29 protein-coding genes and 1 pseudogene (1 of these 30 only partly in view) are annotated in these 44511 nt (G+C 73.0%); 5 read left to right on the top strand and 25 right to left on the bottom strand.

Features of this window, described 5'->3' with window-relative positions:
• On the bottom strand, positions 1-967 hold a 967-nt coding region (locus AB0C76_RS24420; RefSeq protein ID WP_359969230.1), incomplete at its 3' end, for an ALF repeat-containing protein.
• 670 nt (positions 968-1637) lie between these two features.
• Between AB0C76_RS24420 and AB0C76_RS24415 the strand changes: the two genes are divergently transcribed.
• The gene (locus AB0C76_RS24415) at positions 1638-2417 is read left to right on the top strand and encodes a hypothetical protein (RefSeq protein ID WP_359969227.1); all 780 of its coding nucleotides are present in this window, start codon (positions 1638-1640) and stop codon (positions 2415-2417) included.
• A 23-nt stretch (positions 2418-2440) separates the two neighbouring features.
• On the opposite strand, the pseudogene AB0C76_RS24410 reads toward AB0C76_RS24415, so the two are convergent.
• A pseudogene (locus AB0C76_RS24410) lies at positions 2441-2934 on the bottom strand (hypothetical protein).
• Between the two features lie 81 nt (positions 2935-3015).
• Between AB0C76_RS24410 and AB0C76_RS24405 the strand changes: the two are divergent.
• Together AB0C76_RS24405 and AB0C76_RS24400 are read left to right on the top strand one after the other, a co-directional pair.
• Positions 3016-3525 (top strand): hypothetical protein, encoded by a 510-nt coding sequence (locus AB0C76_RS24405; protein WP_359969224.1) that lies wholly within the window; start codon positions 3016-3018, stop codon positions 3523-3525.
• 10 nt (positions 3526-3535) lie between these two features.
• A complete protein-coding gene (locus AB0C76_RS24400; RefSeq protein ID WP_359969222.1) occupies positions 3536-4174 on the top strand; it encodes a phosphatase PAP2 family protein in 639 nt (212 codons plus the stop codon).
• Positions 4175-4181: 7 nt separating this feature from the next.
• Here AB0C76_RS24400 and AB0C76_RS24395 read toward each other — a convergent pair whose 3' ends face one another.
• The 22 genes from AB0C76_RS24395 to AB0C76_RS24290 form a co-directional block, all read right to left on the bottom strand.
• Positions 4182-5525 (bottom strand): glutamate-1-semialdehyde 2,1-aminomutase, encoded by a 1344-nt coding sequence (locus tag AB0C76_RS24395; protein WP_359969219.1) that lies wholly within the window; start codon positions 5523-5525, stop codon positions 4182-4184.
• 7 nt (positions 5526-5532) lie between these two features.
• The gene (rfbC, locus tag AB0C76_RS24390; RefSeq protein WP_359969216.1) at positions 5533-6084 is read right to left on the bottom strand and encodes a dTDP-4-dehydrorhamnose 3,5-epimerase; all 552 of its coding nucleotides are present in this window, start codon (positions 6082-6084) and stop codon (positions 5533-5535) included.
• On the bottom strand, positions 6081-7289 hold the full coding sequence (locus AB0C76_RS24385) for a polysaccharide pyruvyl transferase family protein (protein WP_359969213.1): 1209 nt from the start codon (positions 7287-7289) through the stop codon (positions 6081-6083). Before AB0C76_RS24385 ends, rfbC begins: the two co-directional genes overlap by 4 nt.
• Complete coding sequence (locus AB0C76_RS24380; RefSeq protein WP_359969210.1) at positions 7286-8233, bottom strand: glycosyltransferase family 2 protein; 948 nt, start codon at positions 8231-8233, stop codon at positions 7286-7288. The genes AB0C76_RS24385 and AB0C76_RS24380 overlap by 4 nt, the downstream gene beginning before the upstream one ends.
• The gene (locus tag AB0C76_RS24375) at positions 8230-9549 is read right to left on the bottom strand and encodes a hypothetical protein (protein WP_359969207.1); all 1320 of its coding nucleotides are present in this window, start codon (positions 9547-9549) and stop codon (positions 8230-8232) included. Before AB0C76_RS24375 ends, AB0C76_RS24380 begins: the two co-directional genes overlap by 4 nt.
• Before the next feature lie 5 nt (positions 9550-9554).
• The gene (locus tag AB0C76_RS24370; RefSeq protein ID WP_359969204.1) at positions 9555-10838 is read right to left on the bottom strand and encodes a DUF4910 domain-containing protein; all 1284 of its coding nucleotides are present in this window, start codon (positions 10836-10838) and stop codon (positions 9555-9557) included.
• Positions 10826-11851: an SDR family oxidoreductase gene (locus AB0C76_RS24365; RefSeq protein ID WP_359969201.1), complete on the bottom strand. Its 1026-nt coding sequence runs from the start codon at positions 11849-11851 to the stop codon at positions 10826-10828. Before AB0C76_RS24365 ends, AB0C76_RS24370 begins: the two co-directional genes overlap by 13 nt.
• Positions 11852-11854: 3 nt before the next feature.
• Complete coding sequence (locus tag AB0C76_RS24360; protein WP_359969198.1) at positions 11855-12517, bottom strand: PIG-L deacetylase family protein; 663 nt, start codon at positions 12515-12517, stop codon at positions 11855-11857.
• Entirely contained in the window at positions 12514-13326 is an 813-nt protein-coding gene (locus tag AB0C76_RS24355; RefSeq protein WP_359969196.1) for a glucose-1-phosphate cytidylyltransferase, read from the bottom strand. The genes AB0C76_RS24360 and AB0C76_RS24355 overlap by 4 nt, the downstream gene beginning before the upstream one ends.
• Positions 13323-14558: a class I SAM-dependent methyltransferase gene (locus tag AB0C76_RS24350; RefSeq protein WP_359969193.1), complete on the bottom strand. Its 1236-nt coding sequence runs from the start codon at positions 14556-14558 to the stop codon at positions 13323-13325. The genes AB0C76_RS24355 and AB0C76_RS24350 overlap by 4 nt, the downstream gene beginning before the upstream one ends.
• Positions 14558-15829: a glycosyltransferase gene (locus AB0C76_RS24345; protein ID WP_359969190.1), complete on the bottom strand. Its 1272-nt coding sequence runs from the start codon at positions 15827-15829 to the stop codon at positions 14558-14560. Before AB0C76_RS24345 ends, AB0C76_RS24350 begins: the two co-directional genes overlap by 1 nt.
• Entirely contained in the window at positions 15829-17073 is a 1245-nt protein-coding gene (locus tag AB0C76_RS24340) for an O-antigen ligase domain-containing protein (protein ID WP_359969236.1), read from the bottom strand. Before AB0C76_RS24340 ends, AB0C76_RS24345 begins: the two co-directional genes overlap by 1 nt.
• Before the next feature lies 1 nt (position 17074).
• Positions 17075-18589, bottom strand: a complete 1515-nt coding sequence (locus AB0C76_RS24335) for a right-handed parallel beta-helix repeat-containing protein (protein WP_359969188.1) — start codon at positions 18587-18589, stop codon at positions 17075-17077.
• A gap of 12 nt (positions 18590-18601) precedes the next feature.
• Positions 18602-20566, bottom strand: a complete 1965-nt coding sequence (locus AB0C76_RS24330; RefSeq protein ID WP_359969185.1) for an alginate lyase family protein — start codon at positions 20564-20566, stop codon at positions 18602-18604.
• The gene (locus tag AB0C76_RS24325; RefSeq protein ID WP_359969182.1) at positions 20563-22743 is read right to left on the bottom strand and encodes a bi-domain-containing oxidoreductase; all 2181 of its coding nucleotides are present in this window, start codon (positions 22741-22743) and stop codon (positions 20563-20565) included. The genes AB0C76_RS24330 and AB0C76_RS24325 overlap by 4 nt, the downstream gene beginning before the upstream one ends.
• Before the next feature lie 67 nt (positions 22744-22810).
• Positions 22811-24718, bottom strand: a complete 1908-nt coding sequence (gene asnB, locus AB0C76_RS24320) for an asparagine synthase (glutamine-hydrolyzing) (RefSeq protein ID WP_359969179.1) — start codon at positions 24716-24718, stop codon at positions 22811-22813.
• A gap of 3 nt (positions 24719-24721) precedes the next feature.
• Positions 24722-26251, bottom strand: a complete 1530-nt coding sequence (locus tag AB0C76_RS24315; RefSeq protein ID WP_359969176.1) for a Wzz/FepE/Etk N-terminal domain-containing protein — start codon at positions 26249-26251, stop codon at positions 24722-24724.
• Positions 26248-27612 carry a Wzz/FepE/Etk N-terminal domain-containing protein gene (locus tag AB0C76_RS24310; RefSeq protein ID WP_359969173.1) on the bottom strand — a complete coding sequence of 455 codons (1365 nt, stop codon included), beginning with the start codon at positions 27610-27612 and terminating at the stop codon, positions 26248-26250. Before AB0C76_RS24310 ends, AB0C76_RS24315 begins: the two co-directional genes overlap by 4 nt.
• Positions 27609-28874: a glycosyltransferase family 4 protein gene (locus AB0C76_RS24305; protein WP_359969170.1), complete on the bottom strand. Its 1266-nt coding sequence runs from the start codon at positions 28872-28874 to the stop codon at positions 27609-27611. Before AB0C76_RS24305 ends, AB0C76_RS24310 begins: the two co-directional genes overlap by 4 nt.
• The gene (locus AB0C76_RS24300; protein WP_359969167.1) at positions 28864-30180 is read right to left on the bottom strand and encodes a nucleotide sugar dehydrogenase; all 1317 of its coding nucleotides are present in this window, start codon (positions 30178-30180) and stop codon (positions 28864-28866) included. The genes AB0C76_RS24305 and AB0C76_RS24300 overlap by 11 nt, the downstream gene beginning before the upstream one ends.
• Positions 30181-30283: 103 nt before the next feature.
• On the bottom strand, positions 30284-31780 hold the full coding sequence (locus AB0C76_RS24295; protein WP_359969233.1) for a sugar transferase: 1497 nt from the start codon (positions 31778-31780) through the stop codon (positions 30284-30286).
• Between the two features lie 1455 nt (positions 31781-33235).
• Positions 33236-33712, bottom strand: coding sequence for a hypothetical protein (locus tag AB0C76_RS24290; RefSeq protein WP_359969164.1), 477 nt, complete (start codon positions 33710-33712; stop codon positions 33236-33238).
• 143 nt (positions 33713-33855) lie between these two features.
• On the opposite strand from AB0C76_RS24290, the gene AB0C76_RS24285 reads away from it, so the two are divergent.
• Positions 33856-35070, top strand: coding sequence for a saccharopine dehydrogenase NADP-binding domain-containing protein (locus tag AB0C76_RS24285; protein WP_359969161.1), 1215 nt, complete (start codon positions 33856-33858; stop codon positions 35068-35070).
• A 15-nt stretch (positions 35071-35085) separates the two neighbouring features.
• Here the strand turns inward: AB0C76_RS24285 and AB0C76_RS24280 are convergent, their stop codons facing one another.
• Positions 35086-35634 carry a flavoprotein gene (locus AB0C76_RS24280; RefSeq protein ID WP_359969158.1) on the bottom strand — a complete coding sequence of 183 codons (549 nt, stop codon included), beginning with the start codon at positions 35632-35634 and terminating at the stop codon, positions 35086-35088.
• 606 nt (positions 35635-36240) lie between these two features.
• Between AB0C76_RS24280 and AB0C76_RS24275 the strand changes: the two genes are divergently transcribed.
• Positions 36241-44511 carry the 5' portion of a ricin-type beta-trefoil lectin domain protein gene (locus AB0C76_RS24275; protein WP_359969155.1) on the top strand. 3 nt of this gene lie beyond the right edge of the window, so 8271 of the gene's 8274 nt are visible here — the first part of the coding sequence; it begins with the start codon at positions 36241-36243; the stop codon falls past the right edge of the window.

Raw genomic sequence — 44511 nt, 5'->3', positions numbered from 1 at the left:
GCGAGGCCTCGTTCGCGGCCTTCGCCGCCGCGGAGGCGGTCTGGGCAGCGGCGGCGGCGCGGGTCGCGGCGTCCGCTGCGCGGCCGGCGGCGTTCGACGCCTGCCCGGCCGAACCCTGGGCGGCCTTGGTCTCGTTCGCGGCGCGCTCGGAGGCCTCCTTCGCCAGCCTGGTGGCGTCCAGCGCCTTGCCCGCCGCGTCCACGGCCGTCTGGGCCTGCTGGCCGGCCTGGGCGGAGGCGTTCTTCGTGAGGTCCGCGAGCTGGGAGACCGTCAGCGTCTCCTGGTCGTGGGCGGCAGCCGTCTGGTAGCCGTACTGGAGGAACTGCTGGACGTCGTCCATCGAGCCGTTGAGCGCCGTGTTCGCGGCCTTCTTGACCTCCGGCCCGCCGGAGGCCATCAACTGCGAGAGGTGGACGCGGTCGTCGTCGTCCCTGGCCTTGAACTGGCCCTCGTTCAGGAACTTTTCGACGTCGTCCAGGGTGCCGTCCATGGCCCTGGCCGCCGCGGCCTTCACACCGGGGCCTCCGGCCGCCATGATCTGCGACAGCCGGACCCGCTGGTCGTCCTCGTACGGCTTCTTGGCGCCGCCGTCGAGGAACTTCCTCAGGTCCTCGGCCGAGCCCTTCAGCGCGGCCGTTCCCGCGTCGCGCACCCCGGGGCCCGAGGCGGCGACGAGCGCCTCGACCTTCGCCCTCAGGTCCTGGTCGGCCGCGACCGCCCGGCCTGTGGTCACGAACGCGGTCAGGTCGTCGCTGCCGCCGGTCAGCGCCGTCTCGGCCGCGTGGCGCACGGCCGGCCCACCGGCCTGCCAGGCCGCGACCGCCTTCACCCGGTCCGGGTTCGCCGCGGTCGCCGTCGGCACGTCCGCCGCGACCGCGCGAGTCGTCAGCAGCCCGGTCAGCAGGCTGCCGGCCACGAACCCGGCCGCAAGCCGTGATCGGGCCCGTGATGTCAGTGACATCCTCATGGGAGCTTCGTCATCTCTTTCGTGTTCCGGGCACCGAAGTGCCATCTGACCGGCCACGGTCACGCATCGACGGGCCGGAAGTTCAATGGGAGGAAGGAAGCGCACGACGTGGCGCGATGTGCCGCGCGGAAAAGGAAATTCCACCGAATCCGGGCCCGTTCGGCCCGGCTGCCGTCCGTCGGTGAGCTCGGAGGCGGTGTTCCAGGGGTCTCACCGCGTTCGGGCCGAATTCCGGCGCCGGCCGCGGCCACCGCGGGTGTGGCCGAGGCCCCGACGAGGGGCCGGGCCGGGCTTCGAACGGTACGCACAGGGACTCCTGGAAGAGGACGCACCCGGGCGACACCCAGCACCCCCGAGCTGGCAAAGAAAAGATCAAGTGGACGCTATCCACCGGAAATCCGGTACGTCAAAGCATGCGACCACCCCCACGGAAGTCCTGACTCACCGTCAAGCACCCTGCGGGAAACGCTGCTGAACCAGCCTAAAACCGTCATTCCGAAGACGGACATTAGGGATGTTCGAGAAGGCGGGAGCCCGTTCCCCGACCATCACGGTTCGGTGACGTTTCCTCCGCTCGGCACCGGCGCGGACCCGGACAGCCCCGGCCGGCCCCGGAGAACCCCGGGATGCGACTTCCCAGCGGTGGCGGTGATCACTAAGGTCTGGCGCTGTGACTATGCGTGAATCCGGTGACGAACTGTGGGACGAGTTCGTCAGGGAGTTTGAGAAGAACAACGCGGTGCGGGAGCCGAGCGCCGCCGAACGGGCCCGGCAGGCCGAGCAGGCGAAGCCGCGGCGCTCGCGGCGGCTGGTCCTTCCCGTGGCCGCCGCCCTCCTGGTGGCCGCGGGCGCGACGGCGTACGTGCTCCGGCCGTCCGACCGGTCGCCCGCCGCCGCGCCCGCACCCGCGCCGGCCACGACGGCCGCGTCCACCCCTTCGGAGCACGCGGCGGCGGCACCGGCCGGGGCTCCGGCGTCGGCCATCCCGCTGTCCGTCTTCCCGGCGCAGGTGCAGGGGTACACACTCGTCGCGAAGGTGGCGAACCCGAGCTGCACCGGCTCCGACACCGTGGCGCCGACCCTCGCCGGGCTGATCACTCAGGGGCACGGCTGTTTCGGCGTCGACCTGGCGCTGTACAAGGACGCCGAGGGCAACCAGTACGACCTGGCGCTGTTCGCCATGAAGGACCCGCTCGAGTGCGTCCACCTCATCAACGTGCTGGCCTCCAGCCCCGAGTCCTACCAGGTCGCCGTCCAGGTCCCGCCCAAGGACTCGGGTCTGCGCCAACTGCCCTCCGATAGCGGCCTCGTGCAGAACTTCGCGTCCTACGGGCACGGGATGCTCGTCGGCATGGCCCAGTGGTCCGACGGCCGGACCGCGGACTTCGGCGCGCTGTCCGACCGGCTCTCGCCGCTGACCGGGGCGGTCATCAGGAACGTCCCCGTCTGATGCAACGCCCGGCCCCTCGGGCGTCAGGGTCCGTCGGCCGATCGACCGATGTCGAAGGTCGATCCGGGGTCGGCGTGGTCGACGGGGCCGTCGACGTGCGCCGGGGCACGCGTCACCGCCTGCCCCGGCGTCAGCGACCGGCCCGACACGGGTGCCGATCAGCCGGCGCGGCCCGGGCCGCGCCGGCGGTCCGGGCGCGGCGTCCTCGGGGGTGTGGTGCACCTGGTCCCCATCGGCGGGAGCCTCCGCGCTGTCGGCCTCGCACAGCGCAGGGGGATCGGCGCGGTGAGCCGGCCGTCCGCGTAGAGGGCGCCGTAGTGGGCGGTGAGCAGATCCGCGCGGTGTCGGCGTGCAGGTGCGAGATCCAGATCGCGTCCAGCTCGCCCAGCGAGACGTGACGCTGCAACGGACCCGGCGCGCCGCTGCCCGCCTCCACCCACACGTGCGTGCCCCCGCTGGACACCAGGTACCCGGAGCACGGGTTGTCCACGCTCGGATACGGCGTCGCGGACCCCAGGACCCTGAGGCGGAGAGAGTCGTCGGCCGTCCCGAGAGCCTGGAGACACCACGCTTCCGGCCACGGCACTAGGGTGGCCGCATGGCCTCGCTGGGAAGTCACGCCAACGTCTGGGATACATGCCTTCAGCTCCTGCGCCGCCAGGGCTACCACCTGGAGGTGAAGCTCGCCGACGAGGAGGACGAGGACGGGCTGGACGCCTGGCTCGCCGAGAAGGACGGGTTCACCTTCTGGGCGGACAATCCGATCGAACTGCTGGGGCTGGCCGCCGTGTACGAGGACGTACGGCCCGAGGAGGACCGGCCCTACTGGTGGTCCGCGAAGACGGTGCGCGAGCGCCCGGACGTGCGCGAGCAACTCGTCGACGAAGCGCTCGCGGTCCGGGACGCGCGCGTGGCGGAGCTCGCCGCACGGCGGGAGCGGGACCCGGGGGGCTGGGAGGCGGAGATCCGGTCGGCGTTCTGCCTCGCCGGTGACGCGAGGCATGCGGCGGGCCATCTGAGGCTTCCCCGGGCGGAGTTGAGGCGGGTCCTCGACGATCCGCGCCTCGTCGACCTCCGGGACGAGGAGAACTGCGGGACCGATGTCTGAACCGGGACCGATGTCTGAACCGCGCCTCCTGCCGGAGCACCCACGTCATGCCGTCGTGCTCGGGCTGGTGGCGGTCCTCGCGGCGCTGGTGGTCGCCGTCCTCGGCGTCCGCTACGCCGGGGAGGGCGAGCCCGGCGGGGTGGACGCTCGCCTGGCGGAGGCGTTGTACGGGGTGGAACCGCCGTGGCGGTCCGTCGCTCTGGCCATGGACTCCCTGGGCGAGCCGTTCGGAGCCGCGGCCCTGGTCGTGCCGATCCTGGCGGGCTGCCTGCTGCTCCGGCGTCCCCGCGCGGCGGTGTTCGTCGTTGTCGGCGTCGGCCTGGCCGTGGGCACCGCGACGCTGCTCAAGCACCTGGCGGGACGCACCATCCACGGCGACAACCTGTCCTACCCCAGCGGGCACACCGCCTTCGCCACTTCGCTCGCCCTCGTGGTGGCCATGGCAGCGACCCGCAGGGCGGCCGGCACCCTGTTCGTGGTCGCCGCGGCGCTGGTCGCCGGCGCCGTCATGGGGTGGGCGCAGGTCGCTCTGGGTGCGCACTACCCGACCGACGTCCTCGGCGGCTGGTGCACCGCGCTGGCGGTCATGCCGGCGACGGCGTGGCTGGTCGACCGGGCCGCCGACCAGCTCCGCCGCGACCGTCCGTGACGCCGCGTCACACCAAGCGGCGGAAGACGGGTTTCACCGGCCGCCCGCCCAGCCAGGGGGTGGGGTCGCCGGCGTCGAGCGCCTTGCGGTAGACGGCGCACGCCCCGGCCACCACGGCCACGGTGCGGTCGATGTCGGCGTCGCCCAGCGCGCCGCTCACCACGAACGACGGGGCCAGCACACCGCCCGCGAGGAGCTGGCGCAGGAACAGGGTGCGGTACCGCTGCGAGGGCTCCCGGTTCTCGTCGAGGGTGGCGAAGACCAGGTTGCTGGCCCGGCCCCGGACGACGACATGGTCGCCGACGCCCATGCCCGCGGCGGCCTCGCGGACCCCGGCGGCCAGGCGCTCGCCGAGGACGTGCAGCCGGGCGGTGACGCCCTCCTCGGCGTAGGTGGTCTGGACGGCCATCGCGGCGGCGAGCGAGTGCGTCTCCGCGCCGTGCGTGGTGGACAGCAGGAACACGCGGTCTCCGGTGTGGCGCAGCCCGCCCCACTCCATCAGGTCGCGCCGTCCGGCGAGCGCGGAGACGGCGAATCCGTTGCCCAGCGCCTTGCCGAACGTGGAGAGGTCGGGCACCACGCCGTACAGGCCCTGGGCGCCCGCCTCGGACCAGCGGAAGCCGGTGATCATCTCGTCGAAGACCAGCACGCAGCCGTGCCGGTCGGCCAGTTCGCGCAGGCCGGCGAGGTACCCGGGCGGCGGCTCGGCGTGTCCGGCGGGTTCGAGGACCAGGCAGGCGACCTCGCCCCGGTACCTGGTGAGCAGTTCCTCCGTCGTGGCCAGGTCCCCGTAGGGGAACGCCACGGTGAGGTCGGTGATCGCCGCCGGGATCCCGGCGGACATCGGCGTGGTGCCGATGAACCAGTCGTCGACGGAGAAGAACGGGTGGTCGCCGCAGACGGCCACCCGAGGGCGCCCGGTGACGGCGCGGGCGAGCCGCACCGCTGCGGTGGTGACGTCGGAGCCGTTCTTCGCGAACTTGACCATCTCGGCGGTCGGCACGGTCTCCAGGAAGCGTTCCGCGGCCTCGGCCTCCACGACGGACGGCCGGACGAAGTTGCTGCCGCGGTCCAGTTCCCGCCGGACCGCCTCCAGCACGCGCGGGTGGGCGTGGCCGAGGCTGACCGAGCGCAGGCCGGAGCCGTACTCCACGTAGCGGTTACCGTCGACGTCCCACACGTGGGCGCCGCGGCCGTGGCTGATGACCGGAGCCAGGTGTTCGGGGTACTGGTCGTCGCCCTTGGCGTAGGTGTGCGCGCCCCCGGGGATCAGGGCGTGCAGCCTCTCGTTCGCCGCCCGCGACCGCGGCAGGGCGAACTCCTCGGCGGGTTCGGTGACTTCGGTGTCCACGCGGGCCTCAGCTCTCCTTCTGTCGCAGGACCTCGGCGAGGCTCGGCGCCTCCCGGTCCCGCTTGGACACCGACGTGGGAGGCAGCGGCCAGGGGACGGCGAGCTCCGGGTCGTCGAAGGCGATCGTCACGTCCTCGGACGGATCGTGCGGGCGGTCGATCAGGTACGCGACGTCGGTGGTCTCCGTCAGCGCCTGGAAGCCGTGTGCGCACCCCGCCGGGATGTACACGCTCGCCTGCGTCTCGCCGGACAGCTCGAAGTGGGCCTGGTTCCGGTAGGTCGGAGAGTCCGGCCGCAGGTCGACGACGACGTCGAAGACCCGCCCGTGGGAACAGCGGACCAGCTTGGCCTCGCCGGCGCCGGAGCGCAGGTGCAGGCCGCGCAGCACGCCGCCGACCGAGCGGGAGACGCTGTGCTGGACGAAGGCGTCCGGGTCGAGGCCCACCGAGCGGATCACCTCGGCGTCGAAGGTGCGGCAGAAGAAGCCGCGTTCGTCGGTGTGCGGCGTCGGCTCGAACAGGTACGCGCCGGCGATCGCCGGGACTTGGGTCGCCTTCACGGCGCCTCCCTCACAACGTGGTCGGTCCTCGGGAAGAGGTCCGCGGTCAGCTCGCCGAACTGGTCCTCAAGGCGCCGGGCCACGGCCAGGTTCCGCTCGGCGAGGGTCTGCCGCAGCTCCGTCGAGCGCTTCTCCAGCTCCCGGAACTGCTCGATCAGCCGGTCGGCGTCGACCTCGCGCGCCGGGTGGCAGTAAGTGCCCAGCCCCATCTGCTCCATGAGCGCGTCGCTCTTCGCCGCGTAGCTCAGGGCGAGCGTCGGCGTGCCGACCTTCAGCGCGCAGACCAGGTTGTGGTACCTGGTCGCCACCACGGCGTCGGCCGCCGCCGTCTCCTCCATCAGGTCGGCCAGCGAGGCCGCTCGGGCGGCGGTGACCAGCGGTGAGTCCACCGCTTCGAGGATCGCGGCGACCACCGTCGCGTCGACGTCGTCGCCGGTGAGGAGCCGGACCGGCCTGCCGTCCTCGGCGAGCGCGCGGACGAAGCGGGTCGTCCCGTCGAGGTAGCGCCGGTGGATCTCCGCGGCGCGGGCGCGGTCGTCGTTGCCGCCGTGGAAGTCCATGACGCCGACGCAGACCACGCCTGGCGCACCGGGTGAGGGGGCGACCGGTGTCGGCAGGGCGAAGGCGAGGTCCGGGTGGACCTCGTCCCGCGCGGTGTCCACGCCCATCGCCCGCATCGCGTCGCGGGACAGCTCGTCCCGGTACGACCGGTACGCGGCGAGGCGCGCCGACCAGCGGACCAGCGCCCGGGTGGGCCGGTCGGCGACGGGCGCGGCGCCGACGCCGACCAGCGCCACCCGGGTGCCGAACAGCCGGCCGGACGCGCAGAGCAGGAACAGCGCGTACGGGAAGCCCCACGGCCGCAGCGGCAGCGTGGCCTCCAGGACGCCCATGCCCGGCACGATCACCACGTCGTGCCGGCGCACCCACGCGGCGGTGCGCACGGCGTCGACGAGTTTGCCCAGGGCCTTCGCCGCGACCGCGCCCGCCCGCGAGGCGGTCCGGTACTCCCCGCGGTACCAGTGCAGTCGCGTCGCGGGGATCCGGTAGCGGGCCGTGACGACCTCGGGCCCGCCGCACATCGCGTCGACGGCGGCCTCCGGGTGCTCGGTGCGCAGGTGGCCGAGCACGGCTTCGAGGGACCCGTCGTTGCCGAGGTTGCCGGAGCCGAGCAGGCCGAAGACCCCGACCCGCACGGCCGTCACGCCCGCCGCCCCTCGCGTCCGGCGACGAGGGCGTCGACGGAGACCGTGAGCAGTGCCGGGTCGGCCGGGGCGCGGTCCTCGACCCGCTCCCCGGCGCCCGGCCGGACCCGGCTGGTCATCCAGGCGGCCAGGTGGCCGTAGCAGGCGCGCCGGTCGGCGGCCGACAGCGGCGCCCGCCGGACCGCCGAGGCGAAGCCCCAGACGTACTCGGCGAGCAGCCGGGGCGTCGGGTGCAGCGGCCCGGCCCGGCGCGGGTCCAGGTTGACGCACCGGGAGCGCTTGGAGGGGTTCGCCCGCTCGGCGCGGGTGGGGTGGTCGCGGCGGAAGTACAGCAGCTCCGGCACCTGGTGGAAGCGCCCGTGCAGGGTGATCTCGGCGACGAACGTGCGGTCCGCGTGGTGGTAGCTGTCGTGCGGCTTCACCCGGCGCAGCACGTCGGCCCGCATCACCCCGTAGAAGTCGTCGCCGCCGGGCTCGAACAGGAGGCTGCGGAAGCGTTCGGGCGCGTGCGGGGAGTCGGTGGCGAGCCCGTACTCGTAGGGCACCTTCACCTGGCCGTCGCCGTCGACGACGGCCTGGCCGGAGTGGGCGAGGATCACGTCCGGCCGTTCGTCCAGCGCCTCCACGCAGCGCAGGAGGAGGTCCCGGGCGTACAGGTCGTCGTGCGAGGCCCACTTGAACAGTTCGCCGCGGCACTCGGTGAAGACGTGGTTGTGGTTCGGTGCGGCGCCGATGTTCCGGGGCAGCCGGAGGTAACGGATGCGCGGGTCCCGGGCGGCGTAGGTGCGGCAGATGTCCTGGGTCGCGTCGGTCGACGCGTTGTCGGAGATGACCAGCTCGAAGTCCTCGTAGGTCTGGCCGAGGAGGGCGTCGAGCGACTCGGCGAGGTACTCCTCGCCGTTGTAGACGGGCAGGCCGATGCTCAGCCGGGGATGGGCGGTCAAGGCGTCCTCACTTCGGGGACGGGGACGGGAGGGAGTGGGTCGTGGTGGCGCTCGCGCAGGGCGGTCCGCAGGTGCAGCCACCACACGGCCGAGCCGCAGGCGGTCGCGGCGGCGACGCCCCAGGCCGAGCCGACCGGGCCGGCCGCGACCGCCCCGCCGAGGCCGCCGCCGACGTAGCAGGCGGAGGCGAACAGCTGGCAGCGCAGGCTGCGCCGGGCGGCGGCGAGCGCGCGCAGCCCGGCCGCCGCGCCGCTGCCGAGGCCGGCCCCCGCGACGCCGAGCGTGGCGGGCACGACGAGCTGCGAGGCGGAGTGCCAGACGCCGCCGAGGACGAGCTCGCCGGCCCGGTCCGGCACCAGCAGCAGCGCCGCGCCCCACAGCAGCGCGGCGGCGGCCTGGCCACCGCCCAGCAGGAGGCAGAACCTGCCGAGCCGTTCCGGTGCGCGACGCAGCACCCGGGCCGCCTCGGCGACGGTGACGAGGGACAGCCCCATCAGCAGGGCGAGGAACGGGCCGAGCAGGAGTTCGGCGCCGCGCACCGCACCCACCGCGCCCACCCCGGCGATCGCGCCGAGCCCGTAGGCCCGCAGCTGGCTCGCGCCGCTGAGGCTGACGTTCTCGGCCAGGTACCGGGAGCCGAGGTCGCGCTGTTCGCGGAGCCACCCCCGGGCCCGGCGCACCCGGGGCCGGATGCCGGACTGGACGCAGCCGTACCCCGCGGCCACCGCGGCCGAGGCGCCCCAGGCCAGCACGAAGGCGGACACGCTGCCGACCCGGGCCGCGACGACCATGGCCGGGACGAGCGCGACGCCCTGCGTGAGGTCGTTGGCGAACGCCTTGCGCCCGGTGCCGGCGGCGAAGAAGGCGAACCGCCAGGCGTCCTGGAGCAGCAGCGCGGGCAGGACGACGCCGAGGCAGGCGAACGCCGGCCCCACCCGGCCGCCGACGCCGATCCCGACCAGCAGGCACACGGCGCCGAGGACGGCGCCCACGGCGAGCGCGGCGCCCGAGGAACGGGCCGCCGCCGCGCGCCAGGACGCCTCCGGCACGCCGCTGAAGCGCACCACGAGCGGGTCGGTGGCCAGCCCGCGGGCGACGTTGAGCACCACACCGTAGGTCAGCCAGGCCAGGCTGAACACGCCGAACGCGGTCACGCCCAGCTCGCGCGCCACGTAGATGCCCACCGCGAAGTTGGTCATGCTGGAGGCCGCCTGGTCGGCGAGTCCCCAGGACAGCCGGCCGACGACGCCCCGCTTCGCGGCCTTCGGGGCCTCCTCGGACGGGGCCGCCGCCGTCTCCACTCCTTCGGTGGTCATCGGCGTCATGCCTTGATCAGCCCGGCACCCTGCAGGGCGCCGGCCGCGGCGGCGACCGCGTCGAAGGGCAGCCCGGACCGTTCGGCGACGTCCAGCAGGCCGTGCTCGCCGTCGGAGAGGCTGAGCACCCAGAGCATCGCCATCTGGGCCTGCTTGGCGTCGCTGCGCCCGCCGAGGGAGTCGTACAGTCCGCGCCGCCCCAACTGCGGTTCGCCGTAGGGGCTGAGGTTGACGTACCGCCGGTTGTGGTCCAGCACGGCGAAGGCCTCGCGGCAGACGGCGAGCGTGTCCGCCATCGCCTCCGGGGCGACGAAGTCCGGGTTGTCCGCCGAGGTGTGGTACTCGGGGTAGCCGGCGTACGGCGTCCGGCTCAGCGAGCCGACGCCGAGGTCGAACCCGGGCGAGCAGTACTGCCGCTCGTCGTAGCCGTACGGGGTGAACTCGACGACGTCGTGCGGTCGTTCGGAGGTACGCAGGACGTGCCGCAGCACCCGGTCGATCTCCGCGTCGCCGCGCCTGCTCTGCTTGTACGTCAGCCGGCCCCGGTCGCCCGCGCAGGCCAGCACAAGCCCGTGCTTGACCCGGTCGATCCGCTCCGCGTTGCGGGCCAGCCAGGTGATCGCCCCGATGGTGCCGGGGGCGAAGATGAACCGGTAGGTGTAGTAGGGCGACCGCTGCGCCAGCTCGCGCGCCAGGAACGTCGCCACCGCGATGCCCGCCAGGTTGTCGTTGGCCAGCGACGGGTGGCAGACGTGGCAGGAGACGATCACCTCGTCGGCGACCTGCCCGGGGACGACGTGCTCGGCGTAGGTGAGGTGGCCGTCCGCGAGGGTGGAGTCGATGCGCACCTCGTAGTCGCCGTCCGGCAGCCCGTCCAGGGTCTCCTGGGACAGGCAGAACCCCCAGTCCGGCGCGTAGTAGCTGGTGCGGTACGGCACCCAGGTCGGGTGGTCCGGAAGGGTGTGCAGGTGTCCGCGCAGTTCGGACAGCGGCATGGTCGCCGCCACCGGCACGCTGTAGCCGAGCACGTGCAGGCTGGACGCGGCGAGGTCGACGACCCGGTTGCCCGCGGCGTCGGCGACGTAGGCGTCGCGGACGTTCCACTCCTGCGGCACCGTCCAGTCGAGCACCTGCGTCCCGGTCGGCACCTCGTGCACCTGGAGCGGAAGGTACTCGCCGACGATCTCCAGGGTGGCGCGCACCCCGTCGCCGGTGATGCTCCGGCAGAGCGGGTACAGCCGCTCCACCAGGGCGTGCATCTCCTCGCCGGCCCCGGTCACCGGCGCCACCGCAGGGTCTCGTCGACGGCCCCCGCGCCGGACGCCTCGCGCAGCACGGCCAGCCGGGTGAAGCGCCGCTCGAAGTCCTCCCGGGTCAGGCCGAAGGTTCGGTAGGCGTCGGCGAGTTCGAGCGCGCCCTGCTTCACCGTCCACTCGCAGTCGAAGCCGGGCAGCGCGGCGCGGAACCGGGAGAAGTCCACCCGGTACGACCGCGGGTCGGCGCCGTTCTCGCCGGTGATCACCACCTGGGCGCCGGTCACCGCCTCGGCGACCTGCTCGGCGATCTCGGCGACGGTGACGTTGTTGACCTCGCTGCCGATGTTGAACGCCCGGTCATGCACGGCGTCGCGCGGTGCGGTCAGTGCGGCCGCGAAGGCACGGGCGATGTCGGCGGCGTGCACCAGCGGGCGCCAGGGCGTGCCGTCGGAGAGCACCAGCACCTCGCCGGACAGGAGCGCGTGGCCCACCAGGTTGTTCAGCACGATGTCGGCGCGCAGCCGGGGCGAGTAGCCGAAGGCGGTGGCGTTGCGCATGTACACCGGGCTGAAGTCGCCGTCGGCCAGGGCGTGCAGGTCGTCCTCCACCCGCACCTTGGACTCCGCGTACGGCGTCACCGGGCGCAGCGGGGCGTCCTCGGTCACCAGCTCGTCGCCTCCGGCGGCGCCGTAGACGGAACAGGTCGAGGCGTACAGGAAGCGGCGCACCCCGGCGTCACGGGCCAGCTCGGCCAGCCGGACGGAGGCGTGGTGGTTGATGTCGTAGGTGAGGTCCGGCGCGAGCGAGCCCAGCGGGTCGTTGGACAGCGCGGCCAGGTGGATCACGGCGTCCACGCCGGCCACGTGGTCGGCGGTGACGTCACGCAGGTCCACCCGCGCTCCCGGCGGGTCGGCGGGCTTCGGACCGAGGACGCAGTCCGCGAACAGGCCGGCGTCGAGGCCGACGACCTCGTGTCCGGCTGCGGCGAGGACCGGGGCCATCACGGTGCCCAGGTAGCCCTGGTGTCCGGTCAGCAGTACGCGCATGGTTCAACTCCCCAGGTTGAGAGTGCCGAGGTTGAGCGTGACTTTGGTGGCGGCGAAGGCCTCGGCGTAGCGCGCGTGGCATTCGATGCCGCGGATCCGGGCCAGCCCGAGGAAGGCCTCGCGGTCGTACCAGGGGCGGTGCCGTTGCGAGGGGTAGTGCTCCTGCAACAGCCGCACCTTCTGTTCGGCGGTCTCCGGGGACAGCGGCTGGTAGGCCGTGGGACGGCCGAGGTCGCCGTCCCACTTGACGATCTCGTAGCCGAGCACGAGGTGGTCGCGGAACGCGGTGGTCAGCAGCTGTGCCAGGCCGCGGTGGTCCTGGTGGGCGTCGTCGGTGCGCGGGGCGAGGATGAGGTCGGGCTCGGTCCGCCCGCGCAGTTCCTCGACGGCGGCCTTGGCCTCGTCCCAGTGCGCGGGCAGCCGGCCGTCCGGCAGCTTGAGGACGGTCAGGCGCAGGTCGGCGCCCGGGCAGAAGGCGGCGAGCGCGGCCTGTTCCTCATGTTCCCGCTCGCTGCCGCCGCCGGAGAGGACGAGCGCGTCGACGCGGACGCCCGGCCGCGCGAGGCACATCGTCAGCAGCGTGCCGCCGGCGCCGATGGCGATGTCGTCGCAGTGCGCCCCCACGGCGACGATCCGCTCCAGGCGCCCTGCGCCGAGGCGGATCACGCCGTCCTCACCCCGGCGCCGGTCGCGTTCGCGCCGTCCCGTTCCCACACGGCCCACGGGCGGTCGCCCCGGGCGTAGGCGAGGTCGAGCGCGGCCCGCTCCTTCACGGTGTCGGTCGGCTTCCAGAAGCCGCGGTGCTGGTGTGCCACCAGCCGTCCGCGCTTGGCGAGTTGGGCGCAGCCGTCGGCGACCAGGTCCCCGTTCTCCGGGATGTGGTCGAAGACCTCCTGGCGCAGCACGAAGTAGCCGCCGTTCTCCCACAGCGGCATGTCGCTCACCGCGGTGATGCCCCCCACCAGGCCGTTCTCGCCCAGGTCCACGCAGTGGAACGAGGACTGCGGCGGCACCACCATCATCGAGGCGCCGGCGTCGCGCTGCGAGAACCGCTCGATCATCTCCGGCAGCGGGGCGTCGGTGAGCACGTCGGCGTAGTTGGCGAGGAACATCTCGTCGCCGTCCAGGTGGTGGCGCACCCGGCGCAGCCGCTCGCCGATCGGTGACTCGATGCCGGTCTGCGCGAACGTGATCGTCCAGGACGATATGTCGGTGGAGAGCAGCTCGGTCCTGCCGTTGCGCAGCACGAAGTCGTTGGACGTCGTCTCTTCGTAGTTGAGGAAGAAGTTCTTGATGTGGTGGGCCCCGTACCCGAGGCACAGGATGAACTCCGTGTGCCCGAAGTACGCGTAGTAGCGCATGACGTGCCAGATCAGCGGCCGCGGACCGACCATCGCCATCGGCTTGGGCACGTCGTCGGACGCTCCGCTGCGCATGCGCAGCCCGTAACCTCCGCAGAACAGGACGACCTTCACGGCTTCACCTCGACGATGCTCAGTTCCGGGACGGGGAAGACCAGCCGGCCGCCCCACTCGTGGACGTAGGACAGCTGCTCGATCAGCTCGTCGCGGAGGTTCCACGGGAGGACGAGGACGTAGTCGGGCCGGTCGGCGGCGATCCGCTCGGGCGCCAGGATCGGGATGCGGGTGCCCGGGGTGAACCTGCCGTGCTTGTAGGGGTTGCGGTCGACCGTGTACGGGAGCAGGTCGGGCCGCACGCCGCAGTGGTTGAGCAGGGTGTTGCCCTTGCCCGGGGCGCCGTAGCCGACAACCATCTCACCGCGCTCGGCGGCGTCGACGAGGAAGCGCAGGAGGTCCCGGCGCACCTTGGCCACCCGCGCGGAGAACTCGGTGTACCCGGACAGCTCCTGGAGCCCGGCGGCCTTCTCCCGGTCCAGTGCCTCGGCCACCCGCCGCGTCGGCTCGCCGGCCGCCTCCACCGGCCGGGCCCACAGCCGGATGGAGCCGCCGTGCGTGGGCAGCAGTTCGACGTCCACGAGCGCGAGTCCGCCGCTCGCCAGCGCCCGGGCGGCGGACGCGACCGTGTAGTACTGGAAGTGCTCGTGGTAGATCGTGTCGTACTGGTTCTCCTCGATCAGGGTCAGCAGGTGCTGCACCTCGATGGAGACCCAGCCGTCGTCGGCGACCAGGGCGCGCAGCCCCGCGGTGAACCCGACCACGTCGGGGATGTGCGCGTACACGTTGTTCGCCACGACGAGGTCCGCCGGGCCGTGTTCGGCGCGGACGGCCGAGCCGGTGGCCCGGTCGAGGAACTCCGTGAGCGTGGGCACGCCCGCCTCGCGCGCCGCGGCGCCGACGTTGACCGACGGTTCGATGCCGAGGCAGCGGATCCCCCGGTCCACCACGTGCCGGAGCAGGTAGCCGTCGTTGCTCGCGACCTCGACCACGAAGGCGTCGGGGCCGAGGCCCAGGCGCCGCACGGCGCCGTCGACGAACGTCCGGGCGTGCTCCACCCAGGAGGTGGAGTAGGAGGAGAAGTAGGCGTACTGAGTGAACGTTTCTTCCGGCGTGATCAACGGCGGGATCTGCGCGAGCCAGCAGTCGGTGCAGACCCGCAGGTGCAGCGGGTACGTCGGTTCCGGCCGGTCCAGTTCGTCCGCGGCGAGGAAGCTCTCGCACGGCGGAGTCGCCCCCAGGTCGACGACGCTCGTCAGCGCCGCCGAGCCGCACAGTCGGCATCGTGCCATCAACTGCCCCCATTCCTGCCCGCGCGGGTGCCCCGCCGCGGGCCAGCGTTGTCCGTTCCCTGCGGCGGCGCGCCCTCCGCGCCGCCGGACCGACCCGCGATCGCGGTGCGGTACCCCTCCACCAGGCGCTCCAGCCCGACCGCCGGGCTGAACCCCTGCTCGTAACGGCGCCGGGCCGCCAGTCCCATCTCCCGGTTGCGGTCCGGCTCCACCGCGATCCGGCGCAGGCGGGACGCGAGCGAGGCCGCCTCGCCGGGCTCGTGCAGCAGCCCGGTCACGCCGTCCTCGACGAGTTCGACGAAGGCGCCGTGACCGGCGGCGACGACCGGGACCCCGGCCGCCATCGCCTCCACGACCACCAGGCCGAACGCCTCCAGCCACGTCGAGGGCGCCACCACGGCGACCGACCGCGCGACGGCCTCCCGGCACCGGTCGGTGTCGTACAGGCCGGCGAACCGCACGTCGTCCCGGCCCGCCGCCCACGCCGCCACCTCCTGCTCCAGCGGTCCCGCGCCGGCGATCACCAGCGGCACGCCCACACCGCCGTCGGCGGCGATCGCGTCCCACGCGGCCATGAGCAGCCGCACGCCCTTGGCCTCCGCGAGCCGGCCGAGGTAGAGCACGTGCTCGCCCGCACCCGTGCGGCGCACGCCCGGCTCGGGCACGAAGTTGTGCTTCACCGCCAGCCGTCCGGACGGCAGGCCGGCCCGCACCAGGACGTCGCGCTGCGCCGCCGAGATGCAGAAGAACCGCTCCACGCCGGACCACCACCGCCGCCGGTTGACCGCCAGGCCGACCGCGAGCGGCACGGTCGCCAGCCGGGAGCCGCGGTAGCAGCCGTGCCGGACGGCGGGGAGCGGTGACGCCCCGACGCACTCGGTGCACGGCCGCCCGTCCCGCCGCAGCGTGCCCGGCGGACAGACCTGGGTGTAGTTGTGCAGCGTCGCGACGGCCGGCACGCCGGCGTCGGCACAGGCGGCCAGCACCGCGGGCGACAGCAGCGGGAAGACGTTGTGGACGTGCACCACGTCCGGCCGCTCGCGGCGCAGCCGGGCGGCGAGCTCCGCGCGGACCGCCGGGTTCCACGGCACCAGCAGCGGCACCGCGATCTTGCCCGGCAGGGACCGGGCCGCGATGTCGTCGCTGCGCCGCTCGAACAGCTCGACCCGGTGGCCGGCCCCGCGCAGCAGTCCCACCTCCTGGTCGACGACCTTGTTCTCCCCGCTCGGCTGCGCCGAGGAGTAGCGGTTGTGCACCACGAGGACGTGCATCAGGTCACCTCCGATCTCCGGGTTCGGTGCGGCACGGGTGCCGCGAGGGGCGCGGCCGGGGCGGGTGGCGCCAACAGCGCGGCGGCCACGGTCAGATGGAGCAGGTACGGCGAGGCGTCGCCCAGTCCGGCCTCGGTGTACGACGCGATCGCGCAGTAGCCGATCAGGAAGATCGCGCAGGCCCTCGGCAGCGAGGGCGGCCGCAGCAGTGCGACGCCGCCCAGCACGATGATGATCGCCGCCACGATGGCGACGCCCGTCAGGCCCTGTTCGTTGTAGACGGCCAGCCAGCTGTTGTCGATCGGCAGCCCGCCGAACGACTTGTCGCCCAGGCCCGCGCCGAACAGCTGCTCCGTCGCCGTCCGGGGCGCCGCCAGCAGGGCGTCCCAGACCTTGGCCCGGCCGGTGAGGCTGGAGAAGTTCTCCTGGCTCTGTCCGCGCAGGAACCACGCCTGGAGCAGGGAGCCCAGCGCCACCGCGGCCACGGCGGCGCACAGCACCGCCCGGGCGAAGAACCGGCGGGCGGCGGCGCTGGTCAGGACGAGCGAGCCGGTCGCCAGGGCCAGCCCGAGGATCAGGCCGAGCGTGGCCGTCCGGGTGTGGGTCAGCGCGAGCAGGACGAGGGACGGCACGACGACGGCCGCCGCACTGCCCCGGGTGGTCCGGCCGCCCAGGAGGAGGAGCACGGTGAGCCCGATGATCACCGCCGCGTACTGTCCGATCTGCGGCGGGGTGAGCGGCCACAGCGCGCCGACCAGCCGCCCGCCGTAGAGGTCGGGCATGGCCGCGCCCGGTGAGACGACCAGGCCGGCGGCCACCGACGCGAGCACCGCGGAGTACGCCCGGATGTGCTGGCGGACGAACGTCTCACCGCCGTCCCACCACCGGCTGAGCAGCCACAGCGTGCCGACGAAGAGCGCCAGCCGGGCGCAGCGGAACAGCGCGCCGAAGCCGGACTCCAGGTGCGCGCTGGAGATCACGCTCAGCACCAGCAACAGGGTCAGCAGGAACAGGTAGGCGCTGGGCCGGATCCGCAGCCGGAGGTTGAGGACGAGCGCCAGCGCGAACGCGGAGACCAGCGCGCCCATGGTGGCCATCTGGATGAGGGAGCGGGGCAGCGGGATGACGGTCCGCGCCCCGGCGGAGCCGAGCGTGTTGAGGATCAGCAGCGCCCAGACCGCCCCGACGGCCTTCGGTGTGTCCGGTTCGCCCGGTGTCCCGCCGTGCGTGGGGTCCCGGCGCACCTCAACCACCGGCCTGGGGCTGGAAGGTGCTGCCCGCGTCCTGCTGGTAGGGCTCGCCCCGCCACTGCCCGAAGTCGAGCGTGCGGCTCGGGTCGTGGGCGACGAAGCTCCACGGTCCGAGGTAGGCGTTGTCGTGCCAGCGGTTCTGCTGGCCGCCGGTGATCGCCTCGGCCACCGGCTGGCCCTTGTACGGCGACCAGTCCGGGTAGGTGCCGTAGTTGGCCAGCACCGCCATGCGTCCGCACTTGACCGTGCAGCCGACGGCGGACGGGTGCAGCACGAAGCGGTTGCCGTGGATGTCCACCCGCTGGGTCTTCCACCGGCAGTCGCCGAAGAGCGGCGGGCCGGCGATCGCCGGCTGGGCGCAGCTGGCGGTGTTCCCCACCAGCAGCGTGCAGTCGCCGGAGGAGGTGTTGGCCGGGCTGTTGCAGAACCGGTCGGCGTTCTCCCACAGGGTGATCCCGGACCAGTTGTCCTCCAGGACGTTCCCGTAGATCTCGATCCTGTCGGTGCGGGCGGGGATCCGCGGTTCGCCGCCGGACTCGGACAGGTAGACGGTGGCGTACGGGAAGTCGTCGCCGCGGTCGGCGGACCGGCGGCCCTCGACGACGTCGTTGCGCCGGATCGTGTTGTTCCGGATGACGGCGTTGTAGCTGGTCTCGTAGATCAGCGCGGCGCCGTCGTTGGCCTCCAGCACGTTGTCCTCGATGCGGAAGTCGTTGTTGTTGGTGTCCGCCCACAGCCCGGGGCCGCGGTTGTCGTGCACCCAGTTGCCGCGCACGTCGGCGCCGTTGACGGCCCAGAACTTGACGCCCCCGGTGCAGCCGCAGCCCGGCTGGCGCTGCTCCCACCGGTCGGTGTCGTTTCCCGTGATCTCGTTGCCCTCGACGACCAGGCCGCCGACGGGAGCGCCGGACTTGTAGGCGTTCATGCCGTACTGCCCGTTGCTCTGGAGGCAGTTGGCGCGGACCTGCTGGTGGGCGCCGGCCATCAGTCCGGCGCCGGAGTTGTCGCGGATCGTCGCGTGCTCGATCACCCACCCGTCGGCCGAGTCGTGGTTGACCACGCCCTCGTTCTGCGGCGCGGTGAAGCCCTGCACGGTCAGGTAGCGGATGGCGACGCCGGCGGCGGCACCGCCGAACGCGTACTGGTTGGTCTTCAGGCCGTCGAGCACCGCGCCCGGCGCGCCGACGTAGCTGTCCCCCTCCTTCGGGACGACCTGGGCGTACCGGTCCGGTTCGAGCCGGTGCGTCCCCGGCTGGAGCCAGAACGTGGTGTTCGGGGGGCTGCTCCTGGTCTTCGCCGCCAGGTCGCCGACCACCGCGGGGTCGACCGTCACCGCGCCCGCGGGCGCGGTCGCCGGACCGTCCCCGGGGTGGGCGCACACCTGGGCCGCGGCCACGGGGCCGGACGGCGTGGCGGTCGGCTGCGGCGAGGTGTCCGCGCCGCTCGTGCAGCCGGTCGCCAGCAGCAGGGCCAGCGCCAGCGCCCCCCAGTGCAGCCTCTTGATCCCCACCCTCCCGCTCCCCTATCCCTGGAATCCGAGCACGGTGGTGAACCCCTCGGTGCCGTCGGCGAATCCGGTGCCGACGAGCGTGGTCGAGGGTTCCTTGCGCCCGAAGCCGGCGGAGTACCAGCCCAGCGGCGGGTCGGTCTCGCCGCGGTGCGCCCGCCAGGACAGCTGCCCGGGCAGGTCGAGCACCGCGCAGCGGTCCTCGCCGTCCCGGGTCCAGGCCAGCAGGGCCCGGCTCCCCGTCAGGTCGGCGGCGATCGCCGGGCCGAGGTGGAACGCCAGGCGCACGGCGCGGCGCGGGCCGCGCACCTCGTCGACCACCCGCAGCTCCCGGGTCGCGGCGGTGAGCTCCACCCGGCGGCGGTGCACCGAACCCTGGTAGCCGTCGTGCTCGGCGCTCCAGCGGGCCACGCTCCCGTTGAACGTGTCCGCGGCCAGGACGCGGCTGCGGGCGTGCCGGGTCCACAGGAACGGGCCGCCGGAGACGGACTGGTCGCCGCCGTCCAGCTCCAGGGTGTTGTGGCCCAGGGTCGAGCGGAAGTACCGCCGCCACTCGGGCTGGCCGTGGTAGCAGAAGGTCCCCGGGTCCGCGAGCACCTCGACGCCGTCGTGCCGGACCTCCACGGAGAGCGCGTCCGCGTGGGCGTGCGCGGCGATGGACAGGAAGCCGTGCGGCCCGCCGTCGCAGCGGCACCAGATCTCCTCCGGGCCGCGCAGGATGGTCATGCCGGCGTCGGCGAAGTGGCCCGGCCGGCGTGCCGGGCGGGTGACGTTGCGCCTGTCGGCGCCGGCGTCCGTTTCGTACGGCTCGATGAGCGCGGCCAGCAGCGGGGTGCGCACGTCGTCGGCGGTCACCGCCGGCCACCAGGTGAGCCGGCCGAACACGGCGTCCCCGGTGGCCAGCAGCGAGGCCCAGCGGTCGGTGCCGGGGCCGTCCAGGACCAGGCCGTACCCGTCGTCGGCGTCGCCCTGGCGCGGCGGCCGCAGCCGGTTGTCCACGACGGCCGCGAGGGCGTCGGCCATCCGCAGCAGCACCAGCCGCACGGACGCCGGGACGGGCACGGCGGCGGCGTCCGCCTCGGCCAGCGCGGCGAGGCCCAGCTCCAGCACGAGCCCGTGGTACTCGGTCGCCAGCTCGCGGTTGAGGCCGGACGCGAAGGTGTTCCCGCGCAGGTGCCGCTCCAGCGACCGCAGCGCGTCGGACCGCCAGCGTTCCGAGGTGGGGAACCAGCCGAACGCGCAGGCCGCGGCGAACTGCCCGGCGGCCTCGGCGATGACGTGGTTGTTCGCCGAGGACCCCCGGCTGGGGAAGGCGGCCAGCCAGCGCTGGTGGTGCCAGATCTGCTCCAGCGCCACCGGGTTGCCCTCGAACAGCCCGGCCGCGCCCGGCCAGCCCTCGAGCAGCCGGCGGATCCACACCCAGGACAGCAGCCGGATGCCGAGCTCGATGCCGCTGATCCAGTGCACGCCGCGCAGCGGCGGGTTGGCCGCCCACCACGACCGCAGGTGCGCGGCCACGCGTTCGGCGTAGCGCTCGTTCCCGGTGAGCGCGTAGGCGGCGGCGAGCACGGTCAGGTACTGGTGCCGGGACGGCTCCCAGATCTGCTTGATGTCCCCGACCGCGTCCTCGTCGCGGTACGGCACGTCGAAGGCGTAGTCCGCCGGGGCCCGGCGCCCGGTCTTCGGGTCGCGCCACCAGTCCGGGTCGACCAGGTCGTCGCGGTCCACCCCGAAGAACTCGGCGTACCCGTCCATCAGCCGGTCCGCCTCGGCGACCAGGCGCTTCACGGCCTGCGGCGCCACCGCGGCGACCGCCCCGGCGGGCAGCACGGCGGTGAACCGGGCGCCGGTCGCCTCCGGACAGGGCGGCGGCTGCGAGCGCCAGCGCCGCCGGCGCACCGCGTCGCCCGCCCGGCCGCCGACCTCCCGCGGCCCCATCCGGGACAACCGTCGCAGGTACCAGCCCGCGCTCATCGTCATCGCGCCCGCTCCAGCGCCACCGGCGCACCGCCGCTCAGGCCGGTCCGCACCGCGAGGGTGGCCGCCGTGGTGGCGACCAGCGACTCCAGCGGCACCGGCATCGGGCCGCCGGTCCGCACCGCCCTGACGAACGCGGCCAGCTCGTTGGACTGGCCCTTGTCCCTGGCCTTGGGCAGCCGCGAGCTGACCCACCGCTGCGGGCCGTACACCGAGGCCCGGACGAAGTCGTCGAGCTTCAGCACCTTGCCGTCCGCGACGAGGTCCAGCGTCTCCTTCGGGAAGCCGGAGGCGCCGGTGGTGACGTAGCTGATGGTGGCCGTGGAGCCGTCCGGGTAGCGCAGCACGACCTGGAGGTCGTCGTTGCCGGGCGCGGCGACCGCGAACACCGAGACCGGGTCGGCCTCCAGCAGCCAGCTCGCCGTGTCGATGAAGTGCCCGCCCTCGCCGGCGAACCGCGAGCCCTCGGTGCCCTGCCGGAGGTACCAGCTGCCGTGCTGCAGGCGGCCCGCGTTGACCAGGTAGCGCAGGCTCGCCGGCCCGCTCCGCGCGCCGAACCGGGCCCTGGCCTCCCGCAGCAGCGGCGAGAAGCGGCGGTTGAAGCCCACCTGCAGCCGGTCGTTGCCGGACTCCGTCACCGCCGCGAGCACACCCGCCAGTTCGTCCTCGGTCAGGGCCAGCGGCTTCTCCACGAACACCGCCTTGCCGGCCAGCAGCGCCCGCCGGGTCAGGTCGGCGTGCGAACTGTGCCGGGTGACCACGAACACCGCGTCGACGGACGGGTCCCCGAGCACGCCGTCCAGATCGGTGGTCGCCCGGGCGAAGCCGAACTTCCGCTGCGCGTTGGCCGCCGACAGCGCCGTCGTCGTGACCACCGTGGACAACGCCACGCCGTCGCGCCCGGCCAGGTGCGGCAGCAGCATCGACGTCGCGTAGTTCCCCGCGCCGACGAACGCCAGCCGCACCGGTGTGTTGGACGGCCGGCCCGGGGCCCTGGTCTCGACACGCACCGCGGGCACCGCCACCACCGGGGCTCCGGCCGCCCCCTCCACCTCGGGTTCGGGGTACCGGAAGAGCACGGCCACGGCCTTCAAGTCCCCGTCCTTCAGGCGCCGGTACGTCTCGACGGCGTCGCCGAAGTCGGCGATGTGGGAGATCAGGGGCTCCACGTCGACGCGGCCCCGGGAGACGAGGTCGAGAAAGCACGCGAGGTTGCGGCGCTCGGTCCAGCGCACGTAGCCGATCGGGTAGTCGCGCCCCTCCAGCTCGTACTCCGGGTCGTAGCGCCCGGGGCCGTACGAGCGGGAGAACCGGACGTCGAGCTCCTTCTCGTAGTACGCGTTCCACGGCAGGTCCAGGCGGCACTTGCCGATGTCGACGACCCGGCCCCGGTCCCGGGCCAGCGCGGCGGCCAGCTCGACGGGCTGGTTGCTCCCGCCGCCGGCCGCCAGGTACACCTGGTCCACGCCGTGACCGCCGGTCAGCTCGGCGACGGCGCCCGCCACGGCCGCGGAGGAGGGATCGCCGCAGGCCACGGCACCCAGCCGCTCGGCGAGTTCGCAGCGCGCCGGATCGGGATCGGCCCCGACGACGCGCACCCCCGAGGCGGTGAGGAGCTGCACCACCAGCTGCCCGATCAGCCCGAGGCCGATGACCAGCGCCACCTCGCCGAGCTGCGGTTCGCCCTGGCGCACGCCCTGCAGCGCGATCGACCCGACGGTGCCGAAGGCCGCGTGCCGCGGCGCGAGGCCGTCCGGCACCGGGACGTAGAGGTTCTTCGGCACCCAGTTCAGCTCGGCGTGCAGTGCGTGCTCGTTGCCGGCGCAGGCCACCAGGTCGCCGGCCTTCACGTCGTCGACCCCGGCGCCGACCTGCTCGACCACCCCGCACAGCGAATAGCCCAGCGGCGTGTAGGAGTCCAGCTTGCCCATCACCTTGCGGTAGGTGGCGGGCAGCCCGTTGGTGGCCACGCTCTGCATGACCTTGGCCACCTGGTCCGGCCGGGAGCGGGCCTTGCCCAGCATCGACATCCCGGCCTCGGACACCTTCATGAGCTCGGTGCCGGTGGAGATCAGCGAGAAGGCGCTGCGGACCAGCACGCCGCCCGGCTTGCAGCCCGGCACCGGCACGTCGAGCACCGACAGCTCGCCGCTCTTGTAGTTCTGCACGACCTGTTTCACCCGAAGTCCCCTTGTTCCTCAGCCGTCTTCCACGCCGTATGACACACCGTCACATACTCGCCGTGGCCTACCCGGAGGTCGCGCCGCGGTACCAGTACTCCAGCGTCAGCACGTGCCACAGGTGCTTGGAGTAGTCCTGCTGCCCGGCGGCGTCCGCGGCGACGAGCCGCGCCAGCGCGTCCCGGCGCAGGAAGCCCGACCGGACGAGTACGCCGTCGTTCACCACCTCGCGCACCAGCGGCGCCAGGTCCCGGCTCATCCAGGCCCGCAGCGGCGCGCTGAACAGGCCCTTGGGCCGGTACACGATCTCCCGGGGCAGGACGGAGGTGGCCGCCTCCTTGAGGACGGCCTTGCCCTGCCGTCCGACGATCTTGCGCTCGCCTGGCACCGCGAACGCCGCCCGCACCACCTCGACATCCACGTACGGCACCCGCACCTCGGTCGACGCGGCCATGCTCGACCGGTCCGTGTAGGCGAGGTTCAGGCCCGGCAGGAACATCCGCGCGTCCCCCAGGCACATGCGGTTGACGAAGTCGTCGAGGTCGTTGTCCCCGTAGACGTCCGCGTGCTCGGTCAGCACGTCGTCGACCGTCCCGGCCAGGTCCGGGTCGACCAGGGCGAGCAGTTCGGCCCGGTCGTACATCGTGTAGCTGCGCCGGAACGCCGTCTCCTCCGGCAGGTCGGCGAAGGAGAGGAACCGCTTCGCGAACCGCACCGAGCGCAGTCCGCGGTTGGCCGTGGCGACCGGCAGCCGGTCCACGGCCGCGGACAGGCCGCGCCGCAGGGGCCGCGGGACGCGCTGGTAGCGCAGCGCGAGCCGGTTGGCCAGGTGCTTGCGGTAGCCGGCGAACAGCTCGTCGGCGCCCATCCCCGAGAGCATCACCTTGACCCCGGCCTCCCGCGCGGCCGAGCAGATCAGGAAGGTGTTGATCGCGGCGGGGTCGCCGATCGGCTCGTCCAGGTGGTAGGTCATCCTCGGCAGCAGATCGAGCACGTCCGGGGCGATCTCGATCTCGTGCAGGTCGACGCCGAACCGCGCGGCCACCTGGCGGGCGTAGCGGAGGTCGTCGGGCATCGCCTCGAACCTGGCGTCCTCGGCGCGGAAGCCGATCGTGTAGGCGGAGATGCCGGGCCGGTCGCGGGCGGCCAGCGCGGTGAGGTAGCTGGAGTCCAGCCCGCCGGAGAGGAAGGTCGCCACGGGCACGTCGGAGAGCAGGTGACGCCGGGTCGACTCCTCGACGATGGCCGCGAGGTCCGGCCGCTCACCGGCGCGGGCCCGCTCCCGGCCCTCGGCGGCGACGTCCCGCAGGTGCCAGTACCGGCCGCGCTCCATCCGGCCGTCGGGCGTGCACCGCAGCCAGCTGCCCGGCGGCAGCTTCTCGGCCTCGCGGAAGGCGCACCGCGAGTCCGGCACCCAGTAGTACAGCAGGGAGGCGACGAGCGCGGCGTGGTCCACCTCCAGCGACCCGCCGGTGGCGGCGGCCAGCGCCTTGAGTTCGGAGGCGAACACCAGGCCCCCGCCGCGCCGGACCAGGAACAGCGGCTTGATGCCGAGCTGGTCGCGGACGAGCACCAGCTCGCCGGTCCGCTCGTCGAAGATCCCGAACGCGAACATGCCGCGCAGCCGGGGCAGGCAGTCGGTGCCCCAGCGCCGCCAGGCCTCCAGCAGCACCTCGGTGTCGGAGGTCCCGCGGAAGCGCACCCCGGCGGCCGTCAGTTCGGCGCGCAGCTCGGGTGCGTTGTACAGCTCGCCGTTGTACGTCAGGACGAGGCCGTCCGAGACCATCGGCTGGGCGCCGGTCCCGGAGAGGTCGACGATGGCCAGCCGGCGGTGCCCGAGCTGCACGTCGCCGTCGCCGACCGGGTGGCCGTAGCGGCCGGCGCCGTCCGGACCCCGGTGGGCGAGGGTGTCGGTGATCAGGTCGGTCACGGCCTTCCCGTCCGGCCACCGGTACGTTCCCGCGATGCCGCACATGTCCTACCCCGCCTCCTGGTCGCTGTCGGGGACCGGTGCGGTCCACGTCGGTTGTCGTTCCGTCCGCCGGCGGGCCGCCCGGCTCCGCCGGGGCGGGCGGGAGGGCCGGCCGCGCGGCGCGGCGTGCGGCCCGTCCCAGAGGGTGCCGTCGGTCCGGTCCCGCGGGTCGGGGTCGATCAGCACCACCCCGATCACCGGGATGCCCTGGTCCGCGAGCTGCCGCGCGACGGTGTGCAGCCAGGCGGCGCTGCCGTGCCCGGCCCGCACGACGAGCACCGTCCGGGTGCCGAGGCACCGGAGGTCGGTCCACGCCGTGCCGGGCGCCACCGAACCGACGCCGAGCCGGCGCTCATCGGCCGGCACGGCCCCGGCGCGCTCGCCGACGACGACGGTCGGCTCCCCCGGCCTGGCACGGCGCTTGGCGAGCTGCGGGCCGGGCAGCCCGTCGACGACGACGACCGGCCCCTCCGCCGCCAGTTCGCCGGCGAGGTCCAGGGCGATCACGCTCGTGGTACGCGCGCAGCCGAGTTCCAGCAGCGACACCGCGTCCGCCGAGCCGCGCACGCTGCGGACCAGGGTCGCGGTGAGCCGGGTCCGGGCCGCCCGGGTCCGCCGGCGCTGCCACCGCCCGACGGACCTGCGGGGCACGCCGCGCAGCTCCGCGATGACCGAGGCGCCGAGGTTCTCCGCGATCTCCCGGCGCAGTACCGGACGGTCCGCCACCACCGCGCCGACGGCGGCCACCGCGAGCCCGAGCACCAGTCCGAGGACCAGCCCGATCCCGGCGTCGGTGGCGGCGGTCTTCGGCAGCGACTGCCGCACGGCGCGCGGGGCGTCCACGATCTGCGTGCCGGCGACGAGCCTGGGCGTGCCCACGCCCGCCTCCGCGGCGCGCTGGCCGAAGTCGGTGATCCGTGAGGTGAGTTCGGCCCGGCTGGCGTCGAGCGACTCCCGGTTCGCCGCCGTCTTCGGATCGTTCTGCTGCGCGACGTCGCCGATCGCCTTGTTGACCTGGGCGAGCTCCTCGCGCAGCCGGTCGCGCTGGTCGAGCAGGGCCTTGGCCTCGGCGTCCGCGGCCTCCTGGATGCGCCGCACGTGGTCCGCGACGAACGCGTCGGCCAGCGCCTGGGCCCGGGCCACCGCCTCCGCGTCGCTGCGCCCGGTCACGTCGATCCGCAGCAGGTTGTTGGTCAGGCCGGTGCCCGTGTAGTCCCGCATGAAGTCCTCGGGCTTCTCCGAGGATCCGAGGGCCCGCAGGGCCTTGCCCGCGATCCCCGTGGTCTGCAGCAGCGCCGCGTCGGTGCGGATCAGCGTCCCCGGGTCGTTCGGCTGGTCCGCCTGGTGCGCGACCAGCACCGTGACCGTCGCACTCGGCGCGGGCGGCCGCAGGACGGCCAGCGCCGCGCCCGCGAGCAGGCCGAGCAGTGCCATGACGCACCACAGGCGGCGGCGCCTGCGCACCGCGACCACCAGCGACTGCAGGTCCAGCAGCGGGGCGGGGGCCGACGGCTCCGGCGTCGTACTCGACGTCACTCCGGGCCTCTTCTCGCGTCGTCACCGACGGCGGGCACCGGCACGGCGCCCGCCGGCCGGCGGTCGGCGGAGCGCGCCGGACGGGCCAGGACCGTCTCGGCGACGACGACTCCGACGACCTCGTGCCCGGCGTCCGCACACGCCCCGGCGATGCCCGCGAGCTCCCCGGCGGTCCAGTTGCCCGCGCTGAGCACGACCACCGCCCCGGACTCGTCGTCGTGGTCCGGCACCAGCGGCCGGGACACCGGCACGTCCACCGCCCGCAGCAGCGGCGCGTCCCCCGCCTCCGCGACGAGCTGCCCGGCGGCCCGGCGAGCCGCCTCGTCGCCCTCCGGGACGACGACCAGCAGCCGCCCGGGGGAAGGCAGTTGGTCCCGCAGGCGGGCGCACACCCGCCGGTAGCGGAGCTGCCGGCCGGCCTCGTCGCCGGAGACCCGCGGGACCGGCAGGTCCCACCGGACGTCCGTGCCCAGCAGCCGGCGGACCCAGGCCCGCGGGCCACGACCTCCGGACCGGTGCACGGTCCGGTCACCGGGGACGTCGACGGTGCCGAGGGACGCCGAGCCCAGCGCGGCGGCGATCTCCGGCTCGGTGCGCAGCCGACGGCTCGTCCGCCCGGCGGCGAGGTGGCCGACGACCGCGACCAGGAAGAACAGCAGCGCCCCGGCCGCGATGAGCTCGATCCTCGTCGGCGGCGCCTCGCCGGACGGCCGGGGCGCCGACCCCATGACGACCATGTTGGCCTTGTTCGCGGCCGGGTCGACCTGGTCCAGCTTCTTGATGGCGTCCTGCAGCGCGGTGCGCAGCTTCGCCAGCTCGGTGCGGGTCTGCACGCTCTCGACGGTCTGGCCCGGACCGGCCGCGGTGGCGAGGTCGCTGATGCTGCGGCCGGCCTGGAGCACCAGCTGGCGCAGCGCCTCGGGCTGCGCCGCCTCGGGCTCGGTGCTGTCGCCGGCGACGTGCGAGGCGAACGCGACGAACTGATGGGCCACCTGGTCGGAGAGCTGCTGCGCGCGCTCCGGGGTCTCGGCCGTGCCCGAGATCCTGATGATGTTCCCGTCGGCGGCCGTGGCGCTCACCCGGTCCTGGAGCTCGGTGCCGGTGACCCCGGTCCAGCCCAGCGTGGCGGCCGCCCGGTCGACCACCACCGAACTGGTCGCGATCTGCGCCTGCGTCAGCAGCTCGCGGTCCTGCCACACGCCCGGGAGCAGGACCGACGCCGACGTCGTGTAGCGCGGCGGGAACAGCAGGGACGTGCCGTACCCGACGAGCGCACCCACGGCGGCGAGGACGGCCAGGAGCCGCCACCGCCGTCGGAGGATCCGGCCGACCGTGACCAGACGTATCGTTTCGTCGCTCAACGCCGAGGCCTTCTCCCTGCCCGACGGCCCGGGGTTCGGCTGCCCTTCACGAGCGGGCGGCAGGCGGCGGCGTAGGCGTCGAGCAGCGAACGCTGGGAGTTCCGCCAGGCGAGCGGCCCGTTGATCCGCTCCTGGCCGAGCTTGCCCATCCAGGCCCGCTTCTCCGGATCGTCCATCAGCAGAGCGACGAGCCGGGCGAACGCGGCCTCGTCGTTCGCGGGCGCGTAGACGGCGGCGTCGCCGGCGGAGACCCGTGCCTCCCGCAGGTCGAACGAGACGATCGGCCGGCCCATCACCATGTACTCCAGGACCTTGTTCATGGTCGACACGTCGTTGAGCGGATTGCGCGGGTCGGGCGAGAGGCACACGTCCGCGGTGGACAGGTAGCGCACCAGGTCGGCGTCCGGGACACGCCCGGTGAACTCCACCTGCTCCGAGAGCCCGAGCCGCCGGGACAGCCGCACCATCTCGTCGAAGGTGTCGCCGCCGCCGACGAACACCGCGTGCCAGTCGCTCCGCCCGAGCTCGTCGCGCAGCTTCGCGAGCGCCCGCAGGGCGTAGTCGACGCCGTCCTGCGGGCCCATCACGCCGAGGTAGCACAGCAGATGGGGCTTGCCGCGCTTCAGCTCCGGCTCGGGCTCCACCGGCCGGAACCGCTCGGTGTCGGGCGCGCTGCGCACCACGAAGACGTCCTCCGGGCGCAGACCGCCGCGGCGCAGCGCGACGTCCCGGTAGCTCTCGTTGGTCGCGAGCACGACGTCCGCGGCCCGGTAGGTCAGCCGTTCCAGCGCGCGCACGCCGCGGTAGAGCAGGTCCTCGCCGCGGTCGAACCGGGACAGGTACAGCTCGGGCACCAGGTCGTGCTGGTCGAAGACGAACCGCGCGCCGCGCCGCTTCAGCCACAGGGCCGATAGGAACAGCAGGTCGGGCGGGTTGCAGGCGTGGACGACGTGGACCGGGCCGACCTTGCGGGCCAGCCGGACCGTGTGCCACAGCGCCGTTCCGTACTCCCGCAGGTAGCCGGCCGGTCCGCCGGTGGCCGCGCGCAACGGGTAGCGGTGGATCCGCACCCCGTCGATCTCCGCCTCCGGCTCGGTGTCCCGCTTGGTGCCCTGCGGACAGATGACGTGCACCGTCCAGCCGGCGTCGCGCAGCGTCGTGCACTCCTGCCACACCCGCCGGTCGAACGGCACCGACAGGTTCTCCACCAGGACCAGCGCGCGACGGCCCCGCCCGTCGCCGCCGGCCGCGTCACCAGGCAAGGCCCGCGTACCCGGGTTCGGCCCGGCGCGCCTCGGCGTCGGGGAGACGGACGAGGTCGACGATCACGGGCCCGTCGCCGTGGGGCAGCGCGGACAGCACCGCCGGGTCCTTCGTCCCGACCACGCACACCTCGGCGTGGTCGAGCACCTCGTCGACGGACTGTGCGAGCAGCTGCGCGAGGTGCGGCAGCCGGGTCTCGATGTACTCGCGGTTCGCGCCGAGCAGCCGGGAGAGGTTCACGTTGGGGTCGTAGATCCGCAGGTCGTACCCCTTGCCGAAGAGCCGCTCGGCCAGCTCGACGAGCGGGCTCTCGCGGAGGTCGTCCGTGCCGGGCTTGAAGGACAGGCCGAACAGGCCCACCCGGCGCTTGCCGGTGCGCTCGACCAGCTCCACCGCGCGCTGGAGGTGATCGGCGTTGGAGGCCAGCACGTGGGAGAGGATCGGCACCGAGACGTCGGCCCGCCGAGCCGCGTGGACCAGGCTGCGCAGGTCCTTGGGCAGGCAGGAGCCGCCGAAGGCGAAGCCGGGCCGCAGGTAGGCGGAGCTGATGTTGAGCTTGCGGTCGGCCAGGAACACGTCCATCACCTGGTGCGAGTCCACCCCGAGCGCCCGGCACACCGCGCCGAACTCGTTGGCGAACCCGATCTTGAGGCCGTGGAACGCGTTGTCCGCGTACTTGATCGCCTCGGCCGTCGGGACCGGCACCCTGAACACCTCGCCGGGCAACTCCTCGTACAGCGCCGCGACCACGTCCCCGCTGGCCGGGTCGAGCTCGCCGATGACGGTCTTCGGCGGGTCGAAGAAGTCCCGCACGCTCGTGCCCTCGCGCAGGAACTCCGGGTTCACCGCGACCCCGAAGTCCGTCCCGGCCGTGCCGCCGGTGTGCTTCTCCAGGATCGGCACCAGCAGGTTCAGGCAGGTGCCCGGGAGCATGGTGCTGCGGAACACGACGGTGTGCCGCCCGCCCCGCTCGGCCACCACGGCGCCGATCTGCTCGGTGACCCGCTCCAGGTACGTGGTGCACAGACCGCCGTTGGGCTCCGACGGCGTGCCCACGCAGACCAGCGACACCTCGCTGCCCACGACCGCCTCGCGGACGTCGGTGGTGGCGCGCAGCGCCCCGGTCCGCACCATCTCGGCGATCAGCTCGCCGATCCGCTCCTCGACCACCGGCGCCTTGCCGTCGTTGACCAGGTCGACCTTCACCCGGTTGACGTCCACCCCGATGACCTCGTGCCCCAGGCTGGCCAGGCACGCGGCCGACACGCAGCCCACGTAGCCGAGCCCCAGGACGCTGACCCTCATGACCCGTTCCTCCCCTCGGACAGGCCGGTGGGGCCTGCCGTCCACGTGCCGTGCCGATCCGACGACGTCCCTCGCGCCGGTCCTCCCCCTGCGCCTCTCGCGGCTAGTACGCCCCCTGCCCCTGGAGCACCGCCCGCAGCGTCTTCCACAAGATCACCGTGTCCAGGGCGAGCGACCAGTCCTCCACGTACCGCAGGTCCAGCCGCACCGCCTCCTCCCACGGCAGGTCGCTGCGCCCGCTGATCTGCCACAGGCCGGTGAGCCCGGGTTTGACGAGCAGTCGCCGCCGGATGTCCGGTCCGTACGCGGCGGACTCCTCCGGCAGCGGGGGCCGCGGCCCGACCAGCGACATCGACCCGGTGAGCACGTTGAGCAGCTGCGGCAGCTCGTCGAGCGAGTACCGGCGCAGCACCCCGCCCACCCGGGTCACCCGCGGGTCCCGGCGGAGCTTGAACAGCAGGCCGGCGCCCTCGTTGCGGTCGGCCAGCTCGGCCCTGGCCCGGTCCGCCCCGGCCACCATGGTGCGGAACTTGACCAGGGTGAACTCGCGGCCGTCCTTGCCGACCCGGTGCTGCCGGTAGAACGCCCCGCCCGGGCTGTCCGCCAGCACGAGCAGCCCGACGAGCAGCATCAGCGGCGCGAACAGGACCAGCAGGACCGCGGCGCCCAGCCGGTCGACGACCTCCTTGACCGCCCGCCGGCCTCCGGTGAAGGTCGGCATGCTGACCCGCAGCATCGGGATCCCGAGCACCGCGTCGACGTGCAGCCGCGGTCCGGCCACCTCCATCAGCACGGGGGCCACGACCATCTCGGCGTCGCTGCCCTCGAGCTTCCAGGCCAGCCGCTGCAGGCGGTCCGGCGTCCAGTACGGGTCCGGGGTGACGGCGACGACCCGGTAGCCGTCACGGCGGACGTGGTTGGCCACGTCCGTCAGCCGGCCGACGACCGGCACACCGTCCAGCCGGTCACCGCCCAGCCCGAGGGCGTACGGCGTGCAGACCGCCTCCACCCGCCAGCCGAGGTGCGGGAACCTGCGGGTCCGGGCGATCAGGTCGCGCATGGTGGCCGGGCTCCCGGCGGCCAGCACCGGGCGCAGGCACCGCCCTTCCTTCCGCTGCTTGTGCAGCCACAGGCGCAGCAGGTACCGCTCGGTCATGGTGACGCCCGTGATCGCCGGGATCGCGACGAAGATCCAGAGCTTGATGTTGGTCGAGGTGAGCGCGATCCCGCCGAGCGACAGGACGACGGCCGCCGCGAACAGCGCACGTCCGAGCCGGCGGAACTCCTCGGCACCCTGGCCGAGCACGGCCGGCGCCCACGACCGGGTCGTCGCCAGGGCCGCGAGCACCAGGAGCTCGGTACCGAAGGCGAGGATCCCCCACTTCTCGTGCCAGTTGGCCGCGTCCCTGACCCCGAAGAAGCCGCCGATCGCCGCCACGACGAAGGCGGTGGTCACGGTGTCAGCGATGATCACGGTACGGCGGTACTGCTGCTCCCAGTCGCTCTCGGGCCGCCCGATCCTCCCGTTCACCGGGCGCCCCCGCACCGCCTGGAACGGGCGGACTAATTCCCCCTCCCCCTGCTCGACGGCCCCTTCCAGGTCACCAGTGGGTTCGACGTGCTCGCTCCACACGATTCCTCCCCCCGGGAGGCTCGCACCTCCCGCACCTGATTCCTCCCCTTCGCGGGAGGCCCCGCCGCCTCCCGTGCCGCGCTGTTCCTACCCCCGGGAGGTCCCGCCCCCGGGCATGGCGAAATCGGCTCCTGCAGCGCTACGTGTACATTCCCCAAGACACCGACGGACTCGCACGTCCCACCGGAATCCCGAAATGGACGGGAATCCGTCGGCGGTCGCTCTCCACACTCGAGGCCCGATTTCCGGGCGCCGGGAATTCGCCGCCCCACGACTGCCGCCGGGAACGCGGCTACCGGCCGTGCGCAGCGCCGGACCCGTAGATCATCGATCGTCGCCCCGCGTCGAACCGAGCGAAGTGCACATCAATGTAGAGCATCGGGGCCGCCCAAAGTGGGGGATGTGTGAAACACGTGCACGAGAGCTGAATCCTGATCTATCGGACGGTGGCCACCGGAGGGCGCCCCGGAGCCGCCGACGTACGGGGTGACCAGTGACGACGGGGGGTTCTCCCGGCCGTCGGCACCGACGATCCGGAGGCCTCCCGCCACCACCGGCGACAGCGCGTTCAGGACATGGGTCCGCGGCCTCGGAGCGGCGGATGACCAGGCCGCACCATGGATCGGCCGGTCGAAGCAGCGTTCGACGGCGCCGTGGAACCGGCGGACGGACCGATCGATTCCGGACACCCGGCCGCCGCCACCGGACAGGTGACCGCCGGGCGCCCCGGCCGGCGATCGCGGACCTTTCGGCACCGGACTCCGCGACCTGCCGGGCCCGGCCGGCGCGGAGCACCTCGTCGACGGCCCGCCGGCCCGGACCGAGAGCGGCGATCAGCAGGAGGATCCGGCAGTGGAGGGCCGACGGCTCGCCGCCGTCCTCGATCGGCGACAGGGCCACTGTGCTCGTGGACGGGGAAGTGCGCGTGCGCCGTGGAGCCGGAGCAGATCACGGCCGCGGGCCGGGTGAACGGGCCGGGCAGCACCGGCGCGCCGCCGACCAGCTGGATCGCGGCGGCCCCCGCCGGGCCGGGTCCCGGGGTGGAGCGTTCCGCCGTGGGCGCCCGCGGCACCGCCGGAGGGGCCGAAGAGCGAGGCGATGCCGTGGCAGGTGAAGAGGAGTCCGGCGACGCCGGCAGAACGCGCCCGGAAATGGTCGACCACGCGTTCAGGCCTCCGGGACAGGGAATGGAATGTCCATGGCGGATATCCTTGGCGATCGAGCCGGATTGCCGCATCGTCCGATCGGTGGTCCGGGAGGCCACAAGCCCGCGCGAGCCCGTTGCCGTGTCCACCCGACGAACGGTCGACGAATTCCCGGGACACCCTGAATTGACGCGGAAGGGCCGGTCCGAAGGAACTCCGCGAATATCGCCGACCTGGTCGAATGCGCCGTCGGTGACCGTTCACCGCATGGCGCCGGCTAGCCGAGGCGCGTCCACTCGCCGTGGGCCAGGAGCAGGATCGGGCAGGCCGCGAGCAGGACCGGCACCGCCGTTCCGACCGTACCGCGGCCGCGCCGGCTCGCGAGCAGCAGCACGACGCCGGACGGGAAGACGAAGACGAACCACGGCACCGCGAGCAGCATGAACGGTACGGACAGCACGATCTCGATGCCGAACTGCAGCCAACCGACCGCGAGACAGGCGTTCCGGAACACGGGCCCACCCGGCAGCGCCAGCGGCGACGCAGTCGTCCCGATCAGCGCGGAGAAGAGGCCCCAGTACCCCGCGCCCGCCCCGTCGTGCAGGCCCCGGACGGCCACCGGTACCCACGCGACCACGGCCAGGGCCACGAGCAGACGGGAGCTGGGCCGGCCTCCGGCGTCCCGCTCCCCCGACCCCCGGTCGGGCTCGGCCCCAACAGGAGCAGCCTGCTGAAGCGACGGTTCGTCGGTCATCCCATACCCCCCGAGGACGCAATTGAACACGTTCAAAGTAGTGCCACGCCCGCCGCGAGGGAAGACCGGGGCCGGGGTCGTTGACACTGCCACGCCGGGCTCCTAGCGTGGCGCCGTCGATTACCCGCGAGTAGGGACTGTTGATGGCCGAGCCCCGCCCGTACGACCTCGTCCTGTTCGGTGCCACCGGGTTCACCGGCGGGCTCACCGCGGAGTACCTGGCCCGCAGCGCGCCCGAGGGGTGCCGCTGGGCGCTCGCCGGACGGGACGAGGGCAAGCTCGCCGCCGTCCGGGCCGGGCTGGCGCGGATCGATCCGCGCTGCGCCGGCCTCCCCCTGCTGATCGCCGACGCCGCCGACCGCACGGCGCTGAACGGCGTGGCCGCCTCCGCCCGGGTGGTGATCTCCACGGTCGGCCCGTACCTGCGGCACGGCGAGCCCCTGGTGGCGGCCTGCGCGGACAGCGGCACCGACTACGTGGACCTCACCGGCGAGCCGGAGTTCGTCGACCGGATGTACCTCCGGTACCACGAGCGGGCGGTGGCCACCGGCGCGCGGCTGGTGCACTCCTGCGGCTTCGACTCCGTACCGCACGACCTCGGTGTGCTGTTCACCGTCGAGGAACTGCTCCACCGCGGCGGCCCGGCGGACCGGGTCGCGGTCGAGGGCTTCGTCCGCGCGGGCGGCACCATCTCCGGCGGCACCTTCGCCTCGGTCATGACGGCCTTCTCCCGTCCACGCGCGATGGCCCGGGCCGCCCGCGCGCGCCGCGCGGTCGAGCCCCGGCCGAAGGGACGGCTCGTCCGCACCCCGGCCGGCCGGCCCCACCGGTCGCGGGCGGCCCGCGCGTGGGCCGTGCCGATGCCCACGATCGACCCGCAGGTGGTGTCCCGCTCGGCCGCCGCACTGGACGAGTACGGCCCGGACTTCGCCTACGCGCACTACGCGGCGGTGCGACGGCTGCCGGTCGCCCTCGCCGGTGTCGCCACGGTGGCGGCTCTCGCCGTCGCCGCCCAACTGCCCACGCTGCGCCGGGCCCTGGGCCGGCTGCGCAAGCCCGGCGACGGCCCGAGCGCGGAACAGCGGGCGCGCTCCTGGTTCGCCGTCCGCTTCGCGGCGCGGGCGCAGGGCGGGCGGACGCTCCTCACCGAGGTGTCCGGGGGCGATCCCGGCTACCAGGAGACGGCGAAGATGCTGGCCGAGTCGGCGCTCTGCCTGGCCTACGACGACCTGCCACCAGTGGCGGGGCAGTTGACCACGGCAGTGGCGATGGGCAGGCCGCTGATCGACCGACTGATCGCGGCGGGCATCTCCTTCCGCGTACTGGACACCCCGCCGAAGACCGCTCCCGGGCGGTAGACGCACGACTGAGTGTCACCGCTCGATGGACTCCTCGGCAGCCGCGAGCGCGGCCTCCCACGGGTACGCCTCCGGTCGCTCCTCGCCCGGATCGTTCGGCACGAAGCCCCCCTCGCCCAGCAGCACCCGAACCCCGGCCCCGCGCAACGTCTCGACGCTGCGCGGAAACTGGGGGTGCGCCGCGAGGGCCGTGTTCAGGCACGGCACCACCGTCACCGGGATTCCCTTGCCGATCGCCTCGGCCGCGTACCCCACGACCCAGGAGGTCGTGATCCCGAGGGCGAGGCTGTTGATGCTGTTCATCGTGGCGGGCGCGAACAGGACCGCGTCGGCGGGCGGCAGGAGGTCCGGGTCGCCCGGCCGGCGATAGACGGACTTCACCGGATGGCCGGTCAGCCGCCTCAGCTTGGACATCTCGTCCTGGAGCCAGCACGCCGCCGTCGGGGTGAGCCCGAGCGCGACGTCCCACCCCCTGAACTGGGCCTGCCGCACGAGCTGAGCCGCGTTCAGCACGGGCGCGGCGGCGGAGCCGAACAGGTACAGGACCGGGCGAGTGGTGGCCATGGCAGCCATCGAACCCCGTGGGAACGGCCTGCGGCAATCCCCGCCGAATCCGTCCCGCAGATCATCCTGCCGAACCCAGCGGTGCCCGGAGCTCTCGAAGCACACGCCTCATCGAGTGCCCGGCTTCGTCGACGAACACGGCGGCGGCGCAGGCGGTGAAGGCCGCAGTGAGCAATGCGAGGGCCCGGCGCGGCGTGCGGCCGCGGGTCTGGCGGTAACCCACTGAGTCTCCAGCGACGTGGCTGATGGAGGGCGCGGGGCATGCTCCGCGCCGGAAACACTCCGCCGGGTTCAAGACCCGGAGTACCAGGCCTCACCCCGGCCCTCTTTGCCGACCGGCCCGGCGATGGCGGTGGCCGGGGTGCAGTCATAAGGATGCGGTGGAAGTCGGCCAGGTAGGTCCGGATCCCCTCGGTTCCACTCCATGATCAACCGTTGCAGAATCGTCATCATGAACGTGGCATGAGAGCTTCCTGGGAATGAGAGATTGTCCTTCGGCTTCGAATGATAGATGCCAGTCATTAGCCATTTCTTGAGAGAGTCTTGATGTCACGACAGTCTCGGGCCTCGTCCGCATTTGCGGGCGGGGCCTTCTCAACGCGTCGGATGCGCCGGATTTCGGCGGTTTTGACGCTCGGCCTGCTCATACAGGCCGGCGTGGTGGTGGACGCGGTGACGGCCGCTCCGGCCGCGGCCGCGCCCACGCCGCCCGCGCTTACGGCCGCCGCGCCCGCGGAGGCGCCCAACGAGGCGTCGGCGCTGATCGCGGCCCGCCTGCAGCGGCGACGGATCGAAGTCACCGGCGCCCGCACCGAGTTCACCACCCTGTGGGCGAACCCGGACGGCACGCTGACCTCGGACCGCTCGACCGGTCCGATCCGGATGAAGGTCGGCGAGGCCTGGGTGCCCGTCGACACGACGCTGGTGCAGACGCCCGACGGCAAGGTCGCACCGAAGGCGCACCCCGGTGGGGTGGTCTTCGAAGGCGGCGACGCGGGTGTGACGGTCGGCGACAGCCTGCCGGGTGCCACCGCTCCCGACCGGGCCTCGCGCAGTGCGGCCCGCATCGCCGCCCCGGCGGCGGCCCCGCAGCCGGCCGGCCAGAAGCCGGCCGAGCACGAACTGGCCAAGATCGGCGCCGGTGAGCAGCAGGTCAAGTTCGGCTGGCTGGGCAAGCTGCCCAAGCCCAAGCTGGAGGGCAACAAGGCGACCTACGTCGACGCCCGCCCGGGCGTGGACCTGGTCCTCGAAGCCACCCGCACCGGTTTCGAGCAGTTCCTCGTCGTCAAGGACCGCGCCGCCATCGGCCAGACCGGCACGGTGACGATCCCTCTGGACACCACGGGGCTGAACGTCGCCCCGCAGCAGGACGGTTCGATCCAGCTTCTCGACAAGGCCTCGGGCAAGGTCACCGTCAGCATCCCGGCTCCCGTCATGTGGGACGCAGCGGTCGACCCGGCCTCGCAGGAGCACCTGAACCGCGGCGCGGTGACGATGGAGCTCCGCGGCCAGGGCGCGGACACCGAGCTGGTGTTCACCCCGGACGCGGCGTTCCTCACGGACGGGAAGACTCAGTTCCCGGTCACCATCGACCCGGTGGTGAACGTCGGCACGACGTTCGACACCTACGTGCAGACCAACGAGAACATCGACGCCTCCGCGTCGACGGACCTCAAGCTGGGCAGCTACGACGGCAAGACCGTCGCGCGGTCGTTCCTGACCATCCCGGGCGGCCCGTTCAACGGCAAGCAGATCCTGAGTGCCACGCTCAACCTCGCCAACTACCACTCCTCCTCCTGCGTCCCCAAGCAGTGGGAGGTCTGGAACGCGGGCGGTGCGGCGAGCTGGACCCGCTGGGGCAACCAGCCCGCGCTCGACCGCAAGTGGGCCACCTCGAACGACACCTACGACATCGCCAACGACGGCGACAGCCACGACTGCTACGCCCCGGACGGCACGTTCTGGGCCAAGGCCGACGTCACCGAGATGATCCGGTACTTCGCCGGGTTCGGCTACAACGACTACGGCTTCGCCCTCAAGGCGGCCGACGAGTCGAGCAGCCTGTCCTGGAAGCGGTTCACCTCCGCCGAGGGCTACTGGCCGCCGTTCGTGTCGATCACCTACAACACGGTCCCGGCCACTCCGGGTTCGGTCGAGGTGCTGCCCTCACAGCAGGGCAACCCGCGCTACACCTCGGACGCCAACCCGCGCTTCCAGGTCCAGGCGGCCGACCCGGACGGGGACCCGCTGAAGGTCTACATGGACCTGTGGCGCGGCGGCACGTTCATCGGCACCGTAGTGCGCGACACCCCGAACGGTGCGATCGCCACCGTGCGTCCCTCGGACTACGGCATCGCCCGGCTGGACGAGGGCGTGCAGTACTCGATCTCGGCGATGCTCGACGACGGCAAGTCCCGCTCCGGCTGGGTGACCACCAACGTCATCGCCGACACCGTCAAGCCCGGGACGCCGTTCGTGAGTTCGGCGGACTACCCGGCCGACGGCCTGTGGCACGGCACCGCCAACCAGGCAGGCTCGTTCACGTTCTCGCCCGCCCCGGGCACCGACGACACCACGGCCTACGTCTACAACCTCGACGGCGGCACCCCGGTGACGGCCAACGCGACCGGTGCCCTGACCCTGTCGATCACGCCGGCCACTGAGGGCCGGCGCGTCCTGTCCGTCCAGTCCAAGGACCGCGCGGGCAACCTGTCCCCGCCCGCGACGTACACCTTCCAGGTCGGGCAGGCCGGCATCAGCTCGCCCGTCAACGGTACCCAGGCCGCCAAGCGCGTCAAGCTCGCCGTCGACGCGCAGACGCAGTTCAAGCGCGTCGTCTACCAGTACCGCCGCGGCCCCGGAGCCACCGAGTACAACGTCCCGCGCGCCAACCTGACCAAGGCCGACAACACGGCCGTCACCGAGGACAAGCCGCGCCTGGCTGACCTCGGACCGCATGCCAACTGGAACGTCCTCGACACGCTCGGCCAGGTCGGCGGCGTCGTCCAGGTCCGCGCCCTCCTCTTCCCCGAGGACGGCTCCGGCGCCGGCTACGCCACCGTCTGGAACACCATGACGGTCGACCGCAACGCCGACGGCGCCGCCACCGAGAAGATCGGCCCCGGCGGGGTCAACCTGCTCACCGGCAACTACTCGACCGAGGTCACCGACGCCAACGAGCGCGGGCTCTCGGTCAAGCGCACCGCCTCCTCGCGCGACCTCGCGCGCGGCTGGCAGCCCCAGGGCGAGCGCCTCACCGTGAACCAGCGCCAGATCAGCACGGACACCACCGGGTTCGCGCCCGGACAGGCCGACCTCGCCCGCTCCACCGCGCGCGGGCACGACAGCTCCACCGACTCCCTGCTGGTCACTTCCAAGGGGCAGCTCGACTCCTTCGCCAGCGTCGGCCCGGACGACCACTCGCTGTCCCTGGGTATGAAGCCCGGCCGGACCTACCGGCTCACCGGCTGGATCTTCGTCCCCGGCGCCACCGGCCTGAACCCGGACTTCGGTGACCGCGGCCTGCGTCTGGCGGGCTTCGTCAAGACCCCGGCGGGCTACAGCCAGATCACCTCGGAGAAGGCCGCCTACACGGACGCCTGGCAGCAGCTGACCGTCGACCTGACGGTCCCGGCCGACGCCACCGAGGCCTTCTTCCGCCTCTACAACGGCTTCACCGCCGCGGGCAAGCAGGTCTTCTTCGACGACCTGTCCATGAAGGAGATCGTCGCCCCCTTCGGCCCGCAGTGGGCCGGCGGGCCGGACGCGGGGACCGGTGACGACTACCGGGCGCTGTCCTTCCCGCAGTCGGACCTGGTGGAGATCAAGGGCAACGAGGACATCTCGCTGACCTTCGCCAGGGGCAATGACGGAACGTTCTTCCCCGAGCCCGGCGCGGAGGGGCTGACACTCAAGCCCGTCGCGGCCAAGTCGGGCGCGATCGTCCTGTCCACGACCGGCCAGTGCCTGGAGGTGCCGAACGGCGCCGCCGGAAACGGCTCCCGGCTCCAGCCGGCCCCGTGCACCGGCGCCGCGAACCAGCAGTGGACCCGCGGCGACGATCTGACGCTGCGCCTGCTCGGCTACTGCCTCGACAACCCGTGGGGCCAGGTCAACGACGCTACCCCGCTGACCCTCTGGAGCTGCAACGGCGGCGACAATCAGCAGTGGGAGCTGCACACCAACGGCGCGGTGTCCAACCGCCACTCGGGCAAGTGCCTCGACGCCGACAAGGGCGCCTCGATCTGGGTCTGCTGGGCCGGTCCCAACCAGATCTGGGACATCCAGACCGCCGGCACCACCTACGAGCTGAGCGAGCTCGACGGCTCCAAGACCGTCTTCGCCCGCCAGGCCGGATCCAGCATCTACCAGGTCGTCAGCGAGACCGGTCCCCAGGCCGCGTCGACGACCCGCTACCAGTACGACACCACCGACGGCCGCTCGCTGGTCAAGCGCATCATCCCGGCCGTCGAGCCGGGCGTGGACGACGCCAACGGGTGCACCGTCGACCCGCTGCCGCGCGGCTGCGAGGTGATGGAGTACGACTACGCCAAGGCCACCACGGCCACCTCCTCCGCTCCCGGTGACTACCTGGACCGCGTCCGCGGCGTGAAGGTCTGGACCTGGAACCCGGCGACCTCCAAGCAGGAGCCGATCGAGGTCGCGCACTACGCGTACGACCTCAAGGGCCGCCTGGTGCAGGTCTGGGACCCGCGCCCGGCCAATCCGCTGAAGACCACCTATGGCTACGACGACACCGGCCGGGTCACCGGGATCGAGGCCGCCGGCGAACTGCCGTGGAACTTCGACTACGGCAAGGCCGCGGCCGACCAGGACCCGGGCCGACTGCTCAAGGTCCGCCGGGCCGCGCTGGCCCCGGGCTCGAAGGACCAGGTCAGCGGTGAGAACGCGACCAGCGTCGTCTACGAGGTGCCGCTGACGCGTGGTGCGGGCGGTCCGTACGACCTGTCCGGCGCGGACGTGGCCAAGTGGGCGCAGACCGACGCACCGACCGACGCCACCGCCGTGTTCGGCCCCGAGGACGACCCGGGCGCCAACACCGCCTCGGCCGCCAAGCCGGGCCCGGACGGCTACAAGCCGGCCACCGTCCACTACCTCAACGCCTCCGGCAACGAGGTCAACACCGCCACCCCGTCCGTCACCCCCGGCGGTGACATCAGCACGAAGGAGTACGACCGCTTCGGCCACACCGTCCGCGATCTGGGCGCGACCAACCGCTCCATCGCGCTCGGCACCCACCCCGACGCGGACAAGTACGCGGCCGAGCTGAACCTGCCGGCCGACTCCGCCTCGCGCGCACGGCTGCTCGACCAGCGCACCGTCTACTCGCCGGACGGCGTGGACGTGCTGGACACGCTCGGCCCGGTCTACCGCGCCTCGCTCGCCGAGCAGGTCGACGGCCAGACCGCCCCGGTCACCGTCACCGCCGAGGCCGAGAAGCTCCCGCAGCTCGGCACCAACACCAAGGTGCAGGTCGACAACAACTGCTGTGGCCTCACCTGGTCCGGCGGCGCCCACCTGGGCATCCGCGGTACTGCGGCGGGCGCCTTCGACAGCATGCGCGTCAGCGTCCCCGAGGACGGCGACTACCTCCTCTCGGGCCAGCTGACCAAGAACAGCGACCACGGCATCGTCCAGTTCGCGATCGACGGGCAGAACGTCGGCCAGCCGATCGACACCTACGTCGCCACGCCGGTGGTCGCCCCGTACACGGTCGGCCAGGCCGTCCGCCTCACCCGGGGCGACCACGACCTCAAGCTCACCGTCGTCGACACCAATACGGCCAGCGGCGGCGAGCGCTTCCACGCCGGTCTCGACACCGTCACCCTGACCAAGACCACCGTCAACCCGACGCTCCCGGCCGGCACCCCGGTCGTGGCCCGGGACCACAACACCAACACCTACGACGAAGGGAAGCCCGACGGCCAGGCCTACCACCTGGTCACCACCGCCACCGACGGCGCCCGCATAGACGGATACGCCGCCGACGTCGAACTCCGCGTCACCAAGCACGGATTCGACACCCCGATCGGCGGCACGTCCGGCTGGACGCTGAAGAAGGCGACCTCGGTCACCACCGACGCCCTCGGCGCCAAGCTCACCGCGTACGTGAAGTTCGACGCCTCCGGCCGGGCGCTGGAGTCCCGCAAGCCGGGTTCCAACGGAGCCGACGCCGGCACCGTCAAGTCGGTCTTCTACACGGCCGGGGCCAACCCGGACGACGCGCTGTGCGCCAACCGTCCGGAGTGGGCCGGCCTGCCGTGCGCGACCCTGCCGGGTGGCGACGTCACGGGGGCCGACGCCACCCGGATGCCGACGACGCTTCCGGTCAAGCGGATCACCCGCTACTCGGCGTTCAACGAGCCGGAGGAGACGACCGAGACCAACGCGGGCAAGTCCCGCAAGACCGTCACCGTCTACAACGAGCTCGACCGCATCGTCTCGACCGAGATCACCTCGGACGAGGGCAAGCCGCTGCCCAAGGTCACCGTCGAGTACGACCCGGCGACCGGCGACGCGGTGAAGACCACCGCCGACGGCAAGTCCCTGACGCGCGTCATGGACGCCCTCGGCCGGCTGGTCTCCTACACGGACGCCGACGGGGCGACCACCACGACGGAGTTCGACAGGTTCGGCAAGCCGGTGAAGGTGAGCGACCCGACCGGGTCCACCACCTACACCTACGACCGCGCCAAGGAACCCCGCGGCCTGGTCACCTCCGTCAACGACAGCGTGGCGGGCGAGTTCACCGCCAAGTACAACCCCGACGGCCAGCTCGTCGAGCAGACCTACCCCGGCGGCATCGTCCGCAAGGACACCTACAACGCCGTCGGCGAGGCCACCGGCCGCAGCTACACCCGCAGTTCGGACAACGCGGTGATCTGGTCCCAGACCACCGACATGTCCACCCAGGGCCAGGTCGCCAAGGACACCAGCTCCACCGCCACCCGCTCCTACCAGTACGACCGGCTCGGCCGGCTGGTGAAGGCCGAGCAGACCACGGCCGCCGCCGGCTGCGTCACCCGGCAGTACACCTTCGACGCCCACTCCAACCGCCTGTCCAAGCAGACCTCCCCGCGCGGGACGGCCGGCGAGTGCAGCACGGCCGGAGCCACGGCGGAGAACCACACCTACGACAGCGCCGACCGCCTCACCGACCCGGGTTTCATCTACGACGCCTTCGGCCGCACGGTCAAGACGGCCACCGGCGCGACCAACACCTACTGGGCCAACGACCGCGTCGCCGCCCAGGAGAAGGGAGACACCAAGCAGGACTGGGCCGTCGACGCCGCGCACCGCCTGACCGCCTTCACCACCGCCAAGAGGCAGGCCGACGGCACCTGGGCCAACGCCACGTCGAAGCTCAACCACTACGGCGACGACTCCGACATGGTCCGCTGGACCGTCGAGGACACCACCCAGGGCAACCTGACCCGCAACGTCACCGGCCCGGACGCCAACCTTTCCGCCACCACCAGCAGGACCGGTGACGTCCAGCTCCAGCTGACCAACCTGTTCGGCTCGGTCGTCATCACCACCGACACCGCGCTCACCAAGCCGGTCGTGCTGGACTTCGACGAGTTCGGCATCCCCCAGGACGGCCAGGCTCTGGTCCGCTACGGCTGGCTCGGCGGCAAGGAGCGCTCCGCGGAGGCCCAGGACGGCGACATCCTCATGGGTGCCCGCCTCTACAGCCCTGCCCTCGGCCGCTTCCTCCAGATCGACCCCGTACCCGGTGGCAACGCCAGCCCGTACGACTACTGCACGGGCGACCCCGTCAACTGCACCGACCTCGACGGCAACTGGGGCATGCCCAAGTGGCTGAAGAAGACGGTCGAGGTCGTCGCCAAGGTCGCCGAAGTCGCCTCCTACATCCCCGGCCCCATCGGCGCCGTCGCAGCCACCGTCTCCGCCGTCTCCTACGCGGCCACCGGCAACTGGGGGAAGGCCGCGGAGATGGCGGTCACCGCGGTCGCCCAGACCGTCGGCGCCGGTCCCGTGGTCAAGGCCGTCGAGGCGGTCGCCACGTCGACCAGGATCGCAACGAGGGCCGGTAAGGTCGCCTCGGTCGCCCGGACCGTCTTCCGGCGCACCGAGGCCGTGGCCTGCCCGATCGGGAACTCCTTCACTCCCGACACCCCCGTGCTCATGGCCGACGGCAGCTACCGGCCGATCGGCGCGGTCCAGGTGGGCGACTACGTCGCCGCCACGGACCCGCGGACCGGGACCACCACCGCCGAACCCGTACTGGACGTCATCACGGGCTACGGCACCCGGCACATCGTCGAGATCCGCACCAGCGCGGACGGCGCCGCCGATCCGCTGCGGGCCACCGACGGCCACCCGATCTGGGTGGAGGGCCGCGGCTGGGTGAAGGCGCTGGAGGTCCGTCCGGGAGACCGCCTGCGGTCGCCCGACGGCAGCACGCCGGTCGTCACCGCAGTCGACGACCTCGGCGACCTGGACCGGCAGCTGGTCGTCAACCTGAACATCGGCAACCAGCACACCTACACGGTGAGCGACGCGGGCGCCGACGTCGTGGTGCACAACTGTTCACGGGCCGTCCTCGACGGGCACCAATACCTGACGCACATCTTCCCGCGCCATGTGTCCTTCACGGTTCCGGAGTACTACTACAAGTCGAAGTTCGCCACCCAGAATCCCCGCGCGATCAAGCGCATGATCAAGACCGCCATCAAGAAGGCACCTGCCCAGCCGAACACCAATGGCACGCCCGGACACATCCACATCTACGATTTCCGCAACAAGACCGTCGGGCACAACAGCAGTGGAGCGAGAAAGACACGCATCAAGGTGGTCGTACGCCACGGCAGGGTCGTCACCGCATATCCCTAC

The organism is Kitasatospora sp. NPDC048722 (assembly GCF_040650235.1).
GTDB lineage: Bacteria > Actinomycetota > Actinomycetes > Streptomycetales > Streptomycetaceae > Kitasatospora.
The sequence above is the reverse complement of the archived record's forward strand: the minus strand, read 5'-3'. Positions and strand labels throughout refer to the sequence as shown.

What these genes read in the sequence shown, in the direction of transcription:
- AB0C76_RS24405 (WP_359969224.1), top strand. Translation starts at nt 3,016, where the DNA reads ATGGCCTCGCTGGGAAGTCACGCCAACGTCTGGGATACATGCCTTCAG.
- AB0C76_RS24400 (WP_359969222.1), top strand. Translation starts at nt 3,536, where the DNA reads ATGTCTGAACCGCGCCTCCTGCCGGAGCACCCACGTCATGCCGTCGTG.
- AB0C76_RS24375 (WP_359969207.1), bottom strand. Translation starts at nt 9,549, where the DNA reads ATGACCACCGAAGGAGTGGAGACGGCGGCGGCCCCGTCCGAGGAGGCC.
- AB0C76_RS24365 (WP_359969201.1), bottom strand. Translation starts at nt 11,851, where the DNA reads ATGCGCGTACTGCTGACCGGACACCAGGGCTACCTGGGCACCGTGATG.
- AB0C76_RS24350 (WP_359969193.1), bottom strand. Translation starts at nt 14,558, where the DNA reads ATGGCACGATGCCGACTGTGCGGCTCGGCGGCGCTGACGAGCGTCGTC.
- AB0C76_RS24345 (WP_359969190.1), bottom strand. Translation starts at nt 15,829, where the DNA reads ATGCACGTCCTCGTGGTGCACAACCGCTACTCCTCGGCGCAGCCGAGC.
- AB0C76_RS24330 (WP_359969185.1), bottom strand. Translation starts at nt 20,566, where the DNA reads ATGACGATGAGCGCGGGCTGGTACCTGCGACGGTTGTCCCGGATGGGG.
- asnB (WP_359969179.1), bottom strand. Translation starts at nt 24,718, where the DNA reads ATGTGCGGCATCGCGGGAACGTACCGGTGGCCGGACGGGAAGGCCGTG.
- AB0C76_RS24300 (WP_359969167.1), bottom strand. Translation starts at nt 30,180, where the DNA reads ATGAGGGTCAGCGTCCTGGGGCTCGGCTACGTGGGCTGCGTGTCGGCC.
- AB0C76_RS24290 (WP_359969164.1), bottom strand. Translation starts at nt 33,712, where the DNA reads ATGACCGACGAACCGTCGCTTCAGCAGGCTGCTCCTGTTGGGGCCGAG.
- AB0C76_RS24285 (WP_359969161.1), top strand. Translation starts at nt 33,856, where the DNA reads ATGGCCGAGCCCCGCCCGTACGACCTCGTCCTGTTCGGTGCCACCGGG.
- AB0C76_RS24280 (WP_359969158.1), bottom strand. Translation starts at nt 35,634, where the DNA reads ATGGCCACCACTCGCCCGGTCCTGTACCTGTTCGGCTCCGCCGCCGCG.